This is a genomic window from Terrabacter sp. 2RAF25 (assembly GCF_052115265.1).
In the GTDB taxonomy this organism is placed as follows: domain Bacteria; phylum Actinomycetota; class Actinomycetes; order Actinomycetales; family Dermatophilaceae; genus Terrabacter.
Genome location: NZ_JBFRGJ010000004.1, coordinates 1 through 56,956 on the forward strand (window position 1 = coordinate 1; position 56,956 = coordinate 56,956).

General features: G+C 71.1%; 54 protein-coding genes, 1 tRNA gene, 2 pseudogenes and 1 riboswitch (1 of these 58 cut by a window edge). Of the genes and pseudogenes, 37 read left to right on the plus strand and 20 right to left on the minus strand.

What is annotated here, in order from left to right; translation table 11 throughout:
* Positions 1–616 (minus strand): annotated as a pseudogene (locus AB4091_RS11830) (hypothetical protein); the annotation flags it as partial.
* On the minus strand, positions 613–1,389 hold the full coding sequence (locus AB4091_RS11835; protein WP_442291950.1) for a peptidylprolyl isomerase: 777 nt from the start codon (positions 1,387–1,389) through the stop codon (positions 613–615). The pseudogene AB4091_RS11830 and the gene AB4091_RS11835, both read right to left, overlap by 4 nt.
* Positions 1,390–1,689: 300 nt before the next feature.
* Between AB4091_RS11835 and AB4091_RS11840 the strand changes: the two genes are divergently transcribed.
* Positions 1,690–2,391: an MBL fold metallo-hydrolase gene (locus AB4091_RS11840; RefSeq protein WP_442291951.1), complete on the plus strand. Its 702-nt coding sequence runs from the start codon at positions 1,690–1,692 to the stop codon at positions 2,389–2,391.
* The gene (hisS, locus tag AB4091_RS11845; RefSeq protein ID WP_442291952.1) at positions 2,388–3,746 is read left to right on the plus strand and encodes a histidine--tRNA ligase; all 1,359 of its coding nucleotides are present in this window, start codon (positions 2,388–2,390) and stop codon (positions 3,744–3,746) included. The genes AB4091_RS11840 and hisS overlap by 4 nt, the downstream gene beginning before the upstream one ends.
* Before the next feature lie 43 nt (positions 3,747–3,789).
* On the opposite strand, the gene AB4091_RS11850 is transcribed toward hisS, so the two are convergent.
* Positions 3,790–4,521: a hypothetical protein gene (locus AB4091_RS11850; protein ID WP_442291953.1), complete on the minus strand. Its 732-nt coding sequence runs from the start codon at positions 4,519–4,521 to the stop codon at positions 3,790–3,792.
* Positions 4,522–4,833: 312 nt separating this feature from the next.
* Between AB4091_RS11850 and ald the strand changes: the two genes are divergently transcribed.
* The 14 genes from ald (at position 4,834) to AB4091_RS11920 (ending at position 18,413) form a co-directional block, all read left to right on the plus strand.
* On the plus strand, positions 4,834–5,949 hold the full coding sequence (ald, locus tag AB4091_RS11855; protein ID WP_442291954.1) for an alanine dehydrogenase: 1,116 nt from the start codon (positions 4,834–4,836) through the stop codon (positions 5,947–5,949).
* Complete coding sequence (xerD, locus tag AB4091_RS11860) at positions 5,946–6,929, plus strand: site-specific tyrosine recombinase XerD (protein ID WP_442292295.1); 984 nt, start codon at positions 5,946–5,948, stop codon at positions 6,927–6,929. The genes ald and xerD overlap by 4 nt, the downstream gene beginning before the upstream one ends.
* A gap of 202 nt (positions 6,930–7,131) precedes the next feature.
* The gene (locus tag AB4091_RS11865) at positions 7,132–7,968 is read left to right on the plus strand and encodes a ParA family protein (RefSeq protein ID WP_442292296.1); all 837 of its coding nucleotides are present in this window, start codon (positions 7,132–7,134) and stop codon (positions 7,966–7,968) included.
* A gap of 14 nt (positions 7,969–7,982) precedes the next feature.
* Entirely contained in the window at positions 7,983–9,173 is a 1,191-nt protein-coding gene (locus AB4091_RS11870; RefSeq protein WP_442291955.1) for a segregation and condensation protein A, read from the plus strand.
* Positions 9,166–9,819, plus strand: a complete 654-nt coding sequence (scpB, locus tag AB4091_RS11875) for an SMC-Scp complex subunit ScpB (protein ID WP_442291956.1) — start codon at positions 9,166–9,168, stop codon at positions 9,817–9,819. Before AB4091_RS11870 ends, scpB begins: the two co-directional genes overlap by 8 nt.
* On the plus strand, positions 9,816–10,763 hold the full coding sequence (locus tag AB4091_RS11880) for a pseudouridine synthase (RefSeq protein WP_442291957.1): 948 nt from the start codon (positions 9,816–9,818) through the stop codon (positions 10,761–10,763). Before scpB ends, AB4091_RS11880 begins: the two co-directional genes overlap by 4 nt.
* 46 nt (positions 10,764–10,809) lie before the next feature.
* Entirely contained in the window at positions 10,810–11,892 is a 1,083-nt protein-coding gene (locus AB4091_RS11885) for a prephenate dehydrogenase (protein WP_442291958.1), read from the plus strand.
* Positions 11,893–11,973: 81 nt separating this feature from the next.
* A complete protein-coding gene (gene cmk / locus AB4091_RS11890; protein ID WP_442291959.1) occupies positions 11,974–12,681 on the plus strand; it encodes a (d)CMP kinase in 708 nt (235 codons plus the stop codon).
* The gene (locus AB4091_RS11895; RefSeq protein WP_442291960.1) at positions 12,678–13,343 is read left to right on the plus strand and encodes a lysophospholipid acyltransferase family protein; all 666 of its coding nucleotides are present in this window, start codon (positions 12,678–12,680) and stop codon (positions 13,341–13,343) included. The genes cmk and AB4091_RS11895 overlap by 4 nt, the downstream gene beginning before the upstream one ends.
* A gap of 12 nt (positions 13,344–13,355) precedes the next feature.
* Complete coding sequence (der, locus tag AB4091_RS11900; RefSeq protein ID WP_442291961.1) at positions 13,356–14,855, plus strand: ribosome biogenesis GTPase Der; 1,500 nt, start codon at positions 13,356–13,358, stop codon at positions 14,853–14,855.
* 81 nt (positions 14,856–14,936) lie between these two features.
* Positions 14,937–15,010 (plus strand) — tRNA-Pro (locus AB4091_RS11905).
* A 368-nt stretch (positions 15,011–15,378) separates the two neighbouring features.
* The gene (locus AB4091_RS11910) at positions 15,379–15,885 is read left to right on the plus strand and encodes a hypothetical protein (protein WP_442291962.1); all 507 of its coding nucleotides are present in this window, start codon (positions 15,379–15,381) and stop codon (positions 15,883–15,885) included.
* Between the two features lie 93 nt (positions 15,886–15,978).
* Positions 15,979–16,620, plus strand: a complete 642-nt coding sequence (locus tag AB4091_RS11915; protein ID WP_442291963.1) for a hypothetical protein — start codon at positions 15,979–15,981, stop codon at positions 16,618–16,620.
* Entirely contained in the window at positions 16,620–18,413 is a 1,794-nt protein-coding gene (locus tag AB4091_RS11920) for an Ig-like domain repeat protein (protein WP_442291964.1), read from the plus strand. Before AB4091_RS11915 ends, AB4091_RS11920 begins: the two co-directional genes overlap by 1 nt.
* Before the next feature lie 25 nt (positions 18,414–18,438).
* Here AB4091_RS11920 and AB4091_RS11925 read toward each other — a convergent pair whose 3' ends face one another.
* On the minus strand, positions 18,439–19,812 hold the full coding sequence (locus AB4091_RS11925; RefSeq protein ID WP_442291965.1) for a YibE/F family protein: 1,374 nt from the start codon (positions 19,810–19,812) through the stop codon (positions 18,439–18,441).
* 206 nt (positions 19,813–20,018) lie between these two features.
* Between AB4091_RS11925 and AB4091_RS11930 the strand changes: the two genes are divergently transcribed.
* From AB4091_RS11930 to AB4091_RS11980, 11 genes are all read left to right on the plus strand, one after another.
* Complete coding sequence (locus AB4091_RS11930; protein ID WP_442291966.1) at positions 20,019–20,624, plus strand: CDP-alcohol phosphatidyltransferase family protein; 606 nt, start codon at positions 20,019–20,021, stop codon at positions 20,622–20,624.
* A gap of 26 nt (positions 20,625–20,650) precedes the next feature.
* Positions 20,651–21,598 (plus strand): DUF881 domain-containing protein, encoded by a 948-nt coding sequence (locus tag AB4091_RS11935; RefSeq protein ID WP_442291967.1) that lies wholly within the window; start codon positions 20,651–20,653, stop codon positions 21,596–21,598.
* A complete protein-coding gene (locus tag AB4091_RS11940; protein ID WP_442291968.1) occupies positions 21,595–21,927 on the plus strand; it encodes a small basic family protein in 333 nt (110 codons plus the stop codon). Before AB4091_RS11935 ends, AB4091_RS11940 begins: the two co-directional genes overlap by 4 nt.
* A gap of 3 nt (positions 21,928–21,930) precedes the next feature.
* The gene (locus AB4091_RS11945; RefSeq protein WP_442291969.1) at positions 21,931–22,854 is read left to right on the plus strand and encodes a DUF881 domain-containing protein; all 924 of its coding nucleotides are present in this window, start codon (positions 21,931–21,933) and stop codon (positions 22,852–22,854) included.
* A gap of 188 nt (positions 22,855–23,042) precedes the next feature.
* Positions 23,043–23,432 (plus strand): glycine cleavage system protein GcvH, encoded by a 390-nt coding sequence (gene gcvH / locus AB4091_RS11950; protein ID WP_442291970.1) that lies wholly within the window; start codon positions 23,043–23,045, stop codon positions 23,430–23,432.
* Positions 23,433–23,537: 105 nt separating this feature from the next.
* Complete coding sequence (locus tag AB4091_RS11955; protein WP_442291971.1) at positions 23,538–24,002, plus strand: FHA domain-containing protein; 465 nt, start codon at positions 23,538–23,540, stop codon at positions 24,000–24,002.
* Positions 23,999–24,748, plus strand: coding sequence for a transcriptional regulator FtsR (ftsR, locus tag AB4091_RS11960; protein WP_442291972.1), 750 nt, complete (start codon positions 23,999–24,001; stop codon positions 24,746–24,748). The genes AB4091_RS11955 and ftsR overlap by 4 nt, the downstream gene beginning before the upstream one ends.
* Before the next feature lie 40 nt (positions 24,749–24,788).
* Positions 24,789–25,331, plus strand: coding sequence for a bifunctional nuclease family protein (locus tag AB4091_RS11965; protein WP_442291973.1), 543 nt, complete (start codon positions 24,789–24,791; stop codon positions 25,329–25,331).
* A 202-nt stretch (positions 25,332–25,533) separates the two neighbouring features.
* Positions 25,534–26,115 (plus strand): MerR family transcriptional regulator, encoded by a 582-nt coding sequence (locus tag AB4091_RS11970; RefSeq protein ID WP_442292297.1) that lies wholly within the window; start codon positions 25,534–25,536, stop codon positions 26,113–26,115.
* A 121-nt stretch (positions 26,116–26,236) separates the two neighbouring features.
* Positions 26,237–26,336: riboswitch (glycine riboswitch) on the plus strand.
* 78 nt (positions 26,337–26,414) lie between these two features.
* Positions 26,415–29,342: an aminomethyl-transferring glycine dehydrogenase gene (gene gcvP, locus AB4091_RS11975; protein ID WP_442291974.1), complete on the plus strand. Its 2,928-nt coding sequence runs from the start codon at positions 26,415–26,417 to the stop codon at positions 29,340–29,342.
* 54 nt (positions 29,343–29,396) lie between these two features.
* A complete protein-coding gene (locus tag AB4091_RS11980; RefSeq protein WP_442291975.1) occupies positions 29,397–30,884 on the plus strand; it encodes a glutamate--cysteine ligase in 1,488 nt (495 codons plus the stop codon).
* Positions 30,885–30,997: 113 nt separating this feature from the next.
* Here the strand turns inward: AB4091_RS11980 and AB4091_RS11985 are convergent, their stop codons facing one another.
* Positions 30,998–31,627 carry a histidine phosphatase family protein gene (locus AB4091_RS11985; RefSeq protein ID WP_442292298.1) on the minus strand — a complete coding sequence of 210 codons (630 nt, stop codon included), beginning with the start codon at positions 31,625–31,627 and terminating at the stop codon, positions 30,998–31,000.
* Positions 31,628–31,693: 66 nt separating this feature from the next.
* Between AB4091_RS11985 and AB4091_RS11990 the strand changes: the two genes are divergently transcribed.
* Both AB4091_RS11990 and AB4091_RS11995 read left to right on the plus strand, forming a co-directional pair.
* Positions 31,694–32,584, plus strand: a complete 891-nt coding sequence (locus AB4091_RS11990; RefSeq protein WP_442291976.1) for a PhzF family phenazine biosynthesis protein — start codon at positions 31,694–31,696, stop codon at positions 32,582–32,584.
* 35 nt (positions 32,585–32,619) lie between these two features.
* Positions 32,620–33,162 carry a DUF1697 domain-containing protein gene (locus tag AB4091_RS11995; protein ID WP_442291977.1) on the plus strand — a complete coding sequence of 181 codons (543 nt, stop codon included), beginning with the start codon at positions 32,620–32,622 and terminating at the stop codon, positions 33,160–33,162.
* A 108-nt stretch (positions 33,163–33,270) separates the two neighbouring features.
* On the opposite strand, the gene AB4091_RS12000 is transcribed toward AB4091_RS11995, so the two are convergent.
* From AB4091_RS12000 to AB4091_RS12010, 3 genes are all read right to left on the minus strand, one after another.
* A complete protein-coding gene (locus AB4091_RS12000; RefSeq protein WP_442291978.1) occupies positions 33,271–34,035 on the minus strand; it encodes a TrmH family RNA methyltransferase in 765 nt (254 codons plus the stop codon).
* Between the two features lie 4 nt (positions 34,036–34,039).
* Entirely contained in the window at positions 34,040–34,951 is a 912-nt protein-coding gene (locus tag AB4091_RS12005) for a VanW family protein (RefSeq protein ID WP_442291979.1), read from the minus strand.
* A 118-nt stretch (positions 34,952–35,069) separates the two neighbouring features.
* Entirely contained in the window at positions 35,070–35,834 is a 765-nt protein-coding gene (locus AB4091_RS12010; RefSeq protein WP_442291980.1) for a class I SAM-dependent methyltransferase, read from the minus strand.
* Positions 35,835–35,944: 110 nt separating this feature from the next.
* Between AB4091_RS12010 and AB4091_RS12015 the strand changes: the two genes are divergently transcribed.
* The 3 genes from AB4091_RS12015 to AB4091_RS12025 all read left to right on the plus strand — a co-directional run bounded on the left by AB4091_RS12015 (position 35,945) and on the right by AB4091_RS12025 (position 39,105).
* Positions 35,945–37,132, plus strand: coding sequence for an LLM class flavin-dependent oxidoreductase (locus tag AB4091_RS12015; protein ID WP_442291981.1), 1,188 nt, complete (start codon positions 35,945–35,947; stop codon positions 37,130–37,132).
* On the plus strand, positions 37,129–37,758 hold the full coding sequence (locus AB4091_RS12020) for an FMN reductase (RefSeq protein WP_442291982.1): 630 nt from the start codon (positions 37,129–37,131) through the stop codon (positions 37,756–37,758). Before AB4091_RS12015 ends, AB4091_RS12020 begins: the two co-directional genes overlap by 4 nt.
* 183 nt (positions 37,759–37,941) lie before the next feature.
* Entirely contained in the window at positions 37,942–39,105 is a 1,164-nt protein-coding gene (locus tag AB4091_RS12025; RefSeq protein WP_442291983.1) for a WXG100 family type VII secretion target, read from the plus strand.
* A gap of 77 nt (positions 39,106–39,182) precedes the next feature.
* Here the strand turns inward: AB4091_RS12025 and lhgO are convergent, their stop codons facing one another.
* The gene (gene lhgO, locus AB4091_RS12030; RefSeq protein ID WP_442291984.1) at positions 39,183–40,382 is read right to left on the minus strand and encodes an L-2-hydroxyglutarate oxidase; all 1,200 of its coding nucleotides are present in this window, start codon (positions 40,380–40,382) and stop codon (positions 39,183–39,185) included.
* Positions 40,379–40,816 (minus strand): GNAT family N-acetyltransferase, encoded by a 438-nt coding sequence (locus AB4091_RS12035; protein ID WP_442291985.1) that lies wholly within the window; start codon positions 40,814–40,816, stop codon positions 40,379–40,381. The genes lhgO and AB4091_RS12035 overlap by 4 nt, the downstream gene beginning before the upstream one ends.
* Positions 40,817–40,841: 25 nt before the next feature.
* Here AB4091_RS12035 and AB4091_RS12040 point away from each other — a divergent pair, with 25 nt between their 5' ends.
* The 3 genes from AB4091_RS12040 to AB4091_RS12050 all read left to right on the plus strand — a co-directional run bounded on the left by AB4091_RS12040 (position 40,842) and on the right by AB4091_RS12050 (position 44,753).
* Positions 40,842–41,462 (plus strand): L-threonylcarbamoyladenylate synthase, encoded by a 621-nt coding sequence (locus tag AB4091_RS12040; protein ID WP_442291986.1) that lies wholly within the window; start codon positions 40,842–40,844, stop codon positions 41,460–41,462.
* Positions 41,463–41,544: 82 nt separating this feature from the next.
* Positions 41,545–43,506 carry an alpha-amylase family protein gene (locus AB4091_RS12045; RefSeq protein WP_442291987.1) on the plus strand — a complete coding sequence of 654 codons (1,962 nt, stop codon included), beginning with the start codon at positions 41,545–41,547 and terminating at the stop codon, positions 43,504–43,506.
* A gap of 59 nt (positions 43,507–43,565) precedes the next feature.
* Positions 43,566–44,753 carry a Fic family protein gene (locus AB4091_RS12050; protein ID WP_442291988.1) on the plus strand — a complete coding sequence of 396 codons (1,188 nt, stop codon included), beginning with the start codon at positions 43,566–43,568 and terminating at the stop codon, positions 44,751–44,753.
* A 133-nt stretch (positions 44,754–44,886) separates the two neighbouring features.
* Here the strand turns inward: AB4091_RS12050 and AB4091_RS12055 are convergent.
* The 3 genes and pseudogenes from AB4091_RS12055 to AB4091_RS12065 all read right to left on the minus strand — a co-directional run.
* Positions 44,887–46,014, minus strand: a pseudogene (locus AB4091_RS12055) (DUF2332 domain-containing protein); the annotation flags it as partial.
* Positions 46,011–47,222 carry a methyltransferase domain-containing protein gene (locus AB4091_RS12060; protein ID WP_442291989.1) on the minus strand — a complete coding sequence of 404 codons (1,212 nt, stop codon included), beginning with the start codon at positions 47,220–47,222 and terminating at the stop codon, positions 46,011–46,013. The pseudogene AB4091_RS12055 and the gene AB4091_RS12060, both read right to left, overlap by 4 nt.
* Before the next feature lie 305 nt (positions 47,223–47,527).
* Complete coding sequence (locus tag AB4091_RS12065; protein ID WP_442291990.1) at positions 47,528–48,028, minus strand: MarR family winged helix-turn-helix transcriptional regulator; 501 nt, start codon at positions 48,026–48,028, stop codon at positions 47,528–47,530.
* Between the two features lie 129 nt (positions 48,029–48,157).
* On the opposite strand from AB4091_RS12065, the gene AB4091_RS12070 reads away from it, so the two are divergent.
* Positions 48,158–49,534 (plus strand): MFS transporter, encoded by a 1,377-nt coding sequence (locus AB4091_RS12070; RefSeq protein ID WP_442291991.1) that lies wholly within the window; start codon positions 48,158–48,160, stop codon positions 49,532–49,534.
* A gap of 118 nt (positions 49,535–49,652) precedes the next feature.
* A complete protein-coding gene (locus AB4091_RS12075) occupies positions 49,653–50,012 on the plus strand; it encodes an RNA polymerase-binding protein RbpA (protein ID WP_442291992.1) in 360 nt (119 codons plus the stop codon).
* Positions 50,013–50,224: 212 nt separating this feature from the next.
* Here the strand turns inward: AB4091_RS12075 and AB4091_RS12080 are convergent, their stop codons facing one another.
* The 7 genes in view from AB4091_RS12080 to AB4091_RS12110 are tightly spaced (at most 38 nt apart) and all read right to left on the minus strand, a layout consistent with a single transcriptional unit that may run on beyond the window.
* Complete coding sequence (locus AB4091_RS12080; protein ID WP_442291993.1) at positions 50,225–50,761, minus strand: FxsA family protein; 537 nt, start codon at positions 50,759–50,761, stop codon at positions 50,225–50,227.
* Positions 50,758–51,549 carry a polyprenol monophosphomannose synthase gene (locus tag AB4091_RS12085; protein WP_442291994.1) on the minus strand — a complete coding sequence of 264 codons (792 nt, stop codon included), beginning with the start codon at positions 51,547–51,549 and terminating at the stop codon, positions 50,758–50,760. Before AB4091_RS12085 ends, AB4091_RS12080 begins: the two co-directional genes overlap by 4 nt.
* The gene (gene lnt, locus AB4091_RS12090) at positions 51,530–53,083 is read right to left on the minus strand and encodes an apolipoprotein N-acyltransferase (protein ID WP_442291995.1); all 1,554 of its coding nucleotides are present in this window, start codon (positions 53,081–53,083) and stop codon (positions 51,530–51,532) included. Before lnt ends, AB4091_RS12085 begins: the two co-directional genes overlap by 20 nt.
* A gap of 38 nt (positions 53,084–53,121) precedes the next feature.
* Positions 53,122–53,517 carry a hotdog domain-containing protein gene (locus AB4091_RS12095; protein WP_442291996.1) on the minus strand — a complete coding sequence of 132 codons (396 nt, stop codon included), beginning with the start codon at positions 53,515–53,517 and terminating at the stop codon, positions 53,122–53,124.
* Positions 53,514–54,305 carry an OAM dimerization domain-containing protein gene (locus AB4091_RS12100; protein WP_442291997.1) on the minus strand — a complete coding sequence of 264 codons (792 nt, stop codon included), beginning with the start codon at positions 54,303–54,305 and terminating at the stop codon, positions 53,514–53,516. Before AB4091_RS12100 ends, AB4091_RS12095 begins: the two co-directional genes overlap by 4 nt.
* On the minus strand, positions 54,302–55,915 hold the full coding sequence (locus AB4091_RS12105; RefSeq protein WP_442291998.1) for a lysine 5,6-aminomutase subunit alpha: 1,614 nt from the start codon (positions 55,913–55,915) through the stop codon (positions 54,302–54,304). The genes AB4091_RS12100 and AB4091_RS12105 overlap by 4 nt, the downstream gene beginning before the upstream one ends.
* Positions 55,912–56,956, minus strand: partial view of an L-erythro-3,5-diaminohexanoate dehydrogenase gene (locus tag AB4091_RS12110; protein ID WP_442292299.1) — the 3' portion only. Its footprint extends 62 nt past the window's final position; only the last 1,045 of its 1,107 coding nucleotides appear in the window; its start codon lies beyond the right edge, outside the window; the stop codon is at positions 55,912–55,914. The genes AB4091_RS12105 and AB4091_RS12110 overlap by 4 nt, the downstream gene beginning before the upstream one ends.

Sequence of the window (56,956 nt, forward strand, 5' to 3'; positions counted from 1 at the left end):
CGGCAGACTCGGCAGACTCGGCAGACTCGGCAGACTCGGCAGACTCGGCAGACTCGGCAGACTCGGCAGACTCGGCAGACTCGGCAGACTCGGCAGACTCGGCAGACTCGGCAGACTCGGCAGACTCGGCAGCGGGCTCAGCGGCCGACTCGTCTGCGACCGGCTCTGTGACCGCCGGTGCCGCTGCTTCCGGCTCGGCCACGGGGGCGGCCTGCTCGGTCTCGGGCGCCACCACGGGAGCAGGCTGCTCCCCGACGGCGACCTGTCCGGACTCAGCTGCCGCCCCTTCCACGACCGGCTCTGTGACCGCGGGTGCCGCTGCTTCTGGCTCGGCCACGGGGGCGGCCTGCTCGGTCTCGGGCGCCACCAAGGCAGCCTGATCGGCACCGGACTCGGCAGCTGCCTCGGCGGCAGGCTCGTGAGACTCATCGGCCTCGGCTGCCGCGACCTCCACCGCGTCGCCCGACTCGGTCGCGGCCACGGACGCGACGGCATCCGCGGTGGCTGCCGCCGCGGCATCGTTTACCGGCGTCGGCGTCTCGGATGTGTCCGCGGGAACGGCCGGGACCTCGGTGCCGGTGGTCTCGTCGGACTCGGGCTGGTTCATGTCGGTCATGCCTTCTTCTCCGTCACACTGACGCTGAGGATGCTGATCGGGTTCACTGGCGTCGGCTGGCCTGCTGTGACCAGGCCGCCCGCCGCAATCTTGTCGACGATGTCCATGCCCTTGGTCACCTTTCCGAAGATCGTGTAGCCGCCGGTGTCGGTGGGCAACTGGGTTTCCTTGTAGGTGATGAAGAACTGGCCTCCGTTGGTGTCCGGGGCCTGGCCTCGGGCCATGGCCAGCGTGCCACGCGGGTACTTGCCACTGGCCGGAGCGTTCTCGATGCCGAACTGGTAGCCGGGGTCGCCCGAACCCGTGCCCGTGGGGTCACCGCACTGGAGCACGAAGATGCCCTCGGTGGTGAGACGGTGGCAGGGGCTCGGCGCCCAGTAGCCGGTCTTGGCGAGGTTGAGGAACGAGGCGACCGTCTGGGGTGCCTTCGTTCCGTCGAGGTCGAGCACCAGGTCGCCGCAGGTCGTCTTCACCGTGGCGACGAACGTCTTGCCGGCAGCCGTCGCCTTGGCAGGCACCGTGGTCTGCTGCTTGGGGCTGGTCTGGTTGGCCGGCGGAGCGGAGCAGCCGGCAGCCAGCTTCTGGCCCGCCTGCAGGCCGCCGGTCGAGGTGCCCTTCGGCGTCGAGGTGGCACCCGGGGTCGAGGACGCTGCCGCGGGTTCGGGCGTGTCGGAGCTGCCGATGAACCTCGGCACGACGATCACGGCGGCGATGACGAGGATGACCGCGAAGATCACGCCGAAGACCTGCTTGTCGCGCGTCGAGTCGCTCACCGACGGCTTCGCTGTCCTTTGCTGCTCTTCGTGGCGGCGGCGCGCACGTGCGCGTTCCTGCTCTTTGGTCACTGACCTCTCCTCGTACGGGCCGCATGGGCTGTCCCCGGGCGTTCGGTCATTTTATGGAACGACTGCGGTGCGTACGCAGCGGGACGGGTCACGAGTCCGTGACAACTCCCCTCTGACGGGCGGATTTACGCCCGGAAGCCCGCCACACGGCATACGCAATCAGGGAATGGGTCTCCCGACCACGTATGCCGTGTGCCCCGCACACGCCCCCGTGGCTAGGCTCCGAACGTGCTGACGATCGCGTTCCCCGCCCAGGCGTTCGACACGAACTGCTACGTCCTGGCGCCCGGGGCAGGGGAGGAGTGCCTCATCGTCGACCCCGGTGTCGGGGTGGAGGAGACCCTGCGCGAGGTGCTGAGCGAGCACCACCTCCGTCCCGCCGCAGTCCTGCTCACGCACGGTCATGTCGACCATGTCTACTCGGTGACGCCGGTGTGCGGTGCCGACACCGCGGCGTACATCCACCCGGACGACCGCTACCGGCTCCACGACCTGCTGGCACGGAGCAACCCGGGCCTGGTCGCCATGCTCGAGCAGCAGTTCGGCACCGCGGCGCAGTGGAGCGAGCCGACGAACGTCGTCGAGATCGTCGACGGCACCAGGCTCACCCTGGCCGGTATGGACGTCGACGTCCTGCACGCGCCGGGGCACACCGAGGGCTCGGTGATGTTCGGTCTCGACCGAGTGCCCGACGGCATCCGCGACCAGGTCGACGTCGACCGCACCATGGTCACCGGCGACGTGCTCTTCGCCGGTTCCATCGGGCGCACCGACCTTCCCGGAGGTGACGCGGCTGCGATGCAGCGCAGCCTGCGCGACGTCGTGCTGCCCCTTCCCGACACCACACTCGTGCTGCCCGGCCACTACCAGGCGACGACGATGGCCCACGAACGCGCCACCAACCCGTACCTGAAAGACTTGTCCGCGTGAGCACCCCGCAGCCCAAGGCCACCAAGGTCCTGCCGATCAGTGGCTTTCCCGAGTACCTCCCGTCCGAGCGCATCGTCGAGCAGCGCTTCCTCGACGTCATCCGCGAGACGTTCGAGCTGCACGGCTTCTCCTCGGTCGAGACGCGCTCCATCGAGCCGATCGAGCGGCTCAGCTCGCAGGGCGAGGACGCCGACAAGGAGATCTACGCGGTCTCGCGCCTGGCCGGTGGCAGCGACGACGACGCGCGCTGGGGTCTGCACTTCGACATGACGGTGCCGTTCGCGCGCTACGTGCTCGAGAACGCCGGCAAGCTCTCGTTTCCCTTCCGGCGCTACCAGATCCAGAAGGCGTGGCGCGGAGAGCGCCCGCAGGAGGGCCGCTACCGCGAGTTCACGCAGGCCGACATCGACGTGGTCGACGTCGGTGAGCTCTCGCCGCACTTCGAGGCGGAGATGCCGCTCGTCATCGCCGACGTGTTCAGCAAGTTCCCCGTCGGTGACTTCATCATCCAGGTCAACGACCGCAAGATCCCCAACGGCTTCTACCAGGGCATCGGCATCACCGACGTCATCGGCACCCTGCGCATCGTCGACAAGCTCGACAAGGTCGGCCCCGACAAGGTCAAGGCGATGCTTCTCGAGGCGGGAGCCACCGACGCCCAGGCCGACCAGTGCCTGGCCCTCGCCGAGATCCGCTCGACCGACCTCGGCTTCGTCGAGCAGGTGCGCGCGTTGGGCGTCGAGCACCCCCTTCTCGAGGAGGGGCTCGAGTCGCTCGCCAACGTCATCCGCACTGGATTGGCCCACGCGCCAGGCAAGCTCGTCGCCGACCTTCGCATCGCGCGCGGTCTTGACTACTACACCGGGACCGTCTACGAGACCCAGTTCGTCGGGCATGAGTCGTGGGGGTCCTTCTGCTCCGGCGGTCGCTACGACGCGCTGGCCAGCGACGGCCGCACCACCTACCCGGGCGTCGGCATCTCGATCGGCGTCACGCGCATCCTCGGCCTGCTCATCGGTCGCGGGCTCGTGACCGCTTCGCGCTCGACTCCGGCGGCGGCGCTCGTCGCCCTCAAGGACGACCAGTCGCGTGACGACGCCGTTGCCGTCGCCACGGCCCTGCGCCGCAGGGGGATCGCGTGCGAGGTCGCCCCCTCGGCCGCCAAGTTCGGCAAGCAGATCCGGTATGCCGAGCGCCGGGGCATCCCGTACGTCTGGTTCCCCGGGGCGGGGGAGTCGGGTGACGAGGTCAAGGACATCCGCAGCGGCGAGCAGGTGCCGGCCGCTGCCGACACGTGGGCGCCCCCGGCCGAGGACCTCGCCCCGGTCGTCAGCCGCACCGACGCCGAGAGCTGACCCCCTCGACCTGAGACCCCAGTCGAGTGCCCCATCGACGACGTCAGGAGCCGAGCTCTCGCCGAGAAGCCCATCGAGCGCTCACTTTCCGACGTGGGCAACTGAGCACTCGATGGGTGGGGAGCGTCGGGAACTGAGCACTCGATGGGTGGGGAGCGTCGGGCTCAGTAGCCGGGTGGGGGCGCAGGCCCTGGTCGCGCAGCTCGAGCAGGGCGAGCTGACGGATCACGTCGCGGTCGCGACGGCGCCAGGCTCCTGCCGGGTCGTCGGACACCTTCGCGAGAGCGCCCATCGGCTGCGTCGCCATGGCCCGGAGGGCGAACAGGTCGAGGTCCTCGCCCGCGTCGATGAATCGCTGCGAGCGGGTTGCGTTGCGCACGAAGCGAACCCGGGCCCAGAGCCACACCGTGAGCACGAGCAGGATCGGGACGAGGGCTGTCGCGAGACCGAGTCCGAGCGCCAGCGTCTCGACCGTGCCGGCCATCGACGTGCCCGCCCGCTCGAGCGTCGTGCCCGAACCGGCAGCCTGGGTCAGCCACGTCCTCAACTGGTCACCGACGAGGGGAATCTGGCCGGCCTGGTCGCCGGCGCCGGTGAGGGCACCGTTGACCGACCGTCCCGCCGACGTGATCGAGTCGGCGGGCCCCCGCAGGCCCTGCACGGTGTCGTGGACCTGGCGTCCGGCATACACCCAGACGCCGATCCACAGGAGCATCAGCACGTCGGCGAGGATCTGTCGGGTGCGGCGGGCAGGGGTGTCTGCGTAGAGCTTCACGGTCCCATGGTGTCGAACACCGCGATCAGCAGCACCATGAGGAGCACGTCGCGAGCCGCGTCGGCGTGCGCGCCCCGATGGTCGCGATGGTCGACGGCGCGGAGTCCCGGCGTCGGGGACGCCGAGAGCCGGCCGGCACGGGCCGGGTTCGCACACTCCGCCAGGGACGGCAGACGGCCCGGCGGGACTTGCGCGAGGACGTGACCTGGTCGTGACGGCCGTGGATACAGTTGGCTCGCGGCCCCGAGAGGGACCCTCGTCCGCCACGGCAACGGAGCCCGGCGGCGACATTCCGGAAGGAAGTGCAACAGCATGAAGGTCGGCATCCCTCGCGAGGTCAAGAACCACGAGTACCGCGTGGCCATCACCCCGTCCGGCGTGCACGAGCTCACCGACCACGGGCACGAGGTGTTCGTCGAGAAGGACGCCGGCGTCGGGTCGCAGATCAGCGACGACGCCTACGTCGCAGCGGGCGCTCGCATCATCGGCTCGGCCGACGACGTGTGGGGCGACGCCGACATGGTGCTCAAGGTCAAGGAGCCCGTGGCCGAGGAGTACCACCGCATGCGAGAGGGCCTCACCCTCTTCACCTACCTGCACCTCGCCGCCGACAAACCGCTCACCGAAGAGCTCGTCAAGCGCAAGGTCACCGGCATCGCGTACGAGACCGTGCAGCTCACCTCGGGCGCGCTGCCGCTGCTGTACCCGATGTCCGAGGTGGCCGGCTGCCTCGCACCCCAGGTCGGCGCGCACGCACTCATGCGCGCCCAGGGCGGGCGGGGCGTGCTCATGGGCGGCGTCGGCGGCGTGGCGAACGCCAAGATCGTCATCCTCGGCGCTGGCGTGTCGGGCCAGAACGCCGCGAACATCGCTCTCGGCATGGGCGCTGACGTGACGCTGCTCGACACCGACCTCGACAAGCTGCGCATGTCGTTCTGGCGCTACGACAACCAGGTCCACGGGCTCGCGTCGTCGAAGCTGACGGTCCAGGAGCAGGTGCTGCAGGCCGACATGGTCATCGGCGCGGTGCTCATCCCCGGTGCCGCGGCGCCCAAGCTCGTCTCCAACGAGCTGGTGTCGCAGATGAAGCCGGGCTCGGTGCTCGTCGACATCGCCATCGACCAGGGCGGCTGCTTCGAGGACAGCCACGCCACCACGCACGCCGACCCGACGTACATGGTGCACAACTCGGTCTTCTACTGCGTCGCCAACATGCCGGGGGCCGTGCCCAACACGTCGACGTACGCCCTGACGAACTCGACGCTCCCGTATGCCGTCAAGCTCGCCAACCAGGGGTGGCGTGACGCCCTGCGCACCGACCACGCCCTCGGCCTCGGGCTCAACACCCACGACGGCCACGTCACCTACGGAGGCGTCGCCGAGGCGCACGGCATGTCGGCGGTCAGCCTCGACGAGGCCCTGTCCTGACCCAGCCGGTCGCCACCGAGCCACCCGCGGCACGGGCCACGCGCCTCGAGCGCGACGTCCGCGGGTGGCTCGACCACGTCCGCGTGGAGAAGGGCGCCTCGGACAACACGCTGAAGTCCTACGCCCGTGACCTGCGTGGCTACTGCACGTTCCTGGCTGCCAAGGGCATCGACGACCCTGCACGCGTCGCCGAGACCGACGTCGCCGACTTCCTCGCCTCGCTCCGCGAGCGTGGCCTGGCGGCGTCCTCGGCGGCCCGCACGCTCGTGGCCGTGCGTGGCTTCCACCGCTTCCTGGCCCTCGAGGGCGAGGTGGCCGGCGACCCTGCCGCCAACGTCGCCCCGCCCAAGCCACCCGCGCGCCTCCCGAAGGCCATCCCCGTCGGGGCCGTCGAGCGGCTGCTCGCGGCGGCGTCGGTCGGCGACACGCCCGAGTCGCTCCGCGACCGGGCGCTGCTCGAAGTGCTGTACGGCGTGGGCGCGCGCATCAGCGAGGCCGTCGGCCTCGACGTCGACGACATCGAGAGCGCGGACCCGACCGACCCCGTGGCAGGCGCCCCATCGCGTGGGGGAGTCGGCTCCGTCCGGCTGCAGGGCAAGGGCGGCAAGGAGCGGGTCGTCCCGGTCGGCCGGTACGCGCTCGAGGCGGTGACGGCATACCTCGTCAGGGGCCGTCCGGCCCTGGCCACGCACGGAAGAGGGGGTCCGGCGCTCTTCCTCAACCAGCGCGGCGCCCGGCTCTCACGCCAGTCGGCGTGGGCGATCATCCAGCGTGCGGCCACCCGCGCGGACCTCGAGCACGTGTCACCGCACACGCTGCGCCATTCCTTCGCCACCCACCTGCTCGACGGGGGCGCCGACGTACGCGTCGTGCAGGAGCTGCTCGGGCACGCCTCGGTCACCACGACGCAGATCTACACGATGGTCTCCGTGCACCGCCTTCGCGAGGTGTATGCGGGCGCCCACCCCCGTGCCCGCTGATAGGGTCACACCTGATCAGCGAGAGGCTGACCGCAGCATCCCAGCGGCAACGCCGAGCGGAGTGGAACACCCGGTGAACGAGGAGTCACAGCAGAGCATGCAGTCCGTGCGGTCCGAAGACCCCGCCCCGCCTCGCCACCCCACCCTCAGCTCCGTCCCCGTCGCCCAGCTCCCCGGCACCGAGACGGCCGGCTCCGGCGCGATGGGGCCCACCGGGCGCCCGCTGCCCGACTTCGCGAACCCGGCACCCCTCTCGAGCCACGGCCCGGCGCGGATCATCGCCATGTGCAACCAGAAGGGCGGCGTCGGCAAGACCACGACGACGATCAACCTCGGTGCGGCGCTGGCCGAGCTGGGGCGCAAGGTGCTCGTCATCGACTTCGACCCGCAGGGTGCCCTGTCGGTCGGTCTGGGCGTCAACGCCCAAGAGCTCGACACGACGATCTACAACCTCCTCATCGAGCGTGGCCACGAGATCCACGACGTCATCCAGCCGACCCGCACGGCCAACCTCGACCTCGTGCCGGCCAACATCGACCTGTCGGCAGCCGAGGTGCAGCTCGTCGGAGAGGTCGCCCGCGAGCAGATCCTGGCCCGTGTGCTGCGACCCGTCGTCGACGAGTACGACGTCATCCTCATCGACTGCCAGCCGTCGCTCGGCCTGCTCACCGTCAACGCCCTCACCGCGGCGCACGGGGTCATCGTCCCGCTCGAGTGCGAGTTCTTCGCGATGCGCGGCGTGGCGCTGCTCATCGACACCATCGACAAGATCACCGACCGCCTCAACCCGCGCCTGCAGGTCGACGGCATCCTCGCGACGATGTACGACAGCCGCACGCTGCACAGCCGCGAGGTCGTGCGCTCGGTCGTCGACCACTTCGGCGACCAGGTCTTCCACACCGTCATCAGCCGCACGGTGAAGTTCCCCGACGCGACGCTCGCCGCCGAGCCGATCACCTCCTACTCGTCCGACCACTCCGGCGCCAACGCCTACCGCCAGCTCGCCCGCGAGCTGATCTCGCGCGGTGGCGCAGCCTGATCCGCAGTGAGCTGATGGTCGGGCAGGACACCGTCGACCGCGGCGCGGTCGACCCCCACGCCGGCGTGCCCTCGGGCGGGCCGATGAACGAGCAGGTCACCGCACCTGCGGCCGACGCGGACACCGAGCCCGGCCGCGGGCCCGACGAGACCGCCGCTGCCGCCAACGCCGGACCGCCCAGCAGGGCGAGCGACGACCTCGTCCCAGGCGGCGTCATCACGCGACGTTCGGCTGTCCCGTTCGAGGTCCACCTCGACGTGTTCTCGGGCCCCTTCGACCTGCTCCTCGGCCTGATCAGCAAGCACAAGCTCGACATCACCGAGGTCGCGCTGGCCCGGGTCACCGACGAGTTCGTCGCACACATCAAGGCCGCCCAGGCCGCCGACGCCGACTGGGACCTCGGGCAGGCGTCGGAGTTCCTCCTCGTCGCGGCGACCCTGCTCGACCTCAAGGCCTCCAGGCTGCTGCCCCAGTCGGGGCCGCAGGACGACGAGGACCTCGCCCTCATCGAGGCCCGCGACCTGCTCTTCGCGCGCCTGCTCCAGTACCGCGCGTACAAGGAGATCGCGAACACCTTCCGCGACCGCATGGCCACCGCCGGGCGCATCACGCCACGGCAGGCCGGCCTCGAGGCGGAGTTCACGAGCCTGCTCCCCGAGCTCATCATCGCTGTCACACCAGAGCAGTTCGCGCGGATCGCCGCCCGCGCGATGACGCCCAAGATCCCGCCGACCGTCGGTCTCGACCACCTGCACGCGCCCCAGGTCAGCGTGCGCGAGCAGGCGGCGATCATCGTCGAGCGGGTGCGCAGCCGGGGCCAGGTGTCGTTCCGGAGCCTGGTGGCCGACGCCGACAGCACCCTGGTCATCGTGGCCCGCTTCCTGGCACTCCTCGAGCTGTTCAAGGAGGCCGCGATCGCGTTCGAGCAGGCCGAGGCGCTCGGTGAGCTCGACATCCGCTGGACCGGCACCGACGACGGTGACGTCGCCATCGACGACGAGTTCGACGAGCCGGACGAGGTCGACGGCGAGCCCGCCGAGGCGGACGATGGGGCAGAGGACGACGCAGGGGACGACGCAGAGGACGACGCAGAGGACGGGGCGCCCGGGTCCGATGCACCTGGGTCCGGCGCGGCAGAGCACGACACGGCACGGAACGACGTGGGTGGATCCGCTGCCCTCGGAGGAGGAACAGACGATGAGTGACCAGTCGGCGCAGGGGCCCGACGCGACCGACGAGCCGGTGCTCGACGACCGCGAGGGTGCCGACGAGCAGATCGCCTTCGACATCAACGACTTCCCGGGCGGCGCCCGATCGGCTCTCGAAGCCGTGCTCATGGTCGTCGACGAGCCGGTGACCGAGGTCGCGCTCGCGTCGGCCCTGGAGCTGCCGGTCGACGACGTCCGCGGGCACCTCGAGGCCCTCGAGGAGGAGTATGCCGCCGCGCAACGCGGGTTCACTTTGCGCAGCGTGGCCGGGGGCTGGCGGGTCTACAGCCGCTCGGACTTCGCGCCTGTCGTCGAGAAGTTCGTGCTCGACGGCCAGCAGGCCAAGCTCACCCAGGCCTCGCTCGAGACGCTTGCCGTCATCGCCTACCGCCAGCCCGTGTCGCGCGCCCGCGTCAGCGCCGTCCGCGGCGTCAACGTCGACGGGGTCGTGCGCACCCTGACGTCCCGAGGCCTGATCGAGGAGGTCGAAGACGTCGGCGAGAGCGGCGCCGTCCTCTACCGCACCACCCCCTACTTCCTGCAGCGGATGGGGCTCTCGTCGATCGACGACCTCCCGGCCCTCGCGCCGTACCTGCCGGACGCCGACGTCATCGACGAGCTCATCGAGGAAGGACACGCATGAGCGAGTACTCCAGGTCCCCCCGCCAGCCCCGCAAGAAGGGCTCACCGGCAGGTGGCGCCAAGGGCCGAGGAGCCCCGACCCGCAGCGGCGCAGCCCGCGGCGGCAGGGCGGGCAAGGGCGGTGCGGCCGCAGGCCCACGGTTCGCCGGCTCCACGAAGGCGAGCCAGCCCACGAAGCTGCCGGAGCGCCGGGCGACACCCGAGATCGACGTCCACGACCCCGAGGGCGTCCGGCTGCAGAAGCTGATGGCCGCCGGGGGAGTCGGCTCACGCCGCGTCTGCGAGAACCTCATCGAGCAGGGCCGCGTCGAAGTCGACGGGCAGGTCGTCACCGAGCTCGGGGTGCGCATCAACCCGCGCACCCAGGTGGTCCACGTCGACGGGGTCCGCGTCAACCTCGACGAGGACCGCGTCTACCTCGCCTTCAACAAGCCCAAGGGCGTCGTCACCACCATGCACGACGAGCTCGGCCGCATCTCGCTCGCCGACTACGTCGGCAACCGGGAGGAGCGCCTCTTCCACGTCGGTCGCCTCGACGCCGACACCGAGGGTCTGCTGCTGCTCACGAACGACGGCGACCTCGCCCACCGCCTGCAGCACCCGGCATACGGCGTCCTGAAGACGTACATCGCCACGATCCGTGGGCCGGTGCAGCGTGACGTGGGCAAGCGCCTGCGCGAGGGCGTCGAGCTCGACGACGGTCCGGTCACCGTCGACTCGTTCCGCATCGTCGACCACCAGCCGGGCAAGGCGATGGTCGAGGTCGTGCTGCACGAGGGACGCAAGCACGTCGTGCGACGCATGCTCGAGGCGGTCGGACACCCGGTGGTCGAGCTCGTGCGCACCGAGGTCGGCCCGATCCGCCTCGCCGACCTCAAGTCGGGGCGCACGCGGCGTCTCAACAAGGCGGAGATCGGCGCGCTCTACAAGGCCGCCGGTCTCTGAGCCGGACGTCCCGTCGACGACGCGGCAGCATCGCTACGCTGACGGGGTGACCACGCACGTCCGCATCATCGGGGTTGGCCTGATCGGCGCCAGCCTCGGAATCTCGTTGTCCGGCAACGGTTTCCGCGTCTCGCTCGAAGACCCGTCGCCGACAGCCATGCGGCTGGCCCGCGACCTGCAGGCCGGAGCGATCGCCGACGAGGACACCGACGCCCCCGACGTCGTCGTCGTCGCCGCGCCGCCCGACGTGGCGGCCAAGACGGTCGTCGCCGCGCTCAACCGGTGGCCCGACGCCGTCGTCACCGACGTCGCTTCGGTCAAGGAGGCGGTGCTGGCCGACGTCCTCGACTCGGGCGCCGACTCCAGCCGCTACGTCGGCTCGCACCCGATGGCCGGACGCGAGAGATCCGGCACCGCAGCAGCCCGCGGCGACCTCTTCGACGGTCGGGCCTGGGTGGTCGTGCCGCACGAGGCCTCGACGGACGCAGCCATCCGGCGCGTGCGCGAGATCGCGACAGCGGTCGGGAGTGCCGTGCGCGTCATGCCCGCCCACGAGCACGACGAGGCCGTGGCCGCCGTCTCACACGTGCCGCAGCTCGCTGCGAGCATCGTCGCCGCGTGCCTGCGCGAGCTTCCCGAGTCGGCCGTCGGCCTCGCCGGGCAGGGCCTGCGCGACGTGACCCGCATCGCCGCCAGCGACCCCCGTCTCTGGACCCAGATCCTCGCCGGCAACGCGCCCGCGGTGCGCGACGTCCTGCGCCAGGTCCGCGACCAGGTCGACGACGTCGTCGGCGCCCTGGACTCGCTCGTCGAATCCGACGGCGAAGGGTCGCTCGGCACCTTGAGCCGGGTCCTCGAGGCCGGAAACCTCGGCCACGCGCGCATCCCCGGCAAGCACGGTGCTGCCCCCGCGGCATACGAGGTCGTGTCGGTCATCGTGCCCGACGAGCCCGGCTCGCTCGGGCGGCTGTTCGGCGACATGGGCAACGCCGGCATCAACCTCGAGGACCTGCACCTCGAGCACGGGCTCGGCCAGGCTGTCGGCGTGGCCGAGGTCTCGGTCGTGCCGGCGTCCGTGGAGCCACTGCGGGCCGAGCTCACGCGCCTCGGCTGGAGACTGCACGACTGACCCCCTGAGGGTGGTGCGCAGGGTGCGGCGGCCGCCGGTCACCGGTCGGGCGGCTCGCGACGAGGCACTATCCTCGGGCGCATGTCTGAGAGCCCCGAGGAGCACCTGTCCGGTTTCGTCATCGCGGTCGACGGCCCCTCGGGCTCGGGCAAGTCCAGCGTCAGCAAGCAGGTCGCGCGGTCCCTCGGCTACGGCTTCCTCGACACCGGCGCGATGTACCGCGCCCTCACCTGGTGGTGCCTGCACGAGGCTGTCGACCTCGCGGATGCCGGGGCGGTCACCACGGCCGCGGAGCGGTTCCCGCTCTCGATCGGCACCGACCCCGACGCCCCGACCGTCCAGGTCGACGGCACTGATGTCTCTGCCGCGATCCGCGAGACGCGCATCTCGACCAACGTCTCGGCCGTGGCCACCGTGATCCCGGTCCGCGAGATCCTCCGCGTGCTCCAGCGGCGCCTCATCTCCGACGCCGGGCGCGCCAACGGCGGCGTCGTGGCGGAGGGTCGCGACATCACGACGGTCGTGGCGCCCGACGCCCCGGTGCGCATCCTGCTGACCGCCTCGGAGGAGGCTCGGCTCGCTCGACGCTCGAAGGAGCTGCACGGTGCGGCCGACGCCGACGCGGTCGCGGCGACCCGCTCGCAGATCGTCGACCGTGACAAGGCCGACTCGGCCGTGTCCGAGTTCACCGTCGCCGCCGACGGGGTGACGACCATCGACACCTCCCACCTCGACTTCGAGGGCTCGGTCGAGGCAGTGCTCCAGGTGGTCGAGGCGGCACGCGGATGAGCCAGCCGGTCGCTCCTCACCCGAACCGGGCCCGGATCGGCCGCCCGATCGGAAAGCTCATCTTCAGCACCTTCTACCGCGGCGCCGCCCTGCACCCCGAGCGCGTGCCCGTGACCGGGCCCGTGATCCTGGTGGCCAACCATGCGGCGTTCCTCGATGGCCCGCTCGTCTTCGGGCTGGCACCGCGCCCGGTCAGCTTCCTCGTCAAGCAGGAGGCGTTCTCGGGCTTCTTCGGGTGGACGATCCGCAACGTCGGGCAGATCCCGATCGACCGCAGCGTCGGCGACCGCGCGGCCCTGGCGTCCGCCACTGCCGTCCTCGAGCGCGGGGGAGCGGTGGGCATCTTTCCCGAGGGCAACCGTGGTGACGGCGAGGTGCAGCAGGTCAACGCGGGGGCGGCGTGGATCGCGCTCCGCACGGAGGCCCAGATCGTCCCGGTCGCCGTGCTCGGGACACGCGTGCCGGGTGCCGGCAAGGACGACTGGCCCTCGTTGCGCTCCCGCCTCCTCGTCGACTTCGGTGACACCTTCCGGCTCGTCATCGACCCGGCGGTGCCGGGCCGAGACCGGCTCAGACTGGCCAGCGAGCAGCTGCGCGACGCCCTCGCGTCACATGTACGCCGTTCGCGGGTGGAGAATGGTGCGTCAACAGACGTTCACTGATTCGAGGACACCGTGACTGACGAGACCGCCCGCCCCATCGATGAGGGCGCTCCGATCTCGACCTCCGCCCCCGCCGTCGACGACGCCTCCGTGGAGCGCGCGCTCCGAGCGGGGCTCGACGACTTCGAGCTGAGCCCCGAGGACCAGGCCCTGCTCGACGCCGCGGGGCCGTATGCCGCAGACGCCGCCGAGCAGGGGCCGCTGCCGGTCGTGGCCGTCGTCGGTCGCCCCAACGTGGGCAAGTCGAGCCTGGTGAACCGGATCCTGCGCCGCCGCGAGGCGGTCGTGGAGGACGTGCCCGGGGTCACCCGCGACCGGGTGTCCTACGAGGCCGAGTGGGGCGGCCGCCGCTTCACCATCGTCGACACCGGCGGCTGGGAGGCGGATGCCACCGGCATCCGCCTGCGCGTCGCCGAGCAGGCCGAGATCGCCATCGACCTGGCCGACGTCGTGATGTTCGTCGTGGACGCCACCGTGGGCGCCACCGACGACGACGAGGCCGTCGTCAAGCTGCTGCGCCGCTCCGGCAAGCCGGTCGTCCTCGTCGCCAACAAGGTCGACGACCAGCGCGGCGAGGCCGACGCCGCGATGCTCTGGAGCCTCGGGCTCGGACAGCCGTGGCCGGTGTCGGCCGCGCACGGCCGCGGCAGCGGCGATGCCCTCGACGCAGTGCTCGAGGTCCTGCCCGACGTCTCGGCGCACGGCGCGTACGCCCAGGGCGGCCCGCGTCGCGTGGCCCTCATCGGCCGGCCCAACGTCGGCAAGTCCAGCCTGCTCAACCGCCTCGCGGGGTCCGAGCGCGTCGTCGTCGACAACGTCGCCGGCACGACCCGCGACCCCGTCGACGAGATGATCGAGCTCGGCGGCAAGACGTGGCGCTTCGTCGACACGGCCGGCATCCGACGCCGCGTGCACCAGTCCCGTGGCGCCGACTTCTACGCCTCCCTGCGCACCCAGACCGCCCTCGAGAAGGCGGAGGTCGCGGTGGTGCTCATCGACGCCGAGGAGCCGATCGCCGAGCAGGACGTACGCGTCGTGCAGCAGGTCATCGACGCGGGCCGCGCCCTGGTCATCGCCTACAACAAGTGGGACACGCTCGACGAGGAGCGTCGCTACTACCTCGAGCGCGAGATCGAGAAGGAGCTCGTCCAGGTCCCGTGGGCTCCGCGGGCCAACGTGTCGGCACGCACCGGACGCCACATGGACCGGCTGGTGCCCGCCATCGAGACGGCCCTCGAGTCCTGGGACACCCGCATCCCGACGGGTCGCCTCAACGCGTTCCTCGGCGAGATCGTCGCCGCGCACCCGCACCCGATCCGGGGCGGCAAGCAACCGCGCATCCTCTTCGCCACGCAGGCGTCCACCCGTCCACCGCGGTTCGTGATCTTCGCCTCCGGCTTCATCGAGGCCGGCTACCGGCGCTTCATCGAGCGCCGGTTGCGCGAGCAGTTCGGCTTCGAGGGCACCCCGATCGAGGTCTCCGTGCGCGTTCGCGAGAAGCGTCGGCGCTGACGCCGACCGCCCAGGTGGGCCGATTGGGACGGGCGGCACACGGTGCGCTAAGGTTTCGTCTCGTTCGCCCCACGGGGCAAACGGGCTGTGGCGCAGCTTGGTAGCGCACTTGACTGGGGGTCAAGGGGTCGCAGGTTCAAATCCTGTCAGCCCGACCGACACGAAGGGGCCTGCCGGAACGACGACGTCGTCCGGCAGGCCCCTTCGTCGTCCCGTCGATCGACCAGCCCGCGACGTCACACGTGACGATCCCGCCCCCACCGCCACCACAGGCGTACTCGGCGGATGGCGTGTTGCGGGTGCCTGCCCTGCTTCCTGCCGGGCGGGCACCGCAACCCGCACGAGCGAATCCGCCTCTGGCGCAAGGTAACCCGGCCGCGGGTGCAAGAGCACCCGAACTTGCACAAGTGATCCGCAAGGAATGTGCAACTTTGCCCGACTTGAGCGTTGCGCGGTGATTTGGAATGGCATGGTCCAGACCAACAGATCACCAAGAAACGGTAAAGAAAGGTCCCGGATCCCCATGGGCACGCAGAAGCAGAAGAAGAGCTCGAAGAAGAAGGCCGCAGCCATCGTCACCGCGGGTGTCCTCGGCCTCGCGACCGCCGGTGGGGCGTATGCCTACTGGACGTCCGCCGGCGGCGGCTCGAGTGCCGCCACCACCCGTGACGGGGCGAGCAGCGTCTTCGCCGTGACGGGCGGAACCGCCACGGCAATGTTCCCCGGTGACAGCGCTCAGACCATCACGGCGACCGTCAAGAACAACGGCACCGAGAACTACACCGTCTCCGCGCTGAAGGCGTACGTCACGACCGACAAGAGCGGCTGCGACGGCACCGACTACCTGCTGAAGGGCGCCGCGGCCCCCGTGGACGCTGCCGGCGCGGTCTCGCTCGACCTGGTCGCGAAGGACCTCGCGCCCGCTGGCACGACGACGGTCGACTTCAGCCTCCAGTTCAACAACAAGGCGAACACCAACCAGAACGCCTGCCAGAACGCGAAGGTGACGGTTCACTACCTCGCCAGCTGATCCAGGAAGGGATGGTCGTCGGTCTCGACCGGCGGCCATCCCTTCGCTCGCGAGGCGCCCGGCACCCACGACAGCAACGACACCGGAGGATCCATGAAGACGAGGACGAAGGCCAAGCCGGCGGCGCTGCTGCTGCTCGCGCTCGTCGTCGCCCTCGTCGTGGCCGTCCACGGGATGCCCGGCGTGGCCACGGGCACCTCCGCCGCAGTTCCCTCCACCGTTCCCTCCACCGTCCCTTCCGCCGCAGTCCCCTCCGACGCAGTCCCCTCCGTCACGGCCCAGCCGGGCGCATCGGGCCGCGCCGTGAAGCCGATGGCACCGTCCGCCGAGGGCGGTCTCACCACCTCGGTCGGTCTCGGGTCGGCGGGCGCCGCCGTCGGTCTGCCGTTCTCCGTCACCGGCAGCGTCACGGGTCTGGCTCCGGGGCTGTGGCGACCGGTCGCCGTGACCGTGCACAACCCGAACGGCGTCGCCATCCGGATGACCTCGCTGGTGCTGTCGGTCGCCGCCGACAGCACCCCTCCTGGCTGCCGCACCGCTACCAACCTCGAGATCCAGCAGGTCAGCATGGGCTCGGGTCGCGGGATCACGATCCCCGCGGGACGCAGCGTCGTCCTCGCCGAGCAGGGCGCCACGAACCCGCGCATTCGTCTGCGCAACCTGCCGGCAGTCAACCAGGACGTCTGCAAGGGCAAGTCCTTCAGCCTGGTCTGGTCGGGAACGGCGACCAGCTGATGCTCCGAGCAACTCTTCGCCACAGGCGCGAGCGTCGCGCGGCCCCGAGCCGCGGCGTTCGCGCCCTGCGCGTCGGCGTGCTGTTCCTGGCCCTCATGACCATCTCTGCTCCCAGCTACGCCTTCTGGACACAGGCCGCGGTCGCCGCGGCCTCCGGGACAGGTTCGGGGAGCACCAGCACCCTCTCGGCGCCGACCGCGGTGAACGCCTCGGTCCCGAACGGGGGCACCAGCGTCTCGCTCACCTGGAGCGCCCCGACGACCGGAGTGTCGCCCGGCGGCTACCGCGTGATTCGCACCGACACCGCGACGAGCTCTGCCGTCGCGGCCTGCGGCACGTCCGCCACCTCCCCGGTCACCACGACCTCGTGCGTCGACGGGGCGGTTCCCGACGGAACCTACCGCTACACGGTCGTCGCACTGCGCTCCGGCTGGACGGCGACGAGCGCCGACAGCAACTCCGTGACCGTGCTGCAGATCATCGCGACCACGACGGCGCTCACGACGTCGGCCAGTCCCAGCCTCGTCGGTCAGCCCGTCACGTTCACGGCGACCGTCGCCGCGGCATCCGGCGCGCCGTCGGGCCTGGTGGCCTTCCGCTCCGGTGGCTCCGCCATCTCCTGCTCCGGCGGGAGCCAGACGTTGAGCTCCGGCGTCGCCACGTGCGTCACCACGTTCGGGTCCACCGGCACCCGTTCGATCACCGCGGTGTATGCCGGTTCGGCGCCCTTCGCGGCCTCCACCTCGTCCGCGCTGAGCCAGGTCGTCAACCAGCAGACGCAGACGATCACGTTCACGTCGTCGGCGCCCACCAGCGAGACCGTGGGAGGCCCGACGTATGCCGTCGCTGCCAGCGCGACGTCGAGCCTGCCCGTCACGTTCACGTCCGGGACCTCCGCCGTGTGCAGCGTCAACGGGTCGACAGTGACGTTCGTGGGCAGCGGGACGTGCACCGTGCTGGCCGACCAGGCCGGCAACGCGGCATACGCCCCCGCTACCCAGGCAACCCAGTCGTTCACCGTGGCCAAGGCGTCCCAGGCGATCACCATCACCTCTGCCGCCCCCACGAACGCCACCCGCGGCGGCACCTACACGGTCGCCGCGACCGCGACGTCAGGCCTCGCCGTCACGTTCTCCTCGGCCACGTCGTCCGTCTGCACGGTCAGCGGCTCGACGGTGACGTTCGTCGGCGCAGGCACCTGCACGATCCAGGCGGACCAGCCCGGCAACGGGACCTATGCGGCCGCCGCCCAGAAGCTCCAGTCGTTCCAGGTGGTGAAGGCCGCCCAGTCGATCACGATCACGTCGACCGCGCCGACCAGCGCCGCTGCGGGCGGTGCGATCTACACGGTGACGGCCTCCAGCACCTCAGGCCTGCCCGTCAGCATCTCGAGCGGAACGACCTCCGTGTGCACGGTCAGCGGCTCGACGGTCACCTTCGTCGGTGGCGGCACCTGCGTCGTTCTCGCCGACCAGCCCGGTGACGCGGCATACGCCCCCGCGGCGCAGAAGTCGCAGTCGTTCGCCGTCACCGTCACACCGACGACGCCCACGATGCTCGTCGTCGTGCCGATCCCCGGCGGGGTGACCGCCACCTGGGTGCCGGTGGCAGGCCTGACCTACGAGTGCCAGGTCACCAACGGTGCCAGCCCTCCCGGAGCCACGAGCTGGACCGCGTGCAGCTCTGGGGTCACCGTCACGGGCACCAAGAACGGCACCTCGACCTTCTACGTGCGAAGCGTTCGCGGCGGAGTGGCGAGCACGCCCGCCTCGGCGAGCTTCTCGGGCATCTGAGGCGGACGCCCCGGTCAGGCAAAGGCTATGAGCCGGTGCGCGACATGCGGGCGCGGGCCTCGGCTCTGGTCGTCGGGGGACGGGGACCGCCCGCCGCGGTCATCAGGTCGGCAGCCGTGGGTCCGTTCCGCTCGTCGTGCGCGTGCACGGGGATGGAGCCGTCCGGCTCGTGCGTCTCGGCACCCCGAGCTGCGACGGGTTCCTGGGCCGCACCCACCGTGAGGACGGCGATCGCCGTGGTGACGGGCACCGCGAGCACGAGCCCGATCGCACTGGCCAGCGTGCGCACGATCTCCTCGGACATCGACTCCGTCTGGAGCAGGTCGAGCACGGGCCGCTCGTACAGGAAGAGGAGCAGGAGCACGGGAAGGGCCGCGCCGGCATACGCGAAGACGATCGTGTAGATCGTCGACGCGATGTGGTCGCGACCGATGCGCATGCCCGAGCGGAAAAGGTCACGACGTCCGAGCGAGGGCGCGGCGGCCCGCAGCTCCCAGACGGCGGAGGACTGCGTGATGGTCACGTCGTTGAGCACCCCGAGGCCGGCGACGATGATCGCGCAGGTGAGCAGCTCCTGCGGCTTCATGGAGGTGACGAACCCGGCCAGCAGGGCGCCCTCGTCGTCGGCGACCCCGCTGAGCCTCGCGAGGTCGACGGCCAGCAGGCCGAGCCCCGCGGTGATCGCGACGCCGAACAGCGTGCCAGCGAGTGCGGTGCTCGTCCGGATCGAGAGGCCGTGCGCAAGATAGAGGACGACGAACATGATCGCCGAGGAGCCGATGAGGGCCACGAGCAGGCCCGACTGCCCGGACACCAGCGCCGGCAGCATGAACTTCACGACGACGAGGCCACCGATTCCGAGCCCGACCAGGGCCAGCACCCCACGCCAGCGGGCGACGACCGCCACGACGACGAGGAACAGCGCGAGCATGAGCGACAGGGGCGCACCGCGTTGCACCTGCAGGAACGAGTACGCCTCGGGCTGACCCTTCTCGGTCGGCATGCGCAGCAGCTGCACGGTGTCGCCCTGCTGCAGGCCCGACGTGGACACCGCCGGGGGGATCGACACGGACACCGTGGGCCGCACGTCGCCCGACGTCGCCGACGGCTGCTCCAGCTGGACCGTCATGGCGCCACAGGTCGCGTCCGACGACACGACGTCGCCGCCCTGTCCCGGCGCCGGCTTCGCCCCGGTCGTGGCGTCTGCTCCCTCGCACAGTGGGAGCACCTTCACCACCTCGGCCACCGGGAACGTGACGCCGGGGGCCGCGTAGTCGGCGGTGCCGACCTGGTTGGTTGCGCGGGTGTCGCCCGGCCAGTGGGTCACGAGGCCGAAGACCGTCGCCGCGGCCGCGACGACGAGCAGGAGCGTCATCGCGACGCGCGACAGCACGCTCACGGCGACGGACCCGTGGGGTCCGCCGTGAGCGTGCGCGTGAGGGTGTCCGCCCGACATGCGCCCGAGTGTGCCAGAGGCGCACGAGGCCATCGACGGGCCACCGACGGGCCACCGACGGGCCACCGACCTTCGGGTCGGGCGGCCGTGTCCGGATCGATGCGGACCGTGCGCGGCGGCCACCCGGTGCGGCCGTTAGGCTTGCCGCCGTGGAGGTCGAGAACGCGGGGGAGCGGCATGTCGTGTCGGAGCGCCTGCTGACGATCCCCAACGTGCTCTCGGTGCTCCGCCTGCTCGGCGTCCCGGTCTTCCTCTGGGCCATCCTGGCGGAGCACGACGGTCTGGCCCTCCTGCTCCTGCTCTTCTCCGGCGTCACCGACTACCTCGACGGCAAGATCGCCCGCCAGTTCAACATGGAGAGCCGGCTCGGGCAGTTCCTCGACCCGATCGCCGACCGCCTGTACATCCTCACGACCCTCGTCGGGCTGGCCTGGCGCGAGATCATCCCGGTCTGGCTCGTCGTGGTGCTCCTCGCCCGCGAGGCCGTCATGGCGCTGATGCTCGTCTACCTGAAGTCCAAGGGTCAGGTCGGCCTGCCCGTGCACTTCGTCGGGAAGGCCGCGACCTTCAACCTGCTGTACGCCTTCCCGCTGCTCCTGCTGGCCCACCGAGACGACTGGGTGGGCGACATCGCCAGGCCCGTCGGCTGGGGCTTCGCGTGGTGGGGTGTCGTCCTCTACTGGCTCGCGGCCGTGCTGTATGCCGTCCACGCCAGGATCGTGCTGTCGCAACGCACCCGGGTGGCCACCCCGTGACGCCCGCCCGCCGCCCGGATGCGTCGATGACGCTGCTGACCACGATGATGGAGCGGCCCCTCGACGCCGGCTACCAGGAGGCCGCCGACCGCAGGGTCGCGGCAGGGCTTCCCCGGGCGACCTCGACCCGCACCGTCCTGGTCGTCGTGCTGGCGATCCTCACCGGCTTCCTCTTCGCCGTCGCCGCCCAGTCGCTGCGGCCCAAGCCGACCGCCGCAGCAGCGGTCAAGGGCGAGCTGGTGACCCGCATCGAGGCGCTCCAGGAGCACGGCGTGCAGCAGGAGGCCAAGGCCGCGGCCCTCGGCAAGCAGGTGCGCGACTACGAGGCACTCGCGCTGCAGCAGTCGGGCGGTGCAGACCTCACCGCCGCGATCAAGAGCCTCGAGGTGCAGGCTGGAGCCGTGGCCCTCAAGGGGCCGGGCCTCACCCTGACGCTCGACGACGCCGCCTCCACCGTGGCCGACGCCAATGCCGGCATCCGCCCGAGCGGCGGCTTCGAGGCGGGGCGCGTGACCTCTGCCGACCTGCAGATCGTCGTCAACGGTCTGTGGGGGGCCGGCGCCGAGGCGATCTCGATCAACGGCCACAGGCTCAGCTCGACCGCGGCGATCCGCTTCGCCGGACAGGCGATCATCGTCGACTTCCGGCCGCTGGCACGGCCCTACGTCATCACCGCACTCGGCGACAGCCAGGCGATGCAGCAGCTCTTCGAGCCCTCGTTCGCGGGTGTCTACCTCTCGCAGCTGACCGAGGAGTTCAAGATCCGCTCGATCCTCGCAGGGAGCGACAACCTGACCGTGCCGGCCGACTCGGCGGCCCGGCTCGAGATCGCGGAACCGGTCGGGCCGACCGTAGGCTCGTCCGCGCCCAGCGTGCCGGGGCTGCAGCAGGGCACCACCAACCCGCAGCGGAGCTCGGGATCCACCGGGAGCGACACTCCCGCACCACCGACCAGTCAGGAGCGTCCCTCGTGATCCCAGTTCTCGGCCTCCTGGCCGGACTCGCGGTGGGGCTCTTCCTGGATCCGTCGGTGCCGGTGTGGCTGCAGCCCTACCTGCCGATCGCCGTCATCGCCGCGCTCGACGCCGTCTTCGGCGCGATCCGCGCCATCCTCGACGGGATCTTCAACGACAAGGTCTTCGTCGTGTCGTTCCTGTCCAACGTCGTCGTCGCCGCCTTCATCGTCTTCCTGGGCGACCAGCTCGGCGTCGGCGCGCAGCTGTCCACCGGCGTGGTGGTCGTGCTGGGGGTCCGCATCTTCTCCAACGTGGCCTCGATCCGGCGCCATCTCTTCAGGGCCTGACCGATGGCCGATCGCAAGCAGGACCATGACGTCGACCCCGTCGACGAGGTCGAGGCCGTCGAACCGGAGGTCGAGGAGGTCGAGGCCGGCGACGATGCCGACGCGCCCGCGCCGCCGGCCCCCGTCTTCGGCACGGAGCCGGACGACGGCGCCGACCCCGACTTCACCTCTCCGGAGGCACGCGAGCTGGTGAGCCCGCGCCCACCCGTCGAGGGAAAGGACGCCTGGGGCCGGCTGTTCAAGATGAGCCGGCCGCGAGCTACCCGGGCCAACCTGCTGGCCGCGATCCTGGCCATCCTGCTCGGGGCCGCGATCGCCGCCCAGGTGCAGCTGACCAACCAGCGCGGGCTCGACGAGCTGAGCCAGTCCGACCTCGTTCGCGTGCTCGACGACGTGTCCGCGCGATCGTCGCGACTCGACCAGCAGGTCCGCGAGCTCGAGACCACCCGAGACCGGCTCAAGAGCGGAACGGGAACGGCCGGCGAAGCCCTGGAGCAGGCGCAGAAGCGGGTCGACACGCTGGGCATCCTCGCCGGCACGATCGCCACCAAGGGGCCCGGCATCACGCTGCGCATCACCGACCCGGACCGGCAGGTCAACGGTCCGATCGTCCTCGACCTCATCCAGGAGCTGCGCGACGCCGGTGCGGAGTCGATCGACGTCGGCGGAGTGCGGATCGTCGCCTCGTCGTTCATCGGCGACCGCAACGGCGACCTCGTCGTCGATGGCACCCCGGTGAGCCGTCCGCTGGTGGTCAAGGTGATCGGTGACTCCAAGACCCTGTCATCGGCCATGACCATCCCCGGCGGCATCGTCGAGACGGTGCGCCAGAAAGGTGCCAACGCCACCGTCACCGAGTCGAGCCTCGTCGAGATCACCTCCGTGCACCGCCCCACCGAGATGACGCACGCCAAGCCTGTCGAGTGACCCTCAGCGGGCAGACGATGTCCGCATGGGAGCAGATCGGTGCGACTCGCTGGGCACCACCTCCTGCGCACGGGCCACGGGTCTGGCATCCTCTCAGGTGCCGGCGCATCGACGTCGACAACGGCCCCGCGAAGCCACCGCAGCCACCCCGGCCCCTCCCGGAGCCCGGCCACCGACGAAGGAGCGACATGAGCGACCTGGACTACCCCTCCGACCTGCGCTACACCAGCGACCACGAGTGGGTCCGCGTCGGCGACGACGGCGTGGTCCGCATCGGCATCACCGCCTTCGCCCAGGACGCCCTCGGCGACGTCGTCTACGTCTCGCTCCCGGCCGTCGGCGACACCGTTGCGCCGGGCGACTCCTGCGGCGAGGTCGAGTCCACCAAGTCGGTCAGCGACGTCTACGCGCCCCTCGAGGGCGAGGTGACGGCGACGAACGCGGCGCTCGACGCCTCTCCCGAGCTGATCAACTCCGACCCCTACGGCGAGGGCTGGATGTTCGAGATGCGCCTGGCCGATGCCTCCGTCGTCGACGGGCTCATGGACGCTGCCGCATACACCGCTTCGCTGTCCTGACCACCCTCGGGCCACCGTCACGCTCGACCCGGGCAGGAGCTCCTCCTGCCCGGGTCAACTAGAGTGGACAGAGCCCGATCCGCCCGCACCACAGAGGAGGACCGCATGTCGAGCGACCTGCCCGACCCCGACGACATGAACGTCGAACCCCGCACCATGCGGTTCCAAGGCGTCCCGGCCCAGGAGAACACCGAGACCGCCACGCCGCGCGGACTGAGTGCCGAGGACTCCGCCACGATCGATGCCCTCCGTCCCGGCACGGCCCTGCTCGTCGTGCTCCGCGGCCCCAACACGGGGGCGCGCTTCTTGCTCGACGACCAGGAGGTCGCTGCGGGCCGGCACCCCGACTCCGACATCTTCCTCGACGACGTCACGGTCTCTCGCAAGCACGCGCTCTTCGTCGCCGAGGGTGGCGGCTACACCGTGCGCGACTCCGGCTCGCTCAACGGCACCTACGTCAACCGTGAGCGCATCGACGAGGCGCCGCTCCACCAGGGTGACGAGGTCCAGATCGGCAAGTTCCGTCTCGTCTACTACTCGTCCGGGGCGCCTCAGCACTCTGCCTCATGACCGCAGGCACCGCCTCGGGGCTGCCCCCGGCGGCGGGCGAGGGTGACACACCCACGCCTGCGCCGCGACGGCTCACCATCGGCAAGGTCCTGGCGGCCCTGTCCGAGGACTTCCCCGACGTGACGGCGTCCAAGATCCGCTTCCTCGAGACCGAAGGTCTCGTCCTGCCGCACCGCACTGCCTCGGGCTACCGCACGTTCACCGACGACGACGTACGCCGCCTCCGCTACGTCCTCGCGGCACAGCGCGATCGCTACTGGCCGCTCAAGGTCATCCGCGAGGCACTGGACGCCCTCGACCGCGGACTTTCCGACCCGGGCGACGACACGGACGGCCGTCCCCGCCCTCCGGTGCCCGTGCCAGACCCCGACGTGCCCGGCCCCGAGGCGCTGGTGGGCCACCGCGACGTCGCCCTGACCGGTCCCGAGCTGCGCGAGGCGACAGGCATCGACCGCGACACGATGCACGCCCTCGAGACCTACGGTCTGCTGCAGGCAGACGCCAACGGGCGCTTCGGGCACGAGTCGCTGGCCGTCGCGGCAGCGGCCCGCGCGCTGGCCGCGCACGGGCTCGAGGCTCGCCACCTGAGACCGTTCCGCACTGCCGCCGACCGCGAGATCGGGCTCGTCGAGCAGGTGCTGGCGACACGCCGGGGGAGCGGGGCACGAGAAGAGCGGGCGGCCGAGATCGCTTCTGCCTGCATCGCGCTCCACGTGGCGCTGGTCCGCGCCGGCCTCCCGCGCTGAGCCCGTCCCGGTCGCTCGGACCGCGGGGTACGGTGGAGGAGTGAGAGAGGTCGATGTCCTGGGCGTCCGTGTCGAGATGCCCACGAACCAGCCGATCGTCCTGCTGCGCGAGAGGGACGGCGGCCGTTACCTGCCGATCTGGATCGGCGCCGCCGAGGCAGCCGCGATCACCTACGCCCAGCAGGGGGTGGTGCCGCCCCGACCGCTGACGCACGACCTCATGCGCGACGTGCTCACGGTGCTCGGACACGAGCTGACCGAGGTGCGCATCGTCGCGCTCAAGGACTCCGTCTTCCACGCCGCTCTCATCATCGACGGCAAGTCCGAGGTCAGCTCGCGAGCCAGCGACGCCATCGCGCTGGCCCTGCGCACCGGCGCCAAGGTGCTCGTCGAGCCCTCGATCCTCGACGAGGCGGCCATCGTCGTCTCCTCGGAGGAGGACGACGAGGTCGAGCGCTTCAAGGAGTTCCTCGACCACGTGTCGGCGGAGGACTTCGAGGGTGAGCCCGGTGACGCGCCGGACCAGCCCGGTGACGCACCGGACCAGCCGGACCGTCCCGACCTGCCCGACCGTCCGGACTGAGCCCTGCGGCACGCGGCGGCTTGACCTTCAACTGAAAGGTCAAGGTTTCGCCTGCCGGTCCGACACGCCGTCGCACCGGCCCTCGGGTGATTGACCGGGAGGGTCCCTCGGCCTACCGTCAGAGAACGACGTGACTGTAGTTATCTTCATGTCGTCTGCGGCTCGCACCACGCGACCGCAGCCCGAGCAGGAGGAGGACGGCATGGCCGCCATCGAGGACGCGCGTGACGCCGGTCGGGCACTGCCCGTCGGGTCTCAGGGCCTGCTGTTCACCGACGACCTGCCCGAGCTCGCCGAGGACTCGGGCTACCGCGGTCCGACGGCCTGCAAGGCCGCCGGCATCACCTACCGCCAGCTCGACTACTGGGCCCGCACCGGGCTCGTCGAGCCGTCCGTGCGCAGTGCCACCGGTTCCGGCACGCAGCGGCTCTACGGCTTCCGCGACATCCTCGTGCTCAAGGTCGTCAAGCGACTGCTCGACACCGGGGTCTCGCTCCAGCAGATCCGCGTCGCCATCGGCCACCTGCGCGAGCGGGGCGTCGAGGACCTCGCGCAGATCACGCTGATGAGCGACGGCGCCTCCGTCTACGAGTGCACGTCGGCCGACGAGGTCATCGACCTGGTCCAGGGTGGTCAGGGCGTCTTCGGCATCGCGGTGGGTCGCGTGTGGCGCGAGGTCGAGGGTGAGCTCGCGCAGCTGCCCAGCGAGCGCGCCGAGGACCCCGCGGCCGAGCACCCGGACGACGAGCTCACCGCGCGTCGGCAGGCGCGCCGCATGGCCTGAGCCGGCCCCCGCCCGGCCGCACGGCCCACGACGCTCCGTACGGCTCGACCGGACCATCCCCGGTCGGGCCGTCGGCGTTCCGCCACCCTGTCGCGCTGCTGGTAGATTTGGCGTTGCCGATCGACCCTGCGTGGGAGAGTCCTCGGGGTGCCACGCACCTGCGAGGCGCCGAAGGGGCAACATCCCCGGAACCTCTCAGGCGCCAGGACCACGCGGGCGAGGCAACTCTGGAGGCACCGCGCGGTGCTCGACAGACGGGGAGCGTGTGTCGTCCGCTCGAATCCCGCCAGGAGCCCCGCATGTCGATCGACCAGCTCGTCCCCGTGACCACCGGAGCGTCCAGCGAGACCCCGATGGCCGACTTCGTCAGCCGTCACGTCGGCCCGGCCGGCGACGACGTGCGTCGCATGCTCGAGGTGGTGGGCCAGCCCAGCCTCGATGCCATGTGCGACCGCGCCATCCCGGGCGCGATCCGCTCCGAGTCGCCGCTCCGCGTGCAGGCCGCCCCGAGCGAGAGCGCCGTCATCGAGGAGCTGCGTGGCTTCGCATCGCGCAACACGGTCCTCACCTCACTCATCGGTCTCGGCTACTACGGCACGGTCACCCCGCCGGTCGTGCGCCGCAACGTGCTCGAGAACCCCGCCTGGTACACCGCCTACACGCCCTACCAGCCGGAGATCTCCCAAGGTCGCCTCGAGGCCCTGCTCAACTTCCAGACGGTCGTGACCGACCTCACCGGCCTCGACGTCGCCGGGGCCTCCCTGCTCGACGAGGCCACCGCTGCCGCGGAGGCGATGTCGCTGATGCGCCGGGCCGGCCGCGCCGCCGACGACGCCGTCGTTCTCGTCGACGAGCGGCTGTTCCCGCAGACCATCGCCGTCATGCGGACCCGGGCCGAGGCGATCGGCCTGCCTGTCGTCGTCGCCGACCTGCGAGGCGTCGCCGACGCCGACTCGCTCTCGTCCGCGGCCGGCGGCAAGCCCGTGGCAGGCGTCATGGTGCAGTACCCCGACGCGACGGGCGAGCTCGTGGACTGGGCCCCCCTCACCGCCGCCGTCCACGAGGCCAAGGGACTCGTGACCGCGTGCGCCGACCTGCTGGCACTGACCCTCGCCACCGCCCCCGGCGAGTGGGGCGCCGACATCGCCGTCGGCAGCGCCCAGCGCTTCGGGGTGCCGATGGGCTTCGGCGGACCGCACGCCGGCTACATGGCCGTGCACCGCGGCCTCGAGCGCCAGCTCCCCGGCCGCCTCGTCGGTGTCTCGGTCGACGCCGAGGGCCACCAGGCCTACCGCCTCGCGCTCCAGACGCGCGAGCAGCACATCCGCCGCGAGAAGGCGACCTCCAACATCTGCACCGCCCAGGTGCTCCTCGCCGTGATGGCGAGCATGTACGCCGTGTGGCACGGCCCCGTGGGCCTGACGACGATCGCTCGTCGCGTCACCGGCCTCACAGCCGGCCTGCGCCAGGCGCTGGTCGCGGGTGGCGTCGACGTCGAGACGACGGCCTTCTTCGACACCGTTACCGTGGTCGTCCCGGGGCGCGCCGCGGACGTCACCACCACCTTCGCCGACCGTGGCATGAACGTGCGGCGTGTCGACGCCGACCGCATCTCCGTCAGCCTCGACGAGACCTCCTCTCCGGCGACGGTGCTCGCGGTCCTCGACGCGCTGGGTGTCGCCGCCTCCGACGACGCGAAGGCAGCGCTCGGCGCCCCCGAGGGCACCGGCGTGCCTGCGGCGCTCACGCGTACGTCGGACTTCCTCACCCACCCGGTCTTCCACGCGCACCACTCTGAGACGGCGATGCTCCGCTACCTGCGCCGCCTCTCCGACCGCGACTTCGCCCTCGACCGCGGGATGATCCCGCTCGGCTCCTGCACGATGAAGCTCAACGCCACCACCGAGATGGAGGCGGTCACCTGGCCCGAGTTCGCCAACCTCCACCCGTTCGCGCCGGCCGACCAGACCGAGGGCATCCGCGGCCTCATCGACGACCTCGCCGGCTGGCTCTGCGAGATCACCGGCTACGACGCCGTGTCGCTCCAGCCCAACGCCGGCTCGCAGGGCGAGTTCGCGGGCCTCCTCGCGATCCACGCCTACCACCAGGCCCGGGGCGAGGGGCACCGCCGTGCCTGCCTCATCCCCGCCAGCGCGCACGGCACCAACGCCGCGTCCGCCGTCATGGCCGGTCTCAAGGTCGTCGTCGTCAAGACGGCCGCCGGCGGCACGGTCGACATGGACGACCTGCGCGCGAAGATCGAGACGCACCGCGACGACCTCGCCGCGATCATGGTCACCTACCCCTCCACGCACGGCGTGTACGAGGACACCATCTCCGAGCTCTGCGAGCTCGTCCACGAAGCCGGCGGCCAGGTCTACGTCGACGGGGCCAACCTCAACGCCCTCGTCGGCCTCGCCCAGCCGGGCAAGTTCGGCGCCGACGTCAGCCACCTCAACCTGCACAAGACGTTCTGCATCCCGCACGGCGGCGGTGGCCCCGGCGTCGGCCCGGTCGCGGTCCGCTCGCACCTCGCGCCGCACCTGCCCAACCACCCGCTCGCGGCCGAGGCCGGCCCCGAGTCGGGTGTCGGTCCGGTGTCAGCGGCCCCCTACGGCTCGGCGAGCATCCTGCCCATCTCGTGGGCGTACGTCCGCCTGATGGGCGGCGACGGCCTGCGCCACGCCACCCAGATGGCCGTGCTCGGCGCCAACTACATCGCCGCACGGCTGCGCGAGCACTACCCCGTGCTCTACTCGGGCCTCGACGGGCTCGTCGCCCACGAGTGCATCCTCGACGTGCGGCAGATCACCGCCGAGACCGGCGTCACCGTCGACGACATCGCCAAGCGCCTCGTCGACTACGGCTTCCACGCACCGACGATGAGCTTCCCCGTCGCGGGCACGCTCATGGTCGAGCCCACCGAGTCGGAGAACCTCTACGAGCTCGACCGCTTCTGCGACGCGATGATCGCGATCCGGGGCGAGATCGAGGCGGTTCGTGCCGGCGAGGTGGCTGTCGGCGACAGCATGCTGCGCCACGCGCCCCACACGGCCCTCAACATCGCCGGCCCGTGGGACCACCCGTACGACCGCACCGAGGCCGCCTTCCCGGTCGGGATCAACGCCGCCGACAAGTACTGGCCGCCGGTCAGCCGCATCGACGGCGCCTACGGCGACCGCAACCTCGTCTGCTCGTGCCCGCCGCCGGAGGCGTTCGAGAGCTGAACTCTTCGGGCGCGCTAGTCGCGCGGAGCACCCGGAGTGTGGTTGTCTCGGCACGTGGGAGCCGACGTCGAGCAGGCCAGGTACACACGCGAGCAGCGGCAGCAGTACCGGGAGAAGGTGCGCCGCGACCTCGACGTGTTCGAACGCATGCTCGGCAAGAGCGAGTTCGAGTTCGACCGACCGATGACGGGTCTCGAGATCGAGCTCAACCTCGTCAACGAGGACCTCGGGCCCAAGCTCGACAACAAGTCGGTGCTCGAGCAGATCGCCGACGAGGACTACCAGACCGAGCTGGCGCGCTACAACATCGAGCTCAACGTGCACCCGAGGCCGCTCCCGGGCGACTCGGCCATCGAGCTCGAGGGCCTCCTGCGCGAGTCGCTCAACCGGGCCTCCGCGAAGGCTGCCGAGCTGCACACCGGCATCGTGGCGATCGGCATCCTGCCCACGGTCATGCCCGAGCATTTCGAGGGTGACTGGATCAGCGAGAACATCCGCTATGCCGCCCTCAACAACGCCGTGCTCGACGCCCGCGGCGAGGACGTCTGGCTCGAGCTCGAGGGCCCGACGGGTGAGCGGATCGCCCGCTACTCCGACAGCCTCGCGCCCGAGTCGGCCTGCACCTCGATCCAGCTGCACCTGCAGGTACAGCCCGAACGTTTCGCCGACCACTGGAACGCCGCCCAGGTGCTCGCCGGCCCGCAGCTCGCGCTCGGCGCCAACTCGCCGTTCTTCCTCGGGCAGCGGCTCTGGGCCGAGACGCGCATCCCGCTCTTCACCCAGGCCACCGACACGAGGTCGGTCGAGCTGAAGACCCAGGGCGTGCGGCCCCGGGTCTGGTTCGGCGAGCGGTGGATCACCTCGATCTTCGACCTCTTCGAGGAGAACGTCCGCTACTTCCCGGCGCTGCTCCCCGAGCTCTACGACGAGGAGCCCGAGGAGGTCTTCGAGCGGGGCGACGTGCCCGAGCTCAAGGAGCTGCGGCTGCACAACGGCACCGTCTACCGCTGGAACCGTCCGATCTACGACATCGTCAGCGGCCGCCCGCACCTGCGCGTCGAGAACCGCGTCCTGCCGGCCGGTCCGAGCATCGCCGACGTCATGGCCAACGCCGCGTTCTACTACGGCACCATGCGGGTGCTCGCCGAGGAGGACCGTCCGGTGTGGACCCGGATGAGCTTCTCGGCAGCCGAGTCGAACTTCGAGGAGGGCGCCCGCCTCGGCATCGACGCCCGCACCTACTGGCCCGGACTGGGCGAGGTGCCTTCCACCGAGCTCGTCCTGCGCCGGCTGCTCCCGATGGCCCACGAGGGCCTCGAGCGGTGGGGCGTCTCGGCGGCCGTGCGTGACCGCTTCCTCACGATCATCGAGCAGCGCTGCCTCACCGGCGTCAACGGCGCCTCCTGGCAGACCGAGTGCGTGTCCCGGCTCGAGGCCCAGGGGCTCACCCGCGACAAGGCACTGCGCGAGATGCTCAGCCGCTACATCGAGGGAATGATGGCCAACGAGCCGGTCCACACCTGGGAGCTGCCGAGCGACTGACCCGGGCGTTCCTGCGCCCCAGCGCAGCTCGCGTATGCCGTCTGGTGGCGTGCCGGCATACGCAAAGGGACGTGGGTGGCTCGGTCGGGCGCGGTGGGTGCATCCCGCCCGGCTCAGTCGTCTGAGAGCAGACGCCAGGGCGACAGGTTGAACATCCCGATGCAGCGGGTCGAGCGGTGGTGGGTCAGCACGCTCATCGAGCCGGCGTCGAGGACGAGGTTCTGGCCGAAGCGCGGGTCGAGCCGGAGGTAGGTGGCGGTGAGGACGCGCAGCGCGTGCCCGTGGCCGAAGAGGGCGACGTCGCCGTGCTCGAGGTCGGGCCACACCTTGTCTATGACCTGCTGCGCCCGCGCGGACACCTCCTCGACCGTCTCGCCGGGCGTGACCCCGGGCTTCACCCCGTCGACGAAGACCTCCCAGGGGTGGCCGATCTCCTCGCTGATCTGCTTCGTCGTGACGCCCTCGTAGGCGCCGTAGTCCCACTCACGCAACAGCGGCTCGACCTCGAAGTCGCCGAGGCCGGCCAGCTCGGCGGTGCGCTTGGCGCGCTGGAGCGGGGAGACGAGCACCCGCTGGAAACGGTGCTTGCGCAGCACGTCCGCCAGCTCGCGCGCGGCGGCCTCGCCCTCGGGAAGCAGCGGCAGATCGGTGGTGCCCGTGTGCTGGCCGCTCAGCGACCACTCGGTCTCGCCGTGCCGGAAGAGGTAGATGTTGCCCGGGTAGATGCCGTCGGGGGAGGCCATACCGGTCATCAAACCACCTGCACCCCGCTTCGGGCCCGCGTCGACGGGACTGCGAGACTCGCCGCCATGGAGCTGCCCTTCCGCATCGTCAACGTGTTCGGGATCGAGGGTGACCCGTTCTCGGGCAACGCCCTGGCGGTGTTCGAAGAGGCGTCGGGGCTCGACGACAGCGAGATGCAGGCCTGGGCACGACAGTTCAACCTCAGCGAGGTGACCTTCGTCGACGACGGCGCGTCCACCGACACAGCGCGCGCCGACGGTCCGGCACGGGCATCGGTGCGCATCTTCACGGCCACCTACGAGATGCCCTTCGCCGGCCACCCGACCCTCGGCACGGCCCACGTCGTCGCCGATCGGGCCGCTGCACACGTCGGGGGTCCCGTCGACCAGGTGCTCCTGACGATGCCCGCCGGTGACATCCCGGTTCGGCGCACCTCCGACGGCTGGCAGCTGCAGGCCAACCCGCCGCAGCACCGGCAGGCGCGAGCCACGCCCCGGCAGGTGGCGGCTGCGCTCGGGGTTCCCGTCACGGCGCTCGTGACCGGTGCGACCCAGTGGGTCAGCTGCGGCGTCGAGTCGCTCGTCGTGCAGGTGGACGACCTCGAGGCCCTCCGGTCTGCGGCCCCGAACCCGACCCTGATGCTCGAGCACCTGGCGATGCCGGAGCGCCCGCCGCACGCGTACCTCTGGGCGTGGACCGGACCCGACACCATCGAAGCCCGGATGTTCGCCGCTGCGGGCACGACCCTGGAGGAGGACCCGGCCACCGGGTCGGCGTGCAGCAGCCTGGGCGGCTGGTTCGTCGGTCAGGGGCGCACCGCGCTCGAGGTGGTGGTGTCACAGGGCGCCCAGACCGGCCGGCCGTCGCGGCTCGTGCTCACGGTCGACTCCGACGCGACCATCCGGGTGGCGGGGAGGGTGGCCGAGGTCGGTTCCGGCACCGTCTCGCGAGGCTGACTCGGCATGCTCCGCCCTTGTGCGACGATCGGCACGTGCCGACCTACATAGGGTTCCTCCGTGCCGTCAACCTCGGCGGCACGCGGAAGGTGAAGATGGCTGCCCTGCGTGAGCTGCTGGAGTCCGAGGGTTACGAGGACGTCGAGACGCACATCCAGAGCGGCAACCTCAAGGTGCGGTCGACCACGCGGAGCGCAGCCAGGGTCGAGACCGACCTGCGAAGGGCGATCAGCGCCGAGTTCGGCTTCGACGTGCCCGTCGTCGTGCGCACGCCTGCCCAGCTGCGCAGGCTCGCCGACGACGCCGAGGCGCTCGACTCACCGGTGCCCGGGGACGCCCGCCGCTACATCACGTTCATGACGGGCACGCTCGACCCCGCGGGCGTCGAGGCGCTGCACGCGTGGGACGTCGAGACCGAAGGGGCGCTGGTCGTCGGCAGCGACATCGTGCTCTTCCTCGCGGCAGGGGTGCAGGGCGCCAGGCTGACCAACGCCCGCATAGAGAAGCTGACCGGTGCCGTGGGCACCGCCCGCAACATCACCGTCGTCCGGGCGCTCGCCGACAAGTGGGGCGGCTGACGCCCCGACGCCTCCACCGACGGACCGCCACGACCTCGTGCGGACGCACACCCGCGTGCTGCGCCGGCGACGCGGCATACGTTCGTGGCGGTCCGTCGGCCGATCGGTTCAGAGGCGGGCGCGGCGCACGAGCTCGAAGCAGACGACGGCGGCGGCCGCCGACACGTTGAGCGACTCCACCCCGGCCGCCATCGGGATGGACACCCACGTGTCGACGAGCGCGGCGACGTCGGGGGACAGCCCTGCGGTCTCGCTGCCCAGGACGAACGCCACCGGCTCGGGCAGGTGCGCGGAGAAGAGGTCGTCGTCACCGCGCGCATCGAGCCCGACGACGTGGAAGCCGGCCTCCTTGAGCGTCTCGACGGCCTCGCCGGCTGTGAAGGCCTTGAGGATCGGTGCCCGGAACGCGACTCCCGCCGACGCCTTGACGACCAGCGGGTCGATCGAGGCGACTCCCTTGCGCGGCACCACGATGCCGTCGACGCCCGCGGCCGTAGCCGAGCGAAGGATCATCCCGACGTTGGCGGGAGTCGTGACGCCGTCGAGCACCAGCACGGTCCGGAGCGAACCGGAGCGGTCCCGGGAGAGGGCCATGTCGAGAGGGCGCATCCGCGGTGCCACGACGTCCGCGAAGACACCCTGGTCCTGACGGCCGTTGCCGGCCAGCTTCTTGACCCGCTCGGCGCTGGCGTACTGCACGTCGACGCGCCGACGGCGGGCAGCCTGCTGGATCTCGCGCAGGCCGGCCCCGCGAGCGCCCTCGGCGATGACGACCTTGTCGACGTGGAGGTCGTCGTCGAGGAGCACCTCGTGCACCGGGTTGCGGCCGTAGACCGTGATGAAGCGGTCCTTGGGGGAGATCTCGTCGGTCACGCGGTCAGGATGCCATGCCGTGGCCGTTGGGGCGCCGGCGGCTGGGGTGCCAGCGCGAGGTCGATGACGGGTCCGCTCGGCTCGTAGCGCACGAGAGCGCAGTTGTGCTTGAGCAGCTCCTCGCCCACCGCGCGGCCGGTCCGCTTGTCGATGACCGTGCGCCAGATCTCGTTGCGCCGGAAGATCTCGGCGCCCGAGCGGATGAACTGCTCGTCACGGGCATCCACCTTGTACGAGTGCGCGGCCGGCGCGTCCGACCTGAGCTCACCCTCGAGGTGGCGCTCGCCGACGGTGACGAGCAGCTGGAAGGTCGACGTCGTGTCGTGCGCACGACGAGGTCGACGTAGTTGTAGACGATGGAGCACCCGACGCCCCACGGCAGCACGCGCGCCTTGTCGGGGAAGGGGTCGAAGGAGTGCTCGGAGCGCTCGAGGATCGTGAGCTCGCTGTGCAGGAACATCCAGTGCAGCAGGTTGGCGAGCTGGCAGATGCCGCCACCGACGCCGGCCCGCGCCTCACCGTTGGACAGCCGCATGCCCTCGACGTAGCCCCGCCGGCGCGTGCAGCTGCCGACCACCTTGTTGAACGAGAAGGTCTCGCCGGGGCGGATCAGCAGGGTGTCGACCCGGCGGGAGGCGAGCCGGAGGTTGACCACCTTGTTGCGCTGCAGGTGCATCTCGTCCTCCGACAGCTCCCGCATGAGCAGAGAGCCGTGCGCCTTGACGCGGTGTGCCAGAGGGTCGGCCAGGCGTTCCCCGGCCCACTCCGTGCCGCCGCGCATCCAGACGAGAAGCCGCCGGCACCGGTGTGCCCACACCGCGAGGGGGTAGAGAGCCGGAAGGTTCTGGGCCGGGCGCCTGCGGGCGACGACACGGGCGGGGGCGACGAAGCCCTCGGGTGGTGCGATGAGCTGCATGGGACTGTCCCTGGTTCTCGTTCAGAAGCCCGGCGCCCCTGTGGCAGCCGGCTGTCCATGGAGATGCTCACCGGAGCCCGAAAGTTGCCGCCGCCCGACAGCCCCGCCTCGTCGCCGGTCAGGCCTCGGCGACGACGTAGGCGGCTGAGGTCTGCAGCGTCAGCACACCGTCGACCGAAAGGGGCTCCGTCGCTTCACGGAATCGTGCCTCGGCGGCGGCGCGCACGCCGGGTGTCTGCGCCAGCAGGGTCCGTCCTGCGACCCCGACGCCACCGGCGATCCCGCGCCACAACGCCTCGCGCGCGATGGTCCAGGGCATCCGCAGCTCCGTGGCGACGACCGGGGCGAGGTCCGCCGACGAGGCCAGTCCACGGAGGCCCTCCACCGACCGGGCGAAGTCGAGCTCGGGGCTCAGGCGCTGGCCGGGTAGCGAGACGACCCCCGCGGCGCTGAAGGCATCGGCCACCAGACGTGCCCACTGCGGGGTGCCTGACGTCCAGATCGTGAGGGCGACACGCCCGCCCGGCCGGGTGACGCGGGCAAGCTCGCTCACGGCAGCGCGAGGGTCGGCGACGTGGTTGACCACGAAGTTGGCCGTGACGGCGTCGAACGCGCCGTCACCGAAAGGCAGGTCGGGCAGGGCGGCCCGCAGGACGGCACCCGGAGACAGGTCGCTCGACAGCGCCACCATCTGGGGGTCGGCGTCGACGGCCGCGACGGTGCGTCCCCTCGCCGCGGCTGCGGCGGCGAGGGCACCGGTTCCGGAGCCGACGTCGAGGTGGTGCCCTTCGGGAGTGTCGGACAGCAGGCGGGGGACGGTGCCCTCGCACATGGTCGCGAAGGACCTCCGGTAGGCCTCGGCGACGCCGTCCCACGTGCTCACCGGGCCATCCAACACGATCCTCGGGCCGCGCGCCGAGCGCAGCGGGAATGGGGGAGGGGTCACCGGCGTTCGGTATGATTGAAACGTCAATCACTGAGGAGTTGGGACACATGCAGTTCGGGATCTTCACCGTCGGCGACGTCACCACCGACCCGACCACGGGCCGTACGCCGACCGAGAACGAGCGCATCAAGGCCACCGTCGCCATAGCGAAGAAGGCCGAGGAGGTGGGTCTCGACGTCTTCGCGACGGGTGAGCACCACAACCCGCCGTTCGCCGCGCCGGCGAACCCGCCCGTCCTGCTCGCCGCCATCGCCGCTCAGACCGAGCACCTCATCCTGTCGACGTCGACGACGCTGATCACGACGAACGACCCGGTGCGCCTCGCCCAGGACTACGCGTACCTCCAGCACCTGAGCGACGGACGCATGGACGTCATGCTCGGCCGCGGCAACACCGGCCCCGTCTACCCGTGGTTCGGCAAGGACATCCGCGAGGGCATCCCGCTCGCCATCGAGAACTACGCGCTGCTGCACCAGCTGTGGCGTGAGGACGTCGTCGACTGGCAGGGCAAGTACCGCACGCCCCTGCAGGGCTTCACCTCGACGCCGCGCCCTCTCGACGGCGTGCCGCCGTTCGTGTGGCACGGCTCGATCCGCAGCCCCGAGATCGCCGAGCAGGCGGCGTACTACGGCGACGGCTTCTTCTCCAACCACATCTTCTGGCCGGCCAGCCACACGAAGCAGATGGTGCAGCTCTACCGCCGCCGCTTCGAGCACTACGGCCACGGCCAGGCCGATCAGGCCATCGTGGGCCTGGGTGGGCAGATCTTCATGCGCAAGAACAGCCAGGACGCCGTGCGCGAGTTCCGGCCCTACTTCGACAACGCACCGGTCTACGGACACGGCCCGACGCTGGAGGAGTTCACCAGCCAGACGCCGCTGACCGTGGGAAGCCCGCAGGAGGTCATCGAGCGCACCCTCGGTTTCCGTGACTACGTCGGCGACTACCAGCGCCAGCTGTGGCTCGTCGACCATGCCGGCCTGCCGCTCAAGACGGTCCTGGAGCAGCTGGACCTCCTCGGCGAGGAGGTCGTCCCGGTGCTCCGCAAGGAGTTCGCCGCCCTGAAGCCCGCCCACGTGCCGGACGCCCCCGACCACGCGAGCCGCGTCGCGGCCGCGGGTGGGGCCCACGACACGACCGTGTACGCCGACGGTGACGACGTCACCGGAGCGTCCCCCCAGCCCACCGACAGCACGTCCACCGACAACACGTCCACCGTGGAGGTGACCAGGTGACGACCCAGACCCCGTTCCATCTCGCCGTCATCACCGCCGGCGTGACCCAGCCGTCGTCCACGCGCCTGCTCGCCGACCGTCTCACCGAGGCGACCGTGCGTGCCCTCGCCGGACACGATGTCGGCGAGGTCGTCGTCGAGGTGATCGACGTGCGGGACGTCGCCCACGACCTGACGAACAACGTGCTCACCGGCTTCGCATCGCCCGAGCTGCAGGTGCGGCTCGACGCCATCGCGGAGGCGGACGCGGTCATCGTCGCCACGCCGGTGTATGCCGCGTCGTACAGCGGGCTGTTCAAGATGCTCGTCGACGTGCTCCCGAAGGACGCCCTGCGCGACACCCCGGTGCTGCTCGGTGCGACAGGGGGCACGGCGCGCCACTCGCTCGCCATCGACCACGCGCTACGTCCCCTCTTCGCGCACCTCGGTGCCCTCGTCGCCCCGGTCGCGGTCTTCGCAGCGAGCGAGGACTGGGGGAGCACTGACGCCGGTCGGCTCGGTGAGCGCATCGACCGCGCCGGACGGTCGTTCGCCGCTCTCGTCGTGGGCAGCCCGCGTGAGGCCCGGGTCGACCCCTTCGACGACGTGACCCCGTTCGCGTCGCTGCTCAGCGACCTGCGCGCCTGAGCCGCGGCGCTGCAGCCCTCCACCGTCCTCGTCCTCGTCCTCGTCCTCCACGCCGTGCCGTGCCGCGAGTCCCACCAGGTCTCGCGGTCGCGCGAGCGTCGCCGCGACACGCGGGGAGGGCTCCCCATCGACGGAGGGCCGCACGCAACCTAACGTCAGGCGCACCGTCGACAGGAGGCCAACGTGCTCTACCGCAAGGGCGCCGACCCCGAAGCCCTCGAACGCACCGCACGTGAGCTCACTGCGTGCGCCGGCGAGGTCGACGGCATCCGTGCCACCGGCACGCGGGCCCTTGCCGCGCTCGGCCGGTCGTGGGGCGGTGACGACGCGCAGGCCGCCCAGGAGACCTGGCGGTCCGCGTCGTCTGCGCTCGTCGCGCTGGGGTCCTCGCTCGACTCGATGTCCCGGCGACTCGCCGAGAACGCGCGAGCACAACGAGGCGCCAGCGGCCACGGGCAGGCTTCGCTCCCGCCGTGGCTGGCGCCCGGCTTCGGCGCCTCGTCCGGTCCGGGCGGCGGGACCGTCGACGAGCTGGACTTCGCGGACGACGTCCGGGGCACCGAACCCCACGACGTCGACCTCGAGCTCGCCGAGCTGGCGAAGGGCGTCTATGACGGCACGGGCACTGACAGCTTCGACCCGGTCAGCGCCGACGAGCTCGAGAAGCTCGGCATCGACCCCGCCTCCCTCACCGGGCGCGGTGGTTTCCAGGCGAACATCTACCGCGACGACCACGGCCGCTACGTCCTGGCCTTCGCCGGGACGGACCCCAAGAGCGTGAGCGACTGGGGCACCAACGCCCAGCAGGGCCTCGGCGCACTCAGCAGCCAGCACCTGCAGGCCATCGCCCTGGCCCACCACCTCGCCGCGGCGGTCGGGAGCGACAACGTGGTCCTGACGGGGCACTCGCTCGGCGGTGGCCTCGCGAGCACGGCATCGGTCGCCACGGGCGTCCCCGCGGTCACCTTCAACGCGGCCGGCGTGCATCCCAACACCGTCGTCGCCGCCGCGGCCCTGGGCCATCACTCGGCGAGCCTCGACCAGGGGCAGGTGCGCAACTACCACGTGCGGGGCGAGATCCTCACGACCGTGCAGAACCCTCTCGGCTCGTTCGTCGACCACGTGCCCTTCATCGGTGACGACCCCCTGCCGAACGCCCTCGGAACCCAGATCGCCCTCGACCCGGCGAAGGGCCCCGACGTCCATGTCTCGCCGTGGTCGATGGTGAGCCCGGTGGTCGGACTCGTCGACACCGCGATCGACCTGGGCAGCTACTCGGTCGGACAACACGGCGCGCCGTCGGTCATCGAGGCCATGGAGGCCAGCGAGTACTTCGGCAAGAGCTGACGGCCCCTCCGTCACCGACCGTGGCCGCGGCGGGTGCACCGAGGGTGCGCCGAGGGTGCCGCGGGGGGCGGGCGACGTCAGTCGAGGTCCAGCCGGTCGACCACGAGGTCGGCGATGGCGAGTGAGGCGGTCGCTGCGGGGGACGGGGCGTTGCGGACGCAGAGCACGGCCCCGACCCTGCTGAAGCGGAAGTCCTCGACGAGCGACCCGTCAGCGTCCATCGCCTGCGCGCGCACTCCCGAGCCGGCGGGCACGACGTCGTCGTCCGTGATGGCGGGCACGTACCGCCGCGCGCGAGAGACGAAGGCATGCCTGCTGACCGACCCCGCGATCTCGCGCAGGCCGGTGCCGAGGTTGGCCCGGGCGAACCGCCGGAAGCCGCGCGAGGTCGCGAGTGCCCGGAGCACGCGTGGGTCGACGTCGCGGCGGCGGTAGCCCTCGCGCGCCGTCGCGAGCACGGCATTCGGTCCGAGCAGCACGTCGTCGCCGACGGTGCGCGTCAGGTGCACCCCGAGGAAGGGGTAGCGCGGGTCGGGCACCGGGTAGACCAGGCCGCGCACCAGGTGCGTGGCCGACGGGGCGAGCCGGTGGTACTCGCCCCGGAAGGGCACGATCGCCGGGCTCGGCCCGTCGCCGGCGAGGACGGCCAGCCGGTCGGCGTGCAGTCCCCCCGCGATGACCACCCGGTCGGCCCGGAGCCGGCGCCCGTCCGCTGCCCGGACGTCGACCTGCCCGCCGCTCTGGTCGAGACCGGTCACCTCGAAGTCGGTGACGACCCGGGCGTCGCGGCCCATGGCATCCTCGAGCATCGCGGCTGCGACGAGGGAGAAGTCGGTGATCGCAGTCGTGGGGGAGTGCAGCGCAGCCAGTCCGACGGTGTGAGGCTCGAGCTCGCGCAGGGCCACCGGATCGAGCCGGCGCAGGCCGGGCACGCCGTTCGCCTGCGCCCGTGCCTCGATCTCGCGCAGCCGACCGAGCTCGACCTCGTCCAGGGCGACGACGACCTTCCCGACCTCTTCGTACGGCAGTCCACGCTCGTGGCAGTATGCGCGCAGACGACGCACCCCTTCCCGCGAGAGCGTGGCCTTGGCGGAACCCGCCGCGTAGTAGATGCCGGCGTGCACGACGCCGCTGTTGCGCGACGTCTGGTGCCGGGCGGGTGCCGACTCCTTCTCGACGACGGTGACGTCGGGCCGAGGGTCGGAAAGGGTGAGGCGTCGGGCCACGGCCGACCCGACGATGCCGCCACCCACGACGACGACGTGGGGACGCGTCACCCGGCAGCCGCGCGAGCGGCCTCGTCGGCCGCCTCGACATCAGCCTCCGTGGGAGTCACGACGTGGGCGGCATACGGCTCGGGGTGCCTTCGGAGGTAGACCTTGATGTACGGGCACAGCGCCACGATGCGACGACCGGACGCGACGGTCGAGGACAGCGCAAAGTCGGCGAGGCGCCCGGCGAGGCCCTGCCCCTCGTACGCCGGGTCGACCTCCGTGTGGAAGAAGACGACCCGGTCGGGCTCGGCACCGCCCTCGCCGCCCTCGCCGCCCTCGCCGCCGTCGCCACGGACGACCGCGTAGCTGGCGATGCCGATCACCCGGTCGCCGTCGAACAGCTCGAACCGGCCGCGGCCGGGGTTGTCGACGACCCGGATGGCAGCTGTCGACTCGTCGGTGGGATCGTCGATGCCGTCACCCGTGCGCTCCGTCATCGCTCCAGCATGGCAGGGTGAGGTCATGGCGAAGTACTTCGACGTCCACCCGGTGGACCCCCAGCCCCGGGCGATCGGCCAGGCGGTCGAGATCCTTCGGACGGGCGGCCTCATCGCCTACCCGACCGACTCGTGCTTCGCCCTCGGCTGCTCGCTCGACAACCCCGAGGGCAAGGAGCGCATCCTGCGCATCCGGCACCTCGACGACAAGCACCACTTCACGCTGGTCTGTTCGGACTTCGCGCAGCTCGGCCAGTTCGTGCACCTCGACAACTCGGTGTTCCGCGCCATCAAGGCCGCGACGCCTGGCCCCTACACGTTCATCCTCCCGGCGACGAAGGAGGTGCCGCGACGCCTGCTCCATGCCAAGAAGAAGACCGTGGGCGTCCGCATCCCCGAGCACCCGGTGGTGCGCGAGCTGCTGAAGGCGATGGGCGAGCCGATCCTGTCGAGCACGCTGCTCATGCCCGACGACGACGAGCCGATGACCGAGGGCTGGGAGATCAAGGACCGCCTCGACCACGTCGTCGACGCCGTCATCGACTCGGGGGAGTGCGGCCTCGAGCCCACGACCGTCGTCGACTGGTCCGACGGCTACCCCGTCGTGACCAGGGTGGGCGCGGGGGACCCCAGCCCGTTCGAGTGAGGGCACGGCCGGCGGTCACGGCGAACCGTCTGGTCGTGGCGTGCCCCTGTCGCACCGGGTCGTGGTGCTGTTCAATCGGGCCATGAGCCAAGGCGCCCGAGACGTGAGCCCGACTCCCGAGTCCGTGGACTCGCTGCTGGCCGGTCTCGTCGAGGCCGATCGCGAGACCCTGGGGCTGCGGCTCGAGCGATGGTCCGACGACCTCGTCGCGGCGTTGCGGGTGCTCTATCCGGAGCAGGACGTCTCGGCCATCGCCCTGCGTCTCGTCGAACGGGCCGTGTCGGCCCACACCGAGAGGTCGCCCGAGCTGCGCCGCCTCGACCAACGCCGGCTGCTGCGCCCGGATTGGCTACAGCAGCCCGAGATGTTCGGGTACGCCTGCTACACCGAGCGTTTCGCCGGTGATCTCCGAGGGCTCGGCGGCCACCTCGACCACCTGCGCGATCTCGGGGTGACCTACCTGCACCTCATGCCGCTGCTGCTGCCCCGCGACGGGGACAACGACGGCGGCTACGCCGTGCAGGACTTCCGCACCGTGCGACCAGACCTCGGCGACGTCGACGACCTGCGCTCGTTGGCGAGCGACCTTCGCGCACAGGGCATCTCGCTCGTGCTGGACCTTGTGCTGAACCACGTGGCGCGTGAGCACGAGTGGGCACGACGGGCCCGGGCGGGGGAGTCGCACTACCGCGACTACTTCCACGTCTACCCCGACCGCGTCATGCCCGACGCGTACGAACGCACGCTGCCCGAGGTGTTCCCCGACTTCGCCCCGGGCAACTTCACGTGGGACGACGAGCTGGGCGGCTGGGCCTGGACGACCTTCAACGAGTGGCAGTGGGATGTCAACTGGTCCAACCCTGACGTGCTCGTCGAGTACGCCGACATCGTGCTCTACCTCGCGAACGTCGGTGTCGAGGTGCTTCGTCTCGACGCCATCGCCTTCACCTGGAAGCGCCTCGGGACGAACTGCCAGAACCAACCCGAGGTGCACGCGGTCACGCAGGCTCTGCGCACGGTCGCGCGGATCGCCTGCCCCGCTCTCGCCTTCAAGGCCGAGGCCATCGTCGGGCCACGCGACCTCGTGCAGTACCTGGGACAGGGCGAGCACGCCGGGAGGGTCAGCGACATCGCCTACCACAACAGCCTCATGGTGCAGGTGTGGTCGATGCTGGCGACCGGCAGCACCGGCCTGACCAAGCAGGCCCTGACGGCACTGCCGCCGACCCCGCCGAGCGGCACGTGGATCTGCTACGTCCGCTGCCACGACGACATCGGCTGGGCCATCGACGACGGCGACGCGGCCGCCGCCGGCCTCGACGGGTTTGCCCACCGCCGCTTCCTCTCCGACTGGTATGCCGGTGACCAGCCGGGGTCGTGGGCGCACGGACTGGTCTTCCAGCACAACCCGGCCACTGGTGACAAGCGCATCAGCGGCACGGCAGCAGCCCTGACCGGGCTGTCGGACGCGGAGCGGCGCCGTGACGCAGGGGGTGTCGGGCTGGGTCTGGCCCGGCTCTTCCTCGCACACGCGGTCGTGTCCGGCTGGGGCGGCATACCGGTGGTGTGGAGCGGTGACGAGCTCGGGATGCCGAACGACCCACACTGGGCCGAGGAGCCCGGGCACGAGGACGACAACCGGTGGGCCCACCGCGAGCGCATCGACTGGGCGCTGGCGGAGCGCCGGGGCGACCTGGGCACGACCGCCGGCAAGGTCTTCCAGGGCCTGCGACACCTGGCAGCCGTGCGCCGCACCCTTCCCCAGCTCCACGCCTCGGCGCAGACCCGCGTGGTGCTCGAGACCGACGACGGCGTGCTCGCGGTGGTGCGCACGCACCCGAGCGGCTCCATGGTCTGCGTCTACAACGTGACGGCGTCGTGGCAGACCGTCCCGGTCCGGCTCTTCAGCGACGCCGGCATCACGCACGCCCACGACGCGCTGGGCGGCCACCCCGTGTTCGGTGACGCCCGCGGGCTCGCATCGCTGAGCCCGTATGCCGCCTGGTGGGTCGTCGAGGCACCTGTAGAGGTCTCACGCGTCTGATGTTGCCCGCTCTTTCATAAAGGTTGTGCGATAACCTTTACCAAGGAGGTGGACGACGCATGGCACAGACCTGGCCCGCGCTCGAGTCGCGCACGGTTGCGTGGCGACCTGTCGAAGGCCTGCTCGGGTTGTCCCGCCGCGCTCAGCGGGCCAGCCCGCGCAGCTACGCGGCCGCGGTCGTGCCGCCGATCGCGGGCGTCAGCCTGGCGCTCGACGGTGACCTCGCGGCCGACCTCGACGAGGCCACGCGACTGCTCACCGCGTTCGACGCCGGGGGAGCGGGGGAGATCGCACCCTTCGCGTCGGTGCTGCTCCGCTCCGAGAGCGCCGCCAGCTCCCAGATCGAGAACCTCACGTCCTCCGCCCGCGCCCTCGCCGAGGCCGAGATCGGCGAGGGCAACCGGGCCAATGCCGCGGTCATCCTCGGCAACGTGCGCACCATGCAGGCGGCGCTCGATCTCGCCGGACGGCTCGACGAGCACGCCGTGCTCGCCATGCACCGCGCCCTCATGGCCCAGCAGACGCAGCACCCGGCGGGGCTCTGGCGCGACCAGCAGGTCTGGGTCGGCGGCTCCGCGGCGCACCCCGGCGACGCGCACTACGTGCCGCCGGTGGCCGACGACGTGCCCGGCCTGATGGCCGACCTCGTCGCCTTCATGGACCGCGACGACCTGCCGCCGCTCGCGCACGCCGCACTGGCCCACGCCCAGTTCGAGACGATCCACCCTTTCACCGACGGCAACGGGCGCACCGGGCGCGCCCTGCTGCACTCGGTCCTGCTCCACACCGGGGTGATCCGCCGGGTCACGGTCCCGATCTCCGCCGGCCTGCTGGCCATCCGCGACGACTACGTCGAAGCCCTCATGGCCTACCGCCAGGGAGACACCGAGCCCATCCTGCGCTGCGTCGCCGAGGCCGCGCGCAACGGCACCCACATCGGCGAGCGGCTCGTGGCGACCCTGCGCCAGGTGCGCGCCGACTGGGCCGAGCGCCTCACCGCCCGGGCCGGCTCGGCGTCGTGGGCGATGCTCGACCTCCTGCTGCGCCAGCCGGTCGTCACCGCGCGGGTCGTGGTGCGCGAGCTCCACGTCTCGGCCCCCACTGCCCAGTCGGCCCTCCATCGGCTCGTTGACGACGGCATCCTGCTCGAGTCCACCGGACACCGCCGCAACCGCGTCTACCGCGCCCCGGCCGCGCTCCGAGCGCTCGACGCGTATGCCGCCGGGCTGGGTCGGCGCGCTCGCTGACGGTCGCGACTCTGCGGGAGTGACGCACCCGCTTTGAAGGCACGCGAATTCCATTGTGCGACAGTGCAATTCGCCGGTAATCGACATATGATGTTTGCCGACTGAGCCCCTCGAAGCTCAGATCCACCCACGCGCCGTGCGGGTGGCAGGTGCCGAGCGTCACTGGTCCACGCTCGCGACCGTCACGCCAACGACGCAGCCCGACGACGGTTCCACCGGCGTCGACACCCGATGGCGGCTCGATCCCCGGGGCGCACGCCGGCGGCTCGGCCGTGAGCCACGACAGCGCCTCACACCCCCCGGCGAGGGAGCGCACCTCGGCCTCGAGGTCCGTGCGTCTGGACGGGTCGACGTAGGTCAGCGCCCACGAGCTGAAGACGACGACGTGTGCCCCGGCGCCTGCTTGGCTGCGCGCCTGCGCGACGGCCGCAGGCAGCCCATCGACCATGTCGTCGCGCAGCACGCTCGGTTGCTGCACTCTCAGCAGGTCACGCGCGGCGCGGAACCGCTCGACCCTGCCGGGCACCTCGGGCCAGAGGCACGCCTCGAGCCACCGAACGGCATCGTCGTCGGCCAGGTCGACCGGGTCGAGGTCCACCCCCACACGACCCCGCACCGGGGGGAGGGCGAACACCCAGGACCCGAGGGCAGCCACCTTGCCCGACCGGTCCAGGCCTGCGCAAGGGACGGTGGACGCGGGGTCACCCAGCACCACCTCGCCTGCCGGCGAGTCGACGCGGACGGCATACCGGTCGACGGCGAGGAGCAGTCCGGCGCTCGCGCCGAGCTCGACCAGGGCGAGCGGACGCTCACGCGTGTCGTATGCCGCGGCCGCAAGACCGAGCGCGACGTACACGGCCCGGTTCACCTCGTTCGTCTGCGTCCCGTGCGTGGAGATCCGCTCGACCAGCTCGTCCCGGTGCTCGAGGACCGTGCGCCGCACATCGGGCCACGGGTCGCCGATCGGCAGGCGATCCGTCCCGACGACGCTCGGATACCACCGGGCTGCAGGGGTTTCCGGGCTTCGCAGCACGAGCTCGTGCAGCGCTGCCAGCCACAGGACGGGCCGGGCCTGGCCGGCCCGGGCCGCCAGAAGCAACGACGCGAGGTCGTCGTCACCCGCGAGGTGGCGGCTCAGGGTCGAGTAGAGCGGGAGGGCGGCATACTCGGTCGCGAACTCGGCGAAACGTCGCTGGATCCGGGCGAGCCGCGCGGAGTCGTGCGACGCTTCGTCGCTCTCATTGGCTGTGCTCTGACTCATCGCTGAGCACCTCTGTATACGGGTTGTTCTGTGAGAGACAGCGATTCACGCTGCAACAGCACGATCACCTCGTGATGGGTCGTCTGCGGAAACATGTCGTGCAGACGTGCCTGTCGCGCGACGTAGGACGGCATACGGGCGAGGTCGCGGGCGAGGCTGTCGACGTTGCAACTGGAGTAGGTCACGTGGTCGGCACCCGAGCGCTCGATCCAGGCCGCCAGGTCGGCGCCGATGCCACGTCGCGGCGGGTTGACGACCACCATGGACGTGCCGTCGCCGAGCACTGTCGGCTCGAGTGCGGAGACGTCGGTGGCGTCGCCGGTCCGGAAGCTGAGGTCGACAGCGCGAGGCGAGGCCGCCCAGAACCGGTCGGCGCTCAGCTCCGCGCTGAGCACGGCCTCGGGGGACACCTCCACGCCGAGCACCCGCCGTGGGGCCCCCTGGCCGTCCGTGGCGCAGTGCAGGGCGAAACCGCCCACACCGCAGTAGAGGTCGAGCACGGTGTCGGGCCGCACCTCGAGCGCCCAGTCGCGGGCCTGGCGGTAGAGGCCCGCGGCCACAACGGTGTTGGTCTGGAAGAAGCTGTTGGGTCGCAGGTTGAGCGTGACGTCGTTGACGGGCATCTCGAGCATGGACTGCTCGGTGAGCACGACCTCGGTCGAGCCCTCGAGGACGGCCTTGTGCTCGGGCTGGAGGTTCACCGACACGACTCGCACCTCGGACAGGTGTTCGAGCAGCCGAGGCAGTCGCGACTGGAGCAGCGCGAGGTGCTTCCTCGAGCGGAGCACGAGGCGCAGCATCACCTCACCGGTGGGGGAGAGGGTGAGGATCAGGTGCTTGAGCTCGCCACGCCGGGCCGCCACGTCGTAGGGCTCCAGACCGATTTCGTCGACGACGTCTGCGAGCCGGGGGATCAGTCGCTGGAGCGGCTCCTCGTGCAACCCGCAGGCTCGCAGGTCGACGCCGCCCAGCTGCGGGTCGAGGATCCCGAGGGTGACGGCGCCGGCGCGGCCACCGACGACGAGCTTGGCCTTGTTGCGGAAGGCGGACTCGCGGCTGGCGAACGGCTCCAGCCAGGTGACGTCCGGAGCGACGGCCGCCAGTGCCTGCTGACAGCGCTCGTGCTTCTCGGCGAGCTGGACGGCATACGGCACGCCCATGAGGGCGCACGAGCGACAGCGTCCCGCGTCGAAGTAGTCGCACTGCACCGGGCAAGGCTACGGCTCGAGGAGCGTCTCTAGCACGACGGGTAGACCGCTCAGGGGAGGTCGCGGAAACAGCAAAGTGACATAATGTCGATTATCGGCGTTTAACGTAGTCAGGGCTCGGGCACCGGCGCTCCGGATGCCACATGCGACGAACGCCGTCCAGACCTCGCCGCGCGGCGCCGCTGCAACGGGCCGCGCGACGAGCTCTGCGACTACCGTCGCGCGAGGGCCGGGCCTTCCACCATCGGACCTTCGACCTAGTTCCCCGGCCGTCGCAGCGCCCGAAAGGCGCCTCGTGGCCCTCGTCAGGGCTCGGTTCGTGCCAGCCAGTCGCCGAGCACACGCTCCAACGTCGACCGCTCGGCCGACGTCAGTCCTGCCAGCAGCTCCTCGTCGCCGGCCATCACGTCACCGAGGATGCGGTCGACCGCAACCAGTCCGTCGGCGGTGAGCTGCACGTGGACCGTTCGCCGGTCGGGCTCCTCGCGCACGCGTTCGACGAGCCCGAGCCGCTCCATGGCCTGCACCCGCTGGGTCGTCGCGCCGGCCGTGACCCGGCAGCGACGCGTGAGCTCGCCGGCCGTCAGCCGGTGCGGCGACCCGGCCCTGCGCAGGGTCGCCAGGACGTCGAGATGGCTCTGCTCCGCGCCGAGCTCGGCGAGCACCCGCGTCCGGTTCTCGGTGGCACGTGCGGCCAGACGCCACAGCGGTGTGAGCACGGCGATGGAAGAGACGTCGACGTCCGGCCGTTCACGCCCCCAGGCCTCGACGATCTCCGCGACCCGCTCCCCCGATGACTCGTGCACGAGAAACACTTTAGCGCTAAAGGGCAGCCCCCTGGGGGGACTCGCCCTCCGTGATGATGGCGCGGGATCCTGCGGCGTGTTGGGGCCGGTCCCGGTGCCCTCGCCGACGCGTTGTGGGACCGTTGCGCCATGTCGCACGCCGTCGTCAACGCCGCCCGCCCCGAGACTCGGGAGCAGCGCGCCTGGTACTGGTACGACTGGGCCAACTCCGCCTACGTCACGACCACCGCAACGGTGCTCATGAGCCCCTACCTGACGTCGGTCGCCGAGGAGGCCGCCTGCCCCGGGCTGGCGGACGGCCAGGACTGCACGACGACGCTGTCGGTGTTCGGCATCCCCGTCGCGCCGGGCTCGCTGTGGTTCTTCACCGTGACCTTCACGACCATCCTCTCGGCGGTCGTGCTCATCTTCATCGGGGCCATCGCCGACCGCAGCCCGCGCCCGACCAAGCTCTTCGGGGCGTTCGCGTGGGTCGGCGCCACCGCGGCGAGCCTCATGTTCCTCGTCGCCGGCACGAACTGGCAGTTGGGAGCAGCGCTCGTCGTCGTGGCAGGAATCTGCCTCGGCGCCTCGCTCGTCATCTACGACTCCATCCTCGTGCGAATCGCCAACGAGAACGAGCGAGACCGGGTCTCCTCCAAGGGGTGGGCCTTCGGCTACCTCGGCGGTGGCATCCTGCTCGCCCTCAACTTCGCGCTGGACTTCTTCCACGAGGACCTCGGCCTCGACCGCGCCATGAGCACCCGCATCAGCATCCTGTCCGCGGGCCTCTGGTGGGCCGGCTTCACGCTCATCCCCTACCTCGGGCTGCGCCACCTCACGGGCACCGTCGAGACTCCCGTCGAGCGCTCGGCCGGTGTGGTCCGCGGCAGCATCGCCCAGCTGCGCAGCACCTTCCGCGACCTGGCCCGCTACCCGCAGACGAAGATGTTCCTGCTCGCCTACCTCTTCTTCAACGACGGCATCCAGACCGTCATCGGCAGCTCGAGCATCTACGGTTCCAAGGAGCTCGGCTTCTCCGAGACGACGGTGCTCGGGGTCTTCCTCTTCGTGCAGTTCGTCGCGTTCTTCGGCGCGCGGCTCTTCGGGCGCGTCGCTGCGACCATCGGCGCGTGGCGCACCGTGCTCTACGGCATCGGCCTCTGGACCGTGGTGGTCGTGTTCGCCTTCCTCGTGCCGTCGAAGTCGCTCGTCATCTTCCTCGCCCTGGCCCTGCTCATCGGCATCGTGCTCGGCGGCACCCAGGCACTGTCCCGCTCGCTCTACAGCCAGCTGATCCCCCGGGGTCGCGAGGCGGAGTACTTCAGCCTCTACCAGGCCATGGAACGTGGCACGAGCTGGTTCGGGACGCTCATCTTCGGTCTGGTCTACCAGGTCACCCTCAGCTACCGCTGGGCCATCATCGCCCTGATCATCTTCTTCGCCATCGGGGGCGTGCTGCTCTCCCGCGTGCGCATGCGTGAGGGCATCGAGCAGGCCGGCAACCCTGTCCCAGCCGTGATCTGAGACGCGATTACAATCCGGGCAACTCCGGGGAACAAGTCAACCGTTTCGCTCGTTCAAGCGTCTGTGAGGGTATGACACCAACGGGTGTCACAGCGGCAGAAGTTCTGGAGGGGTCCACATGGCCGATCGAGCACTACGCGGTTCCAACCTCGGCGCGAGGAGCATGGAATCCGACGAGAACGTCGTACCGAGTGAGCGTCAGCTCACCGTCTACGTCTGCCCTGACGGTCACCGCACCGAGCTGCCCTTCTCGATCGAGGCCGACGTGCCCGCCACCTGGGAGTGCCGATGCGGCCTCGACGCCAGGCTGCAGGGCGGCCCCGAGCCCGAGGCCAAGCAGGTCAAGCACCAGCGCACGCACTGGGACATGCTGCTCGAGCGTCGGTCCATCCCCGAGCTCGAGGAGCTGCTCGAGGAGCGCCTGACGCTCCTGCGCGAGTCGCGCGGTGAGAAGCCTCGCCGCCGCAAGAGCGCCTGACAGACGTACCACCGAGAAGCCCGCCCCGTTCGTGGAGGCGGGCTTCTCGCTGTCGAGCCCCCGAGTCGCGTGCTGTGGCCCGAGTCGAGTGCCCACCTCTCGACGCGTGCCCACAGACAGATCGAGTCCCCACTTTTCTACGCCCACCCACCAGTCGAGTGCTCATCTTCCTGCGCCGAAGCGTCGGGAAGTGAGCACTCGACTGAGGGGTGTCAGTCCTCGTCGATGATCTCGCCCTCGACGACCTCGTCACTCGAGGACGACCGACGCGGGCCCTGCGGCGTCTGCTGGTCCCAGCCCGGCTGGCCGGTGACGGTGGGGCCGGTGAAGCGCTCGGTCTGGGCGATCATCCGGCGTGAGATGACGGCTGCCAGCATGCTGCGCGCGACCGGTCGCGTGAACGGCAGCACCAGCAGCAGGCCCAGCACGTCGGAGACGAAGCCCGGGGCGAGCAGCAGGCTCCCGCCGACCAGCACGACGACGCCGTCAGCGATCTCGCGGGCCGGCATGCGACCACTGCGCACCGCCTGCTCCAGGGCACGCCACGCCTTTGCGCCCTCTCGACGGATCAGCCAGGCGCCGAGCAGCGACGTCGCCACGAGGAGCAGGAACGTGGGCCAGCCGCCGATGGCCTGGCCGACCGCGACGACGACCACGATCTCGATGATCGGCAGCACCATCAGGGCCACCAACGCGAGCCGGGTCAGTCGCACCTTCCGGGCACGGGGTGCGCCGGGAGCGCTGGTCATGGTCGGTCACCCACCGGCTCGCCATGCCGGGCCTTCTGTGTCACGGAGCGCAGCTGGCCCAACCGGTGCTCGAACCCCCAGCGCGTGACGCTCGTCAGGGCCTCGCGGACGATGTCCTTGCCCATCTTGGAGACCCCGACCTCGCGCTCGACGAACGTGATGGGCACCTCGACGACGGTGAGTCCCGCTCGGACCGCCCGGAGCGTCAGGTCGATCTGGAAGCAGTAGCCCTGCGACTCGACACCCTGCAGCCCCATGGTGCGAAGGGCGCTGGCGCGGTAGGCCCGGTAGCCGGCCGTGGCGTCGTTGACCGCCATCCCGAGCATCAGCTTGGTGTAGACGTTGGCCCCGACCGAGAGGACCTTGCGGTGGGCCGGCCAGTTGCGCACCTCTCCCCCGCGCACCCAGCGCGCACCGATGACGACATCGGCCTCGCCGAGGGCGGCGAGCAGCGACGGGAGCTGCTCGGGCAGGTGCGAGCCGTCTGCGTCCATCTCGACGGCGGCGTCGTAGCCCCGCTCGAGCACGATCGCGAAGCCCGCGAGGTACGCCTTGCCGAGGCCCTCCTTGCCGGCGCGGTGCACCACGTGGACCTGGGGGTCGGAGGCGGCGATGCCGTCGGCGACCTGCCCGGTGCCGTCAGGCGAGGCGTCGTCGAGCACGAAGACGTCGACGGACGGGGCGCTCGCCCGCACCCGGGCGATGATGCCGGGCAGGTTGTCACGCTCGTTGTACGTCGGGATGAGCACGGCCACCCTGGTCACCGGCTCACGCTGAGTCGTCGTCATCCTCTTCCTTCGTCGTCTCTGCCGCCGCACGCCCCCGGCGGATTCCGAGGGCCAGCATCATCAGCAGCGCGGCGGCGGCGACCCATTCGGGGGCCTCGCCCACCCGGGTCGCCAGTGTCGTGGCGTCCCGCAATGGTAGGGCCCCTCGAACGACCGCCTGCGTGAACAACGACGTGACCTGGTGGGCGGTTCCATCGGGCGTGATGAGGGCGCTCTGCCCCACCGTCGAGACGTGCACGACCGAGCGCCCGAACTCCATGGCGCGCAGGCGGCTGATGGCCAGCTGCTGCGGCGACTCGGCGGTGAAGCCGAAGGTCGCGTTGTTCGTCTGCACGACCAGCACGTTGGCGCCCGTCTGCACCGCATCGCGCATGATGTCGTCGTAGGCGACCTCGAAGCAGATCGCGAGACCGGCCCGGATCGACTGCCCGCCCTGCGACGTGACGTGGAACACACCGGGGGCGTCGCCGGGTGCGAAGTCGTTGCGGACGAGGTCGACCTCCTTGCTGAAGTTGCGCCAGAAGGCCCTGTTGGGGATGTACTCCGCGAACGGCACCGGATGACGCTTCACGTAGCGGTCGGTGTTGCCCTTGCCCGGCTCGAAGAGCAACGCGACGTTCGACAGGAACCCGACGGGCTCCTCGAGCAGGCCTCCGACGATGAGCGGTCGCTGGAGCGTCTCGACGGTCTGCAGGATCAGCGACTTCGCGTCGGCGTTGCGCAACGGGTCGATGTCCGACGCGTTCTCGGGCCAGACGACGAGGTCGGGCGCCGGGGCACGGCCGGCCGTCACGTCCTCCTGGGCCTTCAGGGTGGCTGCGACGTGGTTGTCGAGCACCGCGCGCCGCTCGGCGTTGAACTCGAGACCGGCACGCGGCACGTTGCCCTGCACCCCGAGGAACTGCGCGGTCGGCCCGTCGGTCGGCAGGGGCACGGCCAGCCCGGCGACGCCGAGCACGAGCGCGGCGGCCACGGGCAGCGTGACGGCACGAGACGGCATACGCGATCGGTGGGGTCTGGCGGCGAACGCTCGCTGGGCCGCCAGCGCGAGGAACGCGCCGGCCAGGGCGATGACGAAGCCGACGAAGGGTGCGCCGCCCAGAGCGACGAGACGCCCGAACGGCGAGTCAGCCTGCCCGAAAGCGATCTTGACCCAGGGGAATCCGCCGTAGGGTGCACGCGCCCGGAACCCCTCGGTCACGACCCACACGAGGGCGAACCCGACGGGCCGCACCCTGCCGTCGCGACAGAGCCATCCGACGAGTGAGCCCGCGAGACCGACGAACAGCGCCTCCAGCGTCGCCAGGGCGATCCACGGGACCGCGCCGACGTAGATGCCCGACCAGCTGAGGGTCGGCACGAAGAAGACGAGCCCCCCGGCGAACCCGAGTGCGAGACCGCGGCCGGCGCCGGCCCCCGACCAGGCCCACGCCCACAGACCCAGGGCGAGCGGCGCGGCGACCCAGACGTCGAACGTCGGGAACGCGAAGCAGAGGAGCCCGCCCGCGAGCAGGGACACGAGAAGACGCCGCACGGGGTTCACCGTATGCCGTGCGGCCGTGACGTCAGACCTCAGGGGACGACGACGACCCCGCGGGCCGTGGTGGCGACGACCGCCGGGTCGAGCACGTCGGCCGCGGACTCACCACGCCCTGGGTTGCCGCGCCCCACGACCCTCACCTCGAACTCCATCTCGCGCGAGCGTGAGCCGACGCGGACCAGCTCGGCGGAGATCTCGATGACGTCGCCGGCGCGCACCGGGGCCTTGAACTGCACGTCGCTGTAGGACGCGAAGAGACCCTCGTCGCCGTCGGTGACGATGCACATCTCGGTCGCGACGTCGCCGAACGCGGCGAGGGAGTACGCGCCGTCGACGAGGTTGCCGGCGTAGTGGGCGTGGCTGTAGGGGACGTAGCGGCGGTGCGTCACCCGCTGGCCGACAGTCGCTGTGGTGGTGCGCTCGGTCATGACTTCCTCGCCTTCCGCTGGGTCATCTCGTGGACGAGGTAGCTGGCGACCTCGCCGGGGGTGGTGCCGCGCCCGAAGATGCGGTCGACGCCGAGGGCCTTCTCCGAGCCGTCCTCGAAGCGGGGGCCCCCGGCGATGAGGACCGGGACCTGTCCGGCCGGGTAGGCCTCGCGGAACGCCGCGGACATCTGCGTCGTGTTGTGGATGTGGGCGTCCTTCTGCGTCACGACCTGGCTGACGAGCACGGCGTCGGCCTTCTCGGCGCGAGCCCTCGCCACGAGGTCGGGCACGAGCACCTGGGCGCCGAGGTTCACCACCTTGATCTCGCGGTAGTACTCGAGGCCCTTCTCGCCCGCGAAGCCCTTGATGTTGAGGATCGCGTCGATGCCGACCGTGTGCGCGTCGGTGCCGATGCAGGCGCCGACGACGACGAGCTTGCGCCGCAGGTGCTTCTTGATCGCCATGTTGGCGTCCTTGGCGGACAGCAAGGGGTACTCGCGCTCGACGACGTGCACGTCGTCGAGGTTGACCAGGTGCGTCGAGCTGCCGTAGACGACGAAGAAGGTGAAGTCGGGGCCCATCGCCTTGGCGTGCACGAGTAGTGCCGGGTCGAGGCCCATCTTGCGGGCGAGCTGCAGCGCGGCGCCCTCGGCCTTCTTGTCGTGCGGGACGGGCAGCGTGAACGACATCTGCACCATGCCGTCGCCGGTGGTGTCGCCGTAGGGCCGGATGATGCTGCCCTGGGCGGGCGCGTCAGGGCTCACCTTCGGGCTGGTCTGCGGGCTCATCGGTGACCTCCCTTCGTGGGCGGGGTCCACGCGTCGAGCGAGGTGATCGCTGGGTTGTCGTATGCCGCAGCCCGCTCGACGACGCCGTCGAGGCCCTTGCCGCCGGTGGCCGGACGCTTCATCAGGCCGAACGTGCCGTCGGCGATGGCCGCGAGCAGAGGCGCGTCCCCGGCCGCGTCCTTGTCAGCGACGATGCGCTCGAGCAGGTCGACGGCCTCGGAGAGCACCTGGCGGGCTCGGGTCTGGATGAAGCCGTCGCGAGGCGGGTGGAAGTCCTCGGTCAGGCCGCTCGCCGCGTTCATGACGTAGCGGACGTTCTGGAGGGCGAGGTCGCGGTCCGACAGGAAGGGCGTCACGACGGCCTCGGTCATCATCCCGACGAGCAGGATGCCCTGGCCGGTCATCGCCCCGACGAGGTTGAAGAAGCCGTCGAGCAGGTAGCCGCGGAAGACGTCGCCCGTCATGTGCTTGGTCGGCGGCATCCACTTGAGCGGCGCGTCGGGGAACAGCTGGCGCGCGAGCATCGCGTGGGCCAGCTCCATGCGGAAGCTGTCGGGGATCTCGGGGTTGATCTCGAAGGCGTGGCCGAGGCCGAGCTGCCAGTCCTCGAGGCCGGCCTCCTTGGCGAACCGCTCGTTGAGCAGTTGGCTCACCGTGACGGTGTGCGCGGCCTCGACGGCATCGGCCGTCGTGAGGTAGTTGTCCTCGCCGGTGTTGATGATGATGCCGGCGCGGGCATGCACCTGCCGCGAGAACCGTTGGTCCACAAAGGTTCTGATCGGGTTGATGTCGCGGAAAAGGATGCCGTACATCGAGTCGTTGAGCATCATGTCGAGACGCTCCATCCCCGCCAGGGCGGCGATCTCGGGCATGCAGAGACCCGACGCGTAGTTCGTGAGCCGGACATAGCGCCCGAGCTCCTTGCTGACGTCGTCGAGGGCCGCGCGCATGAGACGGAAGTTCTCCTGCGTCGCGTACGTGCCGGCGAAACCCTCGCGGGTGGCGCCCTCGGGCACGTAGTCGAGCAGCGACTGCCCGGTGGAGCGGATGACCGCGATGATGTCGGCGCCCTCGCGGGCCGCGGCCTGGGCCTGCGGGATGTCCTCGTAGATGTCGCCGGTCGCGACGATGAGGTAGATCCACGGCTTGGTCTTCGGGTCGCCGTGCCGCTTGATGAGCTGGTCGCGAGTGGCGCGGGAGCGGTCGACGGCCTTGAGGCCGACCCCGACCCCCTTGGCCGCCGCACGCTGCGCGGCCGTGGCGTCGCGGCCCGCGGGTAGCCGGAACGAGACGCTGCCGCTGGCGGCCTTCTGGGCGAGCGTGGTGAGGTCGGGCGCCTCGCCGCGCAGCAGCGCGTCGTAGACCGGGGTGGTCACACCGTGCTCGAGGCCGACCTCGTCGCGGACGGCCGTGACGAGGTGGTTGACCCACGGCACCCGCTCGTGGTCGGCGCCGGCGAGGCCGGCGAGACGCAGCGTCGCGCGCTCGACCGAGACGGTGGTGTGGCTCTTGGCGATCTTGACGACCGGGGCCGCAGCCTTGCGGGCGAGCGAGCGCGCCTTGCGCACCACAGCCGGGTCGAGCTCGAGCATGGCGTTCGGGCGGCTCATGCGCCGGCCCCCGCGGCCTCGGAGGCACGTGGGCTCTCGGCAGCGAGCCGGCCCTCGAAGAGGGCCCGGACCGCCGGCACCTCACGCACGAGGCGCAGGGCGGTCTCGGCATGGCCGGGCACGTAGCCGTTGCCGACGAGCATGCGCACGTCGGCGGCCAGGCCCTCCGCCCCGAGAGCTGCTGCCGCGAAGTTCGTGGCCATGCTGAAGAAGATGATCGTGCCGCCCTGGGCGGTCGCAAGGATCGCAGGCTGTTCACAGCCGGGCACGTCGACGCAGACGACGGTGACGTCGGCGGGTCCACCGGCCGACTCGACGGCGGCCGCCAGCCCGAGCGGCGAGCGGGCGTCGGCGAGCACGACCGCATCGGCCAGGCCGCTCTGCTCGAGCACCGAGCGCTCGCGCTCGACGGGCACGACACCGATCGTGCGACCGGCGCCGGCGGCGCGTGCCGCGGCCAGCGAGAGCGATCCGGACTTCCCGGCCCCCCCGAGCACCGCCACGATCGGCGCGACGCCCCGGGCGGCATACTCCCCCACCACGCGCTCGACGAGCGCCGGCGCCCCGCAGACGTCCATGACCATGAGCGCGAGGTGGGCGTCCAGGTCGTCGGGCAGGGTGGCAGCGATGCTGCGGCCGAAGAGGATGGCGTGGCCGGCGGCCGGCACCTGCTCCGAGAGTCCGTCCCAGCGCTCGAGCCCGTCGGAGATCGCGAGCGGGGTCAGCGAGAGGGAGACGAGGGTGGCGACGCGGTCGCCGGGGGCGAGCCCCAGGGTGCTCTGGGGACCCACTTCCTCGACCGTGCCGATGAGCATGCCGCCGGACCCGGTGACGGGGTTCTGCATCTTCCCCCGGGTCGCCACGATGTCGAGCACCTCGGCACGCACCGCCGCACCGTCCACGTGGCCGTCGGTGGTGTGCTTCTCGGCGAGCTGCCGGTAGGAGGCGGCGTCGAGGTTCAGCGTCTCGACCACGATGCGGACCTCGTCGGGCCACAGCTCCGGGCGGGCGTCGAGCCGCCGTGCGGCCTGCGGCAGCATG

Bases quoted from the DNA above. Each gene is read 5' to 3' on its own strand.
- ald (WP_442291954.1), top strand. From the start codon at position 4,834: ATGAAGGTCGGCATCCCTCGCGAGGTCAAGAACCACGAGTACCGCGTG.
- AB4091_RS11865 (WP_442292296.1), top strand. From the start codon at position 7,132: ATGGGGCCCACCGGGCGCCCGCTGCCCGACTTCGCGAACCCGGCACCC.
- AB4091_RS11870 (WP_442291955.1), top strand. From the start codon at position 7,983: ATGGTCGGGCAGGACACCGTCGACCGCGGCGCGGTCGACCCCCACGCC.
- scpB (WP_442291956.1), top strand. From the start codon at position 9,166: ATGAGTGACCAGTCGGCGCAGGGGCCCGACGCGACCGACGAGCCGGTG.
- AB4091_RS11880 (WP_442291957.1), top strand. From the start codon at position 9,816: ATGAGCGAGTACTCCAGGTCCCCCCGCCAGCCCCGCAAGAAGGGCTCA.
- cmk (WP_442291959.1), top strand. From the start codon at position 11,974: ATGTCTGAGAGCCCCGAGGAGCACCTGTCCGGTTTCGTCATCGCGGTC.
- AB4091_RS11895 (WP_442291960.1), top strand. From the start codon at position 12,678: ATGAGCCAGCCGGTCGCTCCTCACCCGAACCGGGCCCGGATCGGCCGC.
- AB4091_RS11910 (WP_442291962.1), top strand. From the start codon at position 15,379: ATGGGCACGCAGAAGCAGAAGAAGAGCTCGAAGAAGAAGGCCGCAGCC.
- AB4091_RS11915 (WP_442291963.1), top strand. From the start codon at position 15,979: ATGAAGACGAGGACGAAGGCCAAGCCGGCGGCGCTGCTGCTGCTCGCG.
- AB4091_RS11920 (WP_442291964.1), top strand. From the start codon at position 16,620: ATGCTCCGAGCAACTCTTCGCCACAGGCGCGAGCGTCGCGCGGCCCCG.
- AB4091_RS11935 (WP_442291967.1), top strand. From the start codon at position 20,651: ATGACGCTGCTGACCACGATGATGGAGCGGCCCCTCGACGCCGGCTAC.
- AB4091_RS11945 (WP_442291969.1), top strand. From the start codon at position 21,931: ATGGCCGATCGCAAGCAGGACCATGACGTCGACCCCGTCGACGAGGTC.
- gcvH (WP_442291970.1), top strand. From the start codon at position 23,043: ATGAGCGACCTGGACTACCCCTCCGACCTGCGCTACACCAGCGACCAC.
- AB4091_RS11955 (WP_442291971.1), top strand. From the start codon at position 23,538: ATGTCGAGCGACCTGCCCGACCCCGACGACATGAACGTCGAACCCCGC.
- ftsR (WP_442291972.1), top strand. From the start codon at position 23,999: ATGACCGCAGGCACCGCCTCGGGGCTGCCCCCGGCGGCGGGCGAGGGT.
- AB4091_RS11970 (WP_442292297.1), top strand. From the start codon at position 25,534: ATGGCCGCCATCGAGGACGCGCGTGACGCCGGTCGGGCACTGCCCGTC.
- gcvP (WP_442291974.1), top strand. From the start codon at position 26,415: ATGTCGATCGACCAGCTCGTCCCCGTGACCACCGGAGCGTCCAGCGAG.
- AB4091_RS11985 (WP_442292298.1), bottom strand. From the start codon at position 31,627: ATGGCCTCCCCCGACGGCATCTACCCGGGCAACATCTACCTCTTCCGG.
- AB4091_RS11990 (WP_442291976.1), top strand. From the start codon at position 31,694: ATGGAGCTGCCCTTCCGCATCGTCAACGTGTTCGGGATCGAGGGTGAC.
- AB4091_RS12005 (WP_442291979.1), bottom strand. From the start codon at position 34,951: ATGCAGCTCATCGCACCACCCGAGGGCTTCGTCGCCCCCGCCCGTGTC.
- AB4091_RS12015 (WP_442291981.1), top strand. From the start codon at position 35,945: ATGCAGTTCGGGATCTTCACCGTCGGCGACGTCACCACCGACCCGACC.
- AB4091_RS12035 (WP_442291985.1), bottom strand. From the start codon at position 40,816: ATGACGGAGCGCACGGGTGACGGCATCGACGATCCCACCGACGAGTCG.
- AB4091_RS12040 (WP_442291986.1), top strand. From the start codon at position 40,842: ATGGCGAAGTACTTCGACGTCCACCCGGTGGACCCCCAGCCCCGGGCG.
- AB4091_RS12045 (WP_442291987.1), top strand. From the start codon at position 41,545: ATGAGCCAAGGCGCCCGAGACGTGAGCCCGACTCCCGAGTCCGTGGAC.
- AB4091_RS12050 (WP_442291988.1), top strand. From the start codon at position 43,566: ATGGCACAGACCTGGCCCGCGCTCGAGTCGCGCACGGTTGCGTGGCGA.
- AB4091_RS12070 (WP_442291991.1), top strand. From the start codon at position 48,158: ATGTCGCACGCCGTCGTCAACGCCGCCCGCCCCGAGACTCGGGAGCAG.
- AB4091_RS12075 (WP_442291992.1), top strand. From the start codon at position 49,653: ATGGCCGATCGAGCACTACGCGGTTCCAACCTCGGCGCGAGGAGCATG.
- AB4091_RS12080 (WP_442291993.1), bottom strand. From the start codon at position 50,761: ATGACCAGCGCTCCCGGCGCACCCCGTGCCCGGAAGGTGCGACTGACC.
- AB4091_RS12085 (WP_442291994.1), bottom strand. From the start codon at position 51,549: ATGACGACGACTCAGCGTGAGCCGGTGACCAGGGTGGCCGTGCTCATC.
- AB4091_RS12095 (WP_442291996.1), bottom strand. From the start codon at position 53,517: ATGACCGAGCGCACCACCACAGCGACTGTCGGCCAGCGGGTGACGCAC.
- AB4091_RS12100 (WP_442291997.1), bottom strand. From the start codon at position 54,305: ATGAGCCCGCAGACCAGCCCGAAGGTGAGCCCTGACGCGCCCGCCCAG.
- AB4091_RS12105 (WP_442291998.1), bottom strand. From the start codon at position 55,915: ATGAGCCGCCCGAACGCCATGCTCGAGCTCGACCCGGCTGTGGTGCGC.